The organism is Alloacidobacterium sp. (assembly GCF_035631355.1).
Taxonomy (GTDB): domain Bacteria; phylum Acidobacteriota; class Terriglobia; order Terriglobales; family Acidobacteriaceae; genus Alloacidobacterium.
Map to the genome: position 1 here is coordinate 1 of NZ_DASQIX010000100.1, position 57,671 is coordinate 57,671.

Annotated in this window: 46 protein-coding genes and 1 pseudogene (1 of these 47 running past the window's edge); 27 read left to right on the plus strand and 20 right to left on the minus strand. The window is 54.3% G+C overall.

Going from position 1 to position 57,671, the window contains the following annotated elements; all coding sequences use genetic code 11:
* Positions 1–795 precede the first annotated feature (795 nt).
* A complete protein-coding gene (locus tag VEV40_RS17590; RefSeq protein ID WP_324834214.1) occupies positions 796–1,047 on the minus strand; it encodes a hypothetical protein in 252 nt (83 codons plus the stop codon).
* A gap of 67 nt (positions 1,048–1,114) precedes the next feature.
* Between VEV40_RS17590 and VEV40_RS17595 the strand changes: the two genes are divergently transcribed.
* The 8 genes from VEV40_RS17595 (at position 1,115) to VEV40_RS17630 (ending at position 10,922) form a co-directional block, all read left to right on the plus strand.
* Entirely contained in the window at positions 1,115–1,378 is a 264-nt protein-coding gene (locus VEV40_RS17595; RefSeq protein ID WP_324834215.1) for a hypothetical protein, read from the plus strand.
* Positions 1,379–1,645: 267 nt separating this feature from the next.
* The gene (locus VEV40_RS17600) at positions 1,646–1,957 is read left to right on the plus strand and encodes a hypothetical protein (protein WP_324834216.1); all 312 of its coding nucleotides are present in this window, start codon (positions 1,646–1,648) and stop codon (positions 1,955–1,957) included.
* Between the two features lie 6 nt (positions 1,958–1,963).
* A complete protein-coding gene (locus VEV40_RS17605; RefSeq protein WP_324834217.1) occupies positions 1,964–3,880 on the plus strand; it encodes a RiPP maturation radical SAM C-methyltransferase in 1,917 nt (638 codons plus the stop codon).
* Positions 3,870–4,994 (plus strand): TOMM precursor leader peptide-binding protein, encoded by a 1,125-nt coding sequence (locus tag VEV40_RS17610; RefSeq protein WP_324834219.1) that lies wholly within the window; start codon positions 3,870–3,872, stop codon positions 4,992–4,994. Before VEV40_RS17605 ends, VEV40_RS17610 begins: the two co-directional genes overlap by 11 nt.
* A complete protein-coding gene (locus VEV40_RS17615; protein ID WP_324834221.1) occupies positions 4,991–6,316 on the plus strand; it encodes a YcaO-like family protein in 1,326 nt (441 codons plus the stop codon). Before VEV40_RS17610 ends, VEV40_RS17615 begins: the two co-directional genes overlap by 4 nt.
* Positions 6,317–6,325: 9 nt before the next feature.
* Positions 6,326–7,102: a SagB/ThcOx family dehydrogenase gene (locus tag VEV40_RS17620; RefSeq protein WP_324834222.1), complete on the plus strand. Its 777-nt coding sequence runs from the start codon at positions 6,326–6,328 to the stop codon at positions 7,100–7,102.
* Between the two features lie 62 nt (positions 7,103–7,164).
* Complete coding sequence (locus tag VEV40_RS17625; protein WP_324834223.1) at positions 7,165–9,876, plus strand: GH116 family glycosyl-hydrolase; 2,712 nt, start codon at positions 7,165–7,167, stop codon at positions 9,874–9,876.
* On the plus strand, positions 9,873–10,922 hold the full coding sequence (locus VEV40_RS17630) for a GTP-binding protein (protein WP_324834225.1): 1,050 nt from the start codon (positions 9,873–9,875) through the stop codon (positions 10,920–10,922). Before VEV40_RS17625 ends, VEV40_RS17630 begins: the two co-directional genes overlap by 4 nt.
* 52 nt (positions 10,923–10,974) lie before the next feature.
* Here VEV40_RS17630 and VEV40_RS17635 read toward each other — a convergent pair whose 3' ends face one another.
* Positions 10,975–11,277 (minus strand): PKD domain-containing protein, encoded by a 303-nt coding sequence (locus VEV40_RS17635; RefSeq protein ID WP_324834227.1) that lies wholly within the window; start codon positions 11,275–11,277, stop codon positions 10,975–10,977.
* Between the two features lie 73 nt (positions 11,278–11,350).
* Positions 11,351–11,521, minus strand: coding sequence for a transposase (locus VEV40_RS20765; protein ID WP_414637855.1), 171 nt, complete (start codon positions 11,519–11,521; stop codon positions 11,351–11,353).
* A 169-nt stretch (positions 11,522–11,690) separates the two neighbouring features.
* On the opposite strand from VEV40_RS20765, the pseudogene VEV40_RS17640 reads away from it, so the two are divergent.
* From VEV40_RS17640 to VEV40_RS17650, 3 genes and pseudogenes are all read left to right on the plus strand, one after another.
* Positions 11,691–12,641: pseudogene (locus tag VEV40_RS17640) on the plus strand (DUF6094 domain-containing protein); the annotation flags it as partial.
* The gene (locus VEV40_RS17645) at positions 12,607–13,086 is read left to right on the plus strand and encodes a hypothetical protein (protein ID WP_324834229.1); all 480 of its coding nucleotides are present in this window, start codon (positions 12,607–12,609) and stop codon (positions 13,084–13,086) included. The pseudogene VEV40_RS17640 and the gene VEV40_RS17645, both read left to right, overlap by 35 nt.
* Before the next feature lie 306 nt (positions 13,087–13,392).
* Positions 13,393–13,686, plus strand: coding sequence for a hypothetical protein (locus VEV40_RS17650; RefSeq protein WP_324834231.1), 294 nt, complete (start codon positions 13,393–13,395; stop codon positions 13,684–13,686).
* A 261-nt stretch (positions 13,687–13,947) separates the two neighbouring features.
* Here the strand turns inward: VEV40_RS17650 and VEV40_RS17655 are convergent, their stop codons facing one another.
* From VEV40_RS17655 to VEV40_RS17670, 4 genes are all read right to left on the minus strand, one after another.
* Positions 13,948–14,238, minus strand: coding sequence for a hypothetical protein (locus tag VEV40_RS17655; protein ID WP_324834233.1), 291 nt, complete (start codon positions 14,236–14,238; stop codon positions 13,948–13,950).
* Between the two features lie 245 nt (positions 14,239–14,483).
* A complete protein-coding gene (locus VEV40_RS17660) occupies positions 14,484–15,131 on the minus strand; it encodes a hypothetical protein (protein ID WP_324834235.1) in 648 nt (215 codons plus the stop codon).
* Between the two features lie 274 nt (positions 15,132–15,405).
* On the minus strand, positions 15,406–15,819 hold the full coding sequence (locus VEV40_RS17665) for a C13 family peptidase (protein ID WP_324834236.1): 414 nt from the start codon (positions 15,817–15,819) through the stop codon (positions 15,406–15,408).
* A gap of 49 nt (positions 15,820–15,868) precedes the next feature.
* Positions 15,869–16,747 carry a hypothetical protein gene (locus tag VEV40_RS17670; RefSeq protein ID WP_324834237.1) on the minus strand — a complete coding sequence of 293 codons (879 nt, stop codon included), beginning with the start codon at positions 16,745–16,747 and terminating at the stop codon, positions 15,869–15,871.
* A gap of 63 nt (positions 16,748–16,810) precedes the next feature.
* Between VEV40_RS17670 and VEV40_RS17675 the strand changes: the two genes are divergently transcribed.
* From VEV40_RS17675 to VEV40_RS17705, 7 genes are all read left to right on the plus strand, one after another.
* Positions 16,811–17,332, plus strand: coding sequence for a HugZ family protein (locus VEV40_RS17675; RefSeq protein ID WP_324834296.1), 522 nt, complete (start codon positions 16,811–16,813; stop codon positions 17,330–17,332).
* Positions 17,329–17,478, plus strand: coding sequence for a DUF2470 domain-containing protein (locus VEV40_RS17680; protein WP_324834239.1), 150 nt, complete (start codon positions 17,329–17,331; stop codon positions 17,476–17,478). Before VEV40_RS17675 ends, VEV40_RS17680 begins: the two co-directional genes overlap by 4 nt.
* Positions 17,479–17,543: 65 nt before the next feature.
* On the plus strand, positions 17,544–17,762 hold the full coding sequence (locus VEV40_RS17685) for a PRTRC system protein C (RefSeq protein ID WP_324834241.1): 219 nt from the start codon (positions 17,544–17,546) through the stop codon (positions 17,760–17,762).
* Between the two features lie 107 nt (positions 17,763–17,869).
* Positions 17,870–18,865 carry a hypothetical protein gene (locus VEV40_RS17690; RefSeq protein ID WP_324834242.1) on the plus strand — a complete coding sequence of 332 codons (996 nt, stop codon included), beginning with the start codon at positions 17,870–17,872 and terminating at the stop codon, positions 18,863–18,865.
* 90 nt (positions 18,866–18,955) lie between these two features.
* Positions 18,956–19,663 carry a PRTRC system protein B gene (locus VEV40_RS17695; RefSeq protein WP_324834243.1) on the plus strand — a complete coding sequence of 236 codons (708 nt, stop codon included), beginning with the start codon at positions 18,956–18,958 and terminating at the stop codon, positions 19,661–19,663.
* 1 nt (position 19,664) lies between these two features.
* Complete coding sequence (locus VEV40_RS17700; RefSeq protein ID WP_324834244.1) at positions 19,665–20,477, plus strand: PRTRC system ThiF family protein; 813 nt, start codon at positions 19,665–19,667, stop codon at positions 20,475–20,477.
* Positions 20,478–20,514: 37 nt separating this feature from the next.
* The gene (locus VEV40_RS17705) at positions 20,515–21,027 is read left to right on the plus strand and encodes a PRTRC system protein E (protein WP_324834245.1); all 513 of its coding nucleotides are present in this window, start codon (positions 20,515–20,517) and stop codon (positions 21,025–21,027) included.
* Positions 21,028–21,078: 51 nt separating this feature from the next.
* Here VEV40_RS17705 and VEV40_RS17710 read toward each other — a convergent pair whose 3' ends face one another.
* The 3 genes from VEV40_RS17710 to VEV40_RS17720 all read right to left on the minus strand — a co-directional run bounded on the left by VEV40_RS17710 (position 21,079) and on the right by VEV40_RS17720 (position 22,979).
* On the minus strand, positions 21,079–21,870 hold the full coding sequence (locus tag VEV40_RS17710) for an SOS response-associated peptidase (protein ID WP_324834246.1): 792 nt from the start codon (positions 21,868–21,870) through the stop codon (positions 21,079–21,081).
* Positions 21,871–22,271: 401 nt separating this feature from the next.
* Positions 22,272–22,547 (minus strand): hypothetical protein, encoded by a 276-nt coding sequence (locus VEV40_RS17715; RefSeq protein WP_324834247.1) that lies wholly within the window; start codon positions 22,545–22,547, stop codon positions 22,272–22,274.
* Positions 22,548–22,694: 147 nt separating this feature from the next.
* Positions 22,695–22,979, minus strand: a complete 285-nt coding sequence (locus tag VEV40_RS17720) for a hypothetical protein (RefSeq protein WP_324834249.1) — start codon at positions 22,977–22,979, stop codon at positions 22,695–22,697.
* A gap of 376 nt (positions 22,980–23,355) precedes the next feature.
* Between VEV40_RS17720 and VEV40_RS17725 the strand changes: the two genes are divergently transcribed.
* The 5 genes from VEV40_RS17725 to VEV40_RS17745 all read left to right on the plus strand — a co-directional run bounded on the left by VEV40_RS17725 (position 23,356) and on the right by VEV40_RS17745 (position 30,870).
* Positions 23,356–23,703: an ATPase domain-containing protein gene (locus VEV40_RS17725; RefSeq protein WP_324834250.1), complete on the plus strand. Its 348-nt coding sequence runs from the start codon at positions 23,356–23,358 to the stop codon at positions 23,701–23,703.
* Positions 23,704–24,011: 308 nt separating this feature from the next.
* On the plus strand, positions 24,012–24,392 hold the full coding sequence (locus tag VEV40_RS17730) for a hypothetical protein (RefSeq protein ID WP_324834251.1): 381 nt from the start codon (positions 24,012–24,014) through the stop codon (positions 24,390–24,392).
* Complete coding sequence (locus tag VEV40_RS17735) at positions 24,389–29,110, plus strand: error-prone DNA polymerase (protein ID WP_324834252.1); 4,722 nt, start codon at positions 24,389–24,391, stop codon at positions 29,108–29,110. The genes VEV40_RS17730 and VEV40_RS17735 overlap by 4 nt, the downstream gene beginning before the upstream one ends.
* A gap of 194 nt (positions 29,111–29,304) precedes the next feature.
* Entirely contained in the window at positions 29,305–30,357 is a 1,053-nt protein-coding gene (locus VEV40_RS17740) for an AAA family ATPase (RefSeq protein WP_324834254.1), read from the plus strand.
* Positions 30,358–30,594: 237 nt separating this feature from the next.
* Positions 30,595–30,870 carry a hypothetical protein gene (locus tag VEV40_RS17745; protein ID WP_324834256.1) on the plus strand — a complete coding sequence of 92 codons (276 nt, stop codon included), beginning with the start codon at positions 30,595–30,597 and terminating at the stop codon, positions 30,868–30,870.
* A 597-nt stretch (positions 30,871–31,467) separates the two neighbouring features.
* Here the strand turns inward: VEV40_RS17745 and VEV40_RS17750 are convergent.
* From VEV40_RS17750 to VEV40_RS17760, 3 genes are all read right to left on the minus strand, one after another.
* Positions 31,468–31,914, minus strand: coding sequence for a hypothetical protein (locus VEV40_RS17750; RefSeq protein ID WP_324834258.1), 447 nt, complete (start codon positions 31,912–31,914; stop codon positions 31,468–31,470).
* A 128-nt stretch (positions 31,915–32,042) separates the two neighbouring features.
* Positions 32,043–34,775 carry a protein kinase domain-containing protein gene (locus tag VEV40_RS17755; protein WP_324834260.1) on the minus strand — a complete coding sequence of 911 codons (2,733 nt, stop codon included), beginning with the start codon at positions 34,773–34,775 and terminating at the stop codon, positions 32,043–32,045.
* 419 nt (positions 34,776–35,194) lie between these two features.
* The gene (locus VEV40_RS17760; RefSeq protein ID WP_324834261.1) at positions 35,195–35,608 is read right to left on the minus strand and encodes a hypothetical protein; all 414 of its coding nucleotides are present in this window, start codon (positions 35,606–35,608) and stop codon (positions 35,195–35,197) included.
* A gap of 252 nt (positions 35,609–35,860) precedes the next feature.
* Here VEV40_RS17760 and VEV40_RS17765 point away from each other — a divergent pair, with 252 nt between their 5' ends.
* Entirely contained in the window at positions 35,861–36,430 is a 570-nt protein-coding gene (locus VEV40_RS17765; protein WP_324834262.1) for a sigma-70 family RNA polymerase sigma factor, read from the plus strand.
* 174 nt (positions 36,431–36,604) lie between these two features.
* Here the strand turns inward: VEV40_RS17765 and VEV40_RS17770 are convergent, their stop codons facing one another.
* Both VEV40_RS17770 and VEV40_RS17775 read right to left on the minus strand, forming a co-directional pair.
* The gene (locus VEV40_RS17770) at positions 36,605–38,050 is read right to left on the minus strand and encodes a hypothetical protein (RefSeq protein WP_324834264.1); all 1,446 of its coding nucleotides are present in this window, start codon (positions 38,048–38,050) and stop codon (positions 36,605–36,607) included.
* 354 nt (positions 38,051–38,404) lie between these two features.
* Positions 38,405–39,358, minus strand: coding sequence for a DNRLRE domain-containing protein (locus VEV40_RS17775; protein WP_324834266.1), 954 nt, complete (start codon positions 39,356–39,358; stop codon positions 38,405–38,407).
* A gap of 200 nt (positions 39,359–39,558) precedes the next feature.
* On the opposite strand from VEV40_RS17775, the gene VEV40_RS17780 reads away from it, so the two are divergent.
* A complete protein-coding gene (locus VEV40_RS17780) occupies positions 39,559–41,733 on the plus strand; it encodes a winged helix-turn-helix domain-containing protein (protein WP_324834268.1) in 2,175 nt (724 codons plus the stop codon).
* A gap of 274 nt (positions 41,734–42,007) precedes the next feature.
* Here the strand turns inward: VEV40_RS17780 and VEV40_RS17785 are convergent, their stop codons facing one another.
* The 4 genes from VEV40_RS17785 to VEV40_RS17800 all read right to left on the minus strand — a co-directional run bounded on the left by VEV40_RS17785 (position 42,008) and on the right by VEV40_RS17800 (position 52,220).
* A complete protein-coding gene (locus VEV40_RS17785) occupies positions 42,008–42,772 on the minus strand; it encodes an MBL fold metallo-hydrolase (protein WP_324834269.1) in 765 nt (254 codons plus the stop codon).
* Positions 42,769–44,910 carry an adenylate/guanylate cyclase domain-containing protein gene (locus VEV40_RS17790; RefSeq protein ID WP_324834270.1) on the minus strand — a complete coding sequence of 714 codons (2,142 nt, stop codon included), beginning with the start codon at positions 44,908–44,910 and terminating at the stop codon, positions 42,769–42,771. The genes VEV40_RS17785 and VEV40_RS17790 overlap by 4 nt, the downstream gene beginning before the upstream one ends.
* An 18-nt stretch (positions 44,911–44,928) precedes the next feature.
* On the minus strand, positions 44,929–47,667 hold the full coding sequence (locus tag VEV40_RS17795; protein ID WP_324834272.1) for an MGH1-like glycoside hydrolase domain-containing protein: 2,739 nt from the start codon (positions 47,665–47,667) through the stop codon (positions 44,929–44,931).
* Positions 47,668–48,776: 1,109 nt separating this feature from the next.
* The gene (locus VEV40_RS17800) at positions 48,777–52,220 is read right to left on the minus strand and encodes a TonB-dependent receptor (RefSeq protein ID WP_324834274.1); all 3,444 of its coding nucleotides are present in this window, start codon (positions 52,218–52,220) and stop codon (positions 48,777–48,779) included.
* Positions 52,221–52,799: 579 nt separating this feature from the next.
* On the opposite strand from VEV40_RS17800, the gene VEV40_RS17805 reads away from it, so the two are divergent.
* Complete coding sequence (locus VEV40_RS17805) at positions 52,800–54,491, plus strand: hypothetical protein (RefSeq protein WP_324834276.1); 1,692 nt, start codon at positions 52,800–52,802, stop codon at positions 54,489–54,491.
* 77 nt (positions 54,492–54,568) lie between these two features.
* Positions 54,569–57,109 (plus strand): tetratricopeptide repeat protein, encoded by a 2,541-nt coding sequence (locus VEV40_RS17810; protein WP_324834277.1) that lies wholly within the window; start codon positions 54,569–54,571, stop codon positions 57,107–57,109.
* A gap of 4 nt (positions 57,110–57,113) precedes the next feature.
* On the opposite strand, the gene VEV40_RS17815 is transcribed toward VEV40_RS17810, so the two are convergent.
* A protein-coding gene (locus VEV40_RS17815) for a GntR family transcriptional regulator (RefSeq protein WP_324834279.1) crosses the window boundary here: on the minus strand, positions 57,114–57,671 show its 3' portion. Its footprint extends 129 nt past the window's final position; the window shows 558 of its 687 coding nt (coding positions 130–687); its start codon lies beyond the right edge, outside the window — the gene reads right to left on this strand; the stop codon is at positions 57,114–57,116.

A 57,671-nucleotide genomic window follows, 5' to 3' on the forward strand; every position in this document is an offset into this window, starting at 1 on the left:
ATTAAGCCGATTGACGGGTTCAGTACAAGGACGACGATAGCTGCTTTTGCTGCTGCACATGGGAATGACCATTACGGCCAAATGGTGGAATACCTGCGAATGAATGGCATTGTGCCGCCCGCAAGCGCGAAGTAGAAGCTCGTTTTGCAACTGCTGAGTCGACGGAAGGCAAGGTTAAATACCGCCAAACGAGTTGTTCGCGTTTCATACTGACGACCGTTTGTCGGATGGCAACGAGCGACAAATCGCCAAGTCGTAAATTGACCCGCATCCGTTCGGCTCAATAAGCGCATTGCCCTGAAGTGATGCCTACAGGGGGTACCTGCGCTCTGGTCTTATGGACACGCTTTATTCAACGCGTAGAGTCTCCGGCAGGCGAGACGGCGATGGCATGACGGGCGGGCACGAGACATGCGAGAAGTGCGCTGAGAGCGAGGAGTGCGGCAGCCGCGGACAAACTGCCCGCAGCAAAGGCGTTTTGCATCCAGCGGGAGAGGATGGCGCCAAGAAAGCTGTTTGCTAAAATCAGGAGGCCTGCGGGGTCAGAACGGATGGGTCACTAGCTTTCGGAAGCATAAGCCATGCAACTGCAGCGCTTGCTAATGACAAGCCGGCCAAATATGAACGCTAGTCGAATCGAATTTTTGATGACGGCCTTTGTATGCGCGTCGAGATTGGCGGGCGCCTGCAGCCCGGCGATTCTGGATTCATGAGTCCGAAGTTCCTGGAGTACCCACGGCGGCAGAAAGAGATGATTTAGTGTGCGATCGAGGCGCGCGCGAAAGGCATAGACCGTTACAATCCCCAGGATTGCGATCGCAAGAATCCCAGCGACACGGGCGATTGCGTTGTTGATACCAGATGCTGTGCCGACGGTTCCTGGTCCACTGCATTCATCACAGCAGTGGTGAGAGGTGCCACTGTGATCGCCATCCCGAGTCCGAGGGTGATCACAGCAGGAAAAAACACCACCCAGTAACTATGCGCGATGGTGGGTACGGCAAACAGGACGAAGCCTAGCGCGGCAACGATAGGGCCGGCGATCAATGGGCTTCTCGCGCCGTAACGCGCGACAAGTCCGCCAGACCAACGCGAGAGAAGAAAGACCAGAAGAATGAACGGCAGGATCGAGCGGGTCTACGTTGCGATCTTGGATGAGTCGTTCCTGCCTATCAGCCCACCCAATCTGGACCCATCCAAAGGCGGAGGTCTGGTTGCGCTTTCGCTGGAAAATGGGAGCCGCCTCTGGGTTGCGGCACCCTCGCCATGCGACTCGCGGAAACCGTGCAGTCCGGCACAGATCGCAGCCATCACTGCCATTCCGGGCGCGGTGTTTTCAGGATCTCTCAATGGCCAAATCTGGTTAGCGGAGGTTTAACCATCATTGCAGCCTGCACATTTGGCGCGCAGGATAGGAAGCTTCAACATTGCAGGGTATTTCCTTTTTCCTACTTGTCTCCCTCTCGCTGTAGCGATCGCTGACATCCATTACCCTTTCATGGTCCAATCCACGTCCGCAATTTTCCCTTGAACTTTGGGCCGACAAAATACATACACAGGGTTGACAGTTGGGTGTATAGTTTCCGCGACCGGCACTCCCGGCTAATTGCCGGCGAAGCGGACATCGGCGAAAAAGGAGATCAGTATGGCAGAGAGCAAGTCGGGCCAGAACAAAACTCTTGAAATGCGGGTCGCTGAACTGGAAGACAAATTATCCAAAATTCACATCACCGAAGATGAGATGAAGGCATATCAGAAAGTGTCATCTCTCATCGGTCAACAGGCACAACCCGCTCTTAGCCCTCAGGTTTGTGTCATTGCCCGTTGTATCTCGGTGGGCTGCATCAGTACAGTATGTGTTCGTCAGCCATGCATTTATGAATGCACATGTGGCCCGTGCAGCTGCGTTTTACAGTCCAAAGACCCCACCGGAGGCTTCGGCAATCTAGGCAGCTAGCCGAACATGGACCGCCGGACCAACGAGATGGATGTTGTCTTCGCGGCATTGCCGTTTGCCGACTTTCAGCGTCCAGTAATCGGTGCAAGTCTGCTGCAAGCGGGGTTGCGGGCCGGCGGTTTCCATTCTCAAATTGAATACTTCAATATTGCCTTTGCCGAGATTATCGGGGCTGAAACATATCAGTTGCTCGCTAATTCACTGCCATCCGATTGTCTTGCCGGCGAATGGTTTTTCGCAGATCTGGTTTTCGGGAATACAATTCCGGACGCCGACGACTACATGGCAAGGGTTCTCGGCCCCTATTTGTCGACGGCAGCCGCAAGATCAGCAATCGTTGAAGCCCGGAAAGCACGGGCTAAGTTCATCAGCTCATGCGTGGCTCGGCTTTTGGATCTGCGGCCAAAGATCGTGGGTTTTCCCACCAGCTTTCATCAGACGTGTGCCTGTCTTGCCATCGCCCAGCAGCTCAAGAAAATGCCAAGTGCGCCACTGATTATTTTCGGAGGAGCTAATTGCGAAGGTGAGATGGGCTGGCAACTCATCCGCTCTTTCCCATGGATCGATTATGTGGCAACCGGGGAGGCGGACCTTAGCTTTCCGCGCCTGGTAGCCGGAATCCTGAATCGCAAGGGCAAAGTATCTGTTGCGGGGATTTCTGGCCGGGAAGATCTACTGAGTGATCCTGAGCGGGTCGGCGACATGGACGCGCTGCCCATTCCCGATTACTCAGATTTTTTTGACCGCGCGCGGCGATCGTCTCTGGGAAATGCTCTGAATCCAGTTGCGCTGATCGAGACTTCTCGCGGCTGCTGGTGGGGCGCAAAGCAGCACTGCACATTTTGCGGACTCAATGGCGCAACGATGGCATTTCGCAGCAAGAGTGTCCAAAGAGCCTTTCGCGAATTTGCGACGCTGGCGACTCAGTACCAGGTGAAGCGAATCGACTGCGTCGATAACATCCTCGACACGCGCTATATCCAGACTTTGTTTCCGATGCTCGCGGAAGCCAACCTTGGTCTCGCCCTGTTTTATGAGGTGAAGGCGAACCTGCGTTACGATCAGCTGGAGCTTCTGCGAGCGGGGGGAGTCTTGGGCATTCAACCGGGAATTGAAAGTTTCAGTGACTCGGTCCTGCGGCTGATGAGGAAAGGCTGTATAGGAATCCAGAATATCCAACTGTTGCGCTGGTGCCAGGAACTGGGCCTGGATGTTGTATGGAATATCATTGCGGGATTTCCCGGCGAGTCTCCAGCAGAGTATGACTGGCAGGCGGAACTTGTTCCTCTTCTTACACACCTGGCACCACCGGCTGGTTGTACGGCGCTCCGCCTGGATCGCTTCAGCCCGTTTCACAGCAATCCCACCGATTTCGGCATAGAACGGGTGCGTCCCGCTGTAGCGTACTACTATGTATTTCCGCTCGGGCGGCACGAGCTCGCCAGGCTGGCATATTTTTTTGAATTTGATTATGCCGACGGACGAGATCCAAAGTCGTACATTAATCGGCTGCAAGATGAAATCGTAAAGTGGCTGAACGCGCACGGAGGGCCCATTGCTGAAAGGCCCCGGTTGGACGCGAGTCCTTACTTTGGGGGCCTGCTGATCGAAGACACGCGCAAGGCTGCGGTAAAGCATCGGGAAGTGCTGAGTGGAATGTCCGCGCGGCTATATTTAAGCTGCGACACCGCCAAGTCCGTGGCGACCCTGGCTCGCACCTTGAGTTCGGCTGTTACCAAATCTGATATCTGTGCGATTCTCGACAACTTCGTTACTGCGAAAACCATGATTAAGCTTGACGATCATTATCTTAGTCTGGCAGTTTTCCGTGAACGCTCAATCCTAGAGGAGCAAAATCAACTCTGTGTCATCCCGAAGACTCAACAAGCCTCGGCTCCCGAGCCACTATTACGTGTGGTCTGAGCCCCCGGATGCTTCTGGCGATGAATCACTACACTTTGTCTCGGGGCGGCGGCGCGTCAAGCTGAAAGGTCACTCCTTCCGCGAATTTGAACGCAGGGTAATTCCCCTGCTCGATGGCCAGAACACGCTCGAGGAAATCGGCCGCAACGTGGAGGATGTCTTCGCAATTGAAGATCTCGAAGCCGGACTCGACCTGTTGGCAAGCCAGAATCTCCTCGAGGACGGCCCGATTGAGGAAGCAGACGCGGATGCCGCAGCACGTTTGCTTCCGCAGTACAACTTCTTCCAGGAAATTGGACTTGACGCCGCTGAGATACAACGGCAACTTCGTCGCGCAACGGTCACGGTACTAGGATTGAGTGGTGCCGGCGCTAACCTTGTCGATGCCCTCGCCGCGTCTGGCGTGGGCACGATTCGGTGCGTGGATGGTTCAATCGTTTCACCTGCGGACATTTATTTGTCTTCCGGTTTCTGCACAACCGATGTAGGATCCACGCGCATTTCTGTCACGGAACGTCGAGTCTCCGGCCGTTCTCCGGAGACAAAGCTGGAAACGTTGTCCAGCGATCTCTCATCGGATGAGGCCGTTACGGACACCATCGAAGGGTCGGACTTCGTAGTCTGTTGCCTCGATCTCGGGCAGTCTTCCCTGATCTACAAGCTGAATCGAGCCTGCCTGAAAACAGACACAAGATGGACCTCGTGCACGCTGTCTGGCAGTGAGGTCATTGTTGGACCAACAATTCATCCGCGTGTGACGCCATGCTATCTCTGTTACAAGATGCGGGTCGTTGCTTGTGCTGGAAACCCCGAAGATGCTTTCGCATTCGAGAAAGTACTGGATCGTCGAAAACAGGATGACAGTTCGAACCGTGAAAATCTGGTTTTTGGCGCTGGCCTCGCCGCGAACATGTTGGCGCTGGAAACGCTGCGCGAGGTTGCCGGGCTTACACCCGTTCCAACTCTGGGCAAGCTTGTGATTTTCGATCTTCTCGATATGAGTTCTTCTAAGCACGTGGTTCTCAGGAAACCCTGGTGTCCAGCCTGTTTTCCCATGGGCTCAAAAAGTGCGGCTGTACCAGACGAGCTGTCACACCAGTCGAAGCCTCGATGAACGCATCTGCGCTGCACAAACTCGTAGGAGACTGGGCCGATCTTGTCAGTCCTCGTACCGGAATCATTCGAAGTGTGTCTCGCGTGCAGCGAGGTGCTGAAGAACCATCTCCGCCAATCATCTATCAGGCCGAGGTTTCCCACTTCGACTTTCATGCCGCCAAAGCACAGGACCGAGCATCCGCAGGAAAGGGAATGTCGGAGGAACAAGCGATTCGCGGTGCAATTGGTGAAGCGATCGAACGCTACTGCGCGTCCCACTTTGATCAATCAGCTGCTTTCGTGTCGCCCTGGGAAAGAATTTCAGATCGGTCCGTCGCACCGCCCGAATTCGTCCTCTACTCCGCCAGCCAATATGGCAGTGGCCGCCTTCCCTATCATGATTGGGAGCCAAAAGACGAGATAACCTGGATCGCCGCTCGCGAGCTGCCATTGAATCGCCTTGTTTACGTCCCCGCCAGCCTCGTATATCTACAATTCCCGAGAGACCGAGCGGAAGATGCTCTGGCACCAGCCACTTCAAACGGCCTCGCAGCCGGCCCGACCCTTGAATACGCTGTGTTGCATGGCCTGTATGAATCTATCGAACGCGATGCATTCCTGTTGACATGGATGGCGCGTCTTCCAGCGCCTGAAGTGCATTTCACCGCAGCCTCACCACTAGCGAATTCAATCCGCGCTCACTATCTGCATTACGGCGTGGACCTGCGGGTCTTCCGCATGTGTACGGACATAGATGCACATGTCATGATGGCCATCGCGCTCGACTCGACGGGATTGGGACCCGCAGCCGTGATCAGTCTGGGTTGCCATGCTTCACCGGAAAAGGCATTGACGCGGGCGGTGCTTGAAATTTGCCAGGTACACCCAGGAGAAGTGAGACGATATCGCGAACAGCCGCCGGGCGAACGCTTGAAGCGTGCCGAGGACGTTAAGACACTCGAAGATCATAGCGCGTTTGTAAGTGTGCTCGAGCGGCGCGGCGAGTTCTCCTTTTTGCTCGACAACGGTCGCTCGCAACGCATCGAGGAGTTACCTGACTACTCATCCGGAAGCGTGGAAAATGACCTCGATCAATGTACGGCTACACTGCAGCACTCCGGTTCCCGCGTACTTTATGTCGACCTTACAACCTCTGACGTGAAAGACTATGGGATTCACGTTGCGCGAAGCATCGCCACCGGACTCCAACCCATGCACTTTGGTTGGGGGGAAGAACGGCTCGGTGGCAGGCGCCTTTTCGAATTGCCATATAACTTAGGTTTTGCATCGGCTCCGTTAACGGAAAGGGACTTGAACCAATGCCCACACCCACTCGCGTGAGAGATCTCCATGTTGCCCTTTGAAGATGAAACAAGTCTTTCGCTGCTCTACCATCTGAACTCTGAACCATGGGGCAATGTCGAGGCATATCAAAGCGTCACGTATGAAGTCGAATACAAGCATGTAACTCCTGCTGCGCCGCCGCTCGCCCTGCCACCGCCGCCGGAATCCGAAGTGACTCGACTGGCCAACATGCGCCGGTCATGCCGGGCATACGAGCCGAAGACGCTACATCTCTCCAGTTTGAGCGCTATGTTATGGGGCAGCTACGGAATTACTCGAACTGACAACACGCTGCTTGGCGGCTCTCTTGCACTGCTACGGCCTGTTCCTTCTGCCGGTGGATTGTTTCCGCTGGAAATTTATGTCGCAACGCAACGAGTGGAGAAGGTAACAGACGGTCTCCACCATTACAACGTTCGCAGTCATGTACTGGAGCCACTCACCGTCGGCTCCATTTTCCCGGCGTTAAAGCCACATCTATTCATGTATCCGGCTATCGAGCACTCCAACGCAGTTGTATTTCTCTCCGCCGTTTTTCATAGAACGCAGAAAAAATACGGCCCGCGCGGCTATCGGTACGCACTGCTGGAGGCGGGCCATGTCGCGCAGAATCTCTGCCTTCTGGCAGTTGAACAAGGACTCGGAACGCTCTGCATGGGTGGCTATTCCGACGGAGAACTCAATCAGGTTCTCGGCCTGGCCCCGCTGCAGGAAGGAGTTATCTATTCAGTGGCCATCGGTTGGCCGGCATTTTCAGAACCGCTGACGATCTCCCTGGTCTAACCGGAAGAATCTCAGGCCCGACCAACTAGAGGTCCAATTAGCCACCGCGAAATGAATAAAGGATGAACAAGTTCAGGTTAGATCGCCGGGATTTTCTTAAGCACGCCGCCGGAGTGGTGGGTGCCGCGACGCAGGCTGGACAATGGCCAACGGCTAGCGCCTCTCAGAACAACGAAGGGAGTAACGATCAACGCGAAGCTCACAGCGTGCAAGAAATCTCCTATCCACGGCAGTTTCGCGGACGGCAGTTGAAGATGATTTCTTTTCCACTGGGAGGAGTGGCTGCTGGCAGCATCGGTTTGGGAGGGCGAGGGCAGCTTTGCAACTGGGAGATTTTCAATCGGCCAAACAAAGGATTTCAACCTCCTTATGCACTGCCATCTATCTGGGTGCAAGGAGAAAATCAGGCGCCTGTGGCTCGAGTGCTGGAGTCACGTATCCTTCCGCCATATGAGGGACAGGATGGGCTAGGCTCAGAGAATGCTCCTGGATTAAGCCGCCTGGAGTCGGCGGTCTTTACAGGCGGCTATCCCTTTGCGCACATCCAGTTTCAAGACAAATCTCTGCCGGTAAAAGTAGAGTTACAAGCATTCTCACCATTTATACCGCATGAGCCGGATGATTCCGGACTCCCAGTTGCAATGCTTCGGTACCGAGCCAGCAGTCTGGATGGAGTTGGAGCGAAGGTCAGCATTGCATTTTCCATTGATAATCCTGTGAAAATCGAGGAAAGAAGAAGCGATAAGCGCATCAATGCGTACCGTTCCGGCCCGGAAGCCACGGGACTCTATATGAGCAATCCCGGACTTGCAATGGGTGATCCAATGGCTGGCAGTTTTGTTTTGGCAGCCTTAGCCAGTTCCGATACGCATATTTCATACTGGGAGGGATGGCCAAAAGGACGATGGTGGAATTCTCCGCTCCTCTTCTGGGACCAGTTTTCAAAGAGCGGAGAATTAGGAACACAGCCGGAGCCGCACGATTCCGTAGGTGTGCTCTGTCTTCAGGCGACTATCATTCCTGGAAAATACGTTGACTTTCCGTTTCTGCTGGGTTGGCATTTCCCCAATCGCACCCCAGAGTGGTGCGGGTGGGATGCCCCGCCTGGTGAAGGAAAAACCATTATCGGCAACTACTACGCAACGCGCTTCAAGGATGCATGGGATGCGGTTGAGTATGCCGCAAAGAACATCGGAAGTCTAGAAGCACGAACGATGATGTTTTCCGAGACCTTTCGCAATAGTACGCTGCCTGGCGAGGTGAAGGATGCTGCCAGTGCCAACCTCTCCACGCTGGCAACCACGACCTGTTTTCGCACGTCTGACGGAGAATTCCACGGCTTTGAAGGCAGCGACGACACGCATGGATGCTGCTTCGGAAATTGCACGCATGTGTGGAACTATGAAACGGCAACTACATTTTTGTTTCCTTCATTTGCCCGTTCCCTGCGCAAAAGTGCTTTCGGCTATGCGATGGACGACGCGGGAGCGATTCACTTTCGCCAACTGTTGCCTGATGGTAAAGCCCGCTCTGGATTTGCTGCGGCAGATGGTCAGATGGGCCAGATTATTCACGCCTGGCTGGACTGGAAGCTTTCCGGAGACGATGCATGGCTGCGCGGCATCTGGCCGAGGGTAAAGAAGGCGCTGGAGTTTGCATGGGTGCAGGGCGGATGGGATGGGAATCGTGATGGCGTCCTTGAAGGTGTGCAGCACAACACCTACGATGTGGAGTTCTATGGTCCGAATCCTATGTGCGGGATCTATTATCTGGGCGCACTCAATGCCTGCGCAGAGATGGCGGGAGCAATAAGAGACAGCTCTTCTGCGAACGAATACCAGCGGCTGTATGAGCAGGGGCGGAATTGGATCGATGCCAATCTATTCAATGGTGAATACTACGTTCAGAAGATTCGGGGCATCCGCAGAGATGAGATCGCGCCACACTTGACGAGCGACATGGGATCGGAAAACACCGAGACACCTGAGTACCAGGTCGGGAACGGATGCCTCGTCGATCAACTTATCGGCCAATATCTGGCAGAAACTGGCGGATCGGGGCCTCTGGTCTCAGAAGCGAATATACGCGCGACACTGCAATCGATTTACCGGTACAACTACAAGGCTTCTCTTGCAGACCATAACAACGTGCAGCGCACCTATGCGTTGAACGATGAAGCAGCAGTTGTGATCTGTGACTACGGAAAGGCGGAACGCCCGCGCATTCCGTTTCCTTACTACGCGGAAGCATGGACAGGGCAGGAATATGCTCTGGCAGCATTGATGATCCGTTGGGGCATGGCCGCAGAAGCACTTGAGATTGTCAGGAGCGCGCGTCTTCGCCATGATGGAGAAAAACGGAACCCGTGGGATGAGCCCGAATGCGGACACCACTACGTCCGTGCCATGTCTTCTTGGTCTGCGTTTGTGTCATCGAGCGGATTCATCTATGACGGTACCAAGGCGCATGTCACCGCTCTGCCACGCGTTCCTCATGAACGGTTCAGTTGCTTTTGGTCGACGGGAACCGGATGGGGGATGTTTTCTTATCAACCGCACGCGAGTGGCACCCGATTTACGCTTAGCATCCTGGCCGGGGTGCTGCGCTGCCAATCATTCGAAATTACTGGAACTGGTGGCATCGCTGCGGTGAATCATAATGGGCAAAAACTGCCGAATGATATTGCGAAATCTGGCGAGTCTGCCATCGTAAGCCTTCACGAAACCGTAAACCTTCGGATAAACGACGAGCTATGGATAGAAGTAAGGGCATGAATACCGAGCGTCCTTGGGTGGTTGTGGTCGGTGGATTTCTAGGAGCGGGAAAGACAACTCTGATCCTGACTGCAGCACAGCTTCTTGCGCAGAGAGGACTTCGCAGCGCTGTCATTCTGAACGACCAGGGAGATACGCTGGTGGACACCCACCAAGTAGAAATGAGCGGGGTGATTGCCGGTGAAGTTACAGGAGGTTGTTTCTGCTGCAGGTTTTCAAAGCTGATCACGGCGATGGAAGCCTTGCATCCCTACCAGCCGGATGTGATTTTCGCAGAGCCGGTAGGAAGCTGCACGGATATTGCGGCGACTGTGCTGGCTCCTCTTCGCGAGGAGTTTAATCACTACAGACTGGCGCCATTCACCGTGCTTGTTGACCCAGCGAGAGCGGCCGCACTACAGAACAATGAGAATCGCAATCTCACTTTTCTTTTTCGAAGACAGCTCCAGGAGGCTGATCTAGTCTGCATAACCAAGACTGACATATATCCCGATGCGTCTGGGCTGTCAGGAATACATATTCGCCATTTAAGCGGGAAGACAGGGCAAGGAGTGAGAGAGTGGCTGGACGAAATCCTGTCCGGAACGCTGATGGCAGGAGCACATACAATCGAGATCGATTATGAGCAGTATGCTCAAGCCGAGGCTGCCCTTGCATGGCTCAATCTGAGTTGTGTTTTCACCCCGACGTCTCCGATGAGTCCGGCGTCGGTTGTCGGTCCGTTATTGGATCGTCTCGACCAAGCTCTCACCGCCGCTGGGATTGCAATCTCACATCTCAAGGTTATGGATTGCTCTTCGTCAGGCTGGTTGAAGGCGGCGATTTGTGCCAATGGCGAAGAAGCGGTCGTTGACGGCGATCTGGACGCTTCGTCGGCTGAAATTCACGATTTGCTGCTTAATCTGAGGGCCACTGGAAATCCTGCACATGTGCAAGAGATCGTCGAGAACGAATTGGCGTGCTTTGAGCACGAGCTATCCCGGATCGTGATGCACTGCTTCAGCCCGGCTCCGCCGAAACCTGAGCGAAGGATTGTGCCAAGCTAGATTCCCTACGATTACTACGGAGTGGACCAAGAACGCGCAGGCGGAATGCACCTCAAATTCTCGGCGCAACGAAGCGACGCTTTTGCACCGGCTGGAACTCCGTATTGATAACCCCTGTAATCGGCAACTGGAAGCTATCTTCTGCACTGGTGCCGTTCAAGAAGGTGCACTTCACCCGCACCTGATAGGTTCCAGGCGCTGTGTAGGCATGGCGAGGGGTTGCGCTGTTTGCGATCACTCCATCCCCAAAACTCCATTCATAGGTAAGCAGTGGCTCTTCCGAATCCGACGTGGCAACCGAAAATGTGAGATTGTCGCCACTATGGCCTTCCGCTAAGCGCTTTGCTGTAATCATAGGATGCACCAGTGGCGCCGAGCCATTCTCAAGGAGCAAAACTCGGACCGAGTTGGCGCTCGCGAGGGTGGCATCAACGAACGCTTCTTCTAGGTCCAGCCCCCCGTTCGTGAAGATGCCGAGCCAGGAGTTTCAGCGCCTCTTTCAGCTTGCCGCTGCGCACCCACTGCTGGAACCGGCGATGGCAGGTCTGGCAGGGCGGATACTCCTTCGGCATCTCGCGCCACTGTGCCCCGGTTCCCAATACTCAAAGTAAAGACTGACTGGCTTGCATTGAAAAAACTGGCTGGCTGAGAGCCACCTTGGAGGAAAAATGCGCAATGTTGCTCGGATCAAGGCCACTACCCTCTGCCGCCGGAGGAAGGAAGCGCCTGCGGACCCTCCTGGATTTCTCGGCCTGAACCGCGAGCGTCGTCGATCCATGCGTTGGCACAGGAGGGGCGCTCCACCAACTCACCGAAGGAGCACCGGCAGAAAAGTATGGCGTCGAACTCGATGCAGACCGTGCCGCTACCGCAACCGCTAGCGGTATCACTACGATTCACGGTGATCTCTTCAATGCGGTTGCCAAGGTTGAGAGCTTTTCGTTTCTCTATCTCAATCCTCCGTACGACTCAGAGATCGGGTGGATGGACAACAGGCGGATGGAGTTCTTATTGCTGGAACACACCTATCGCTGGCTGGTTGAGGGTGGGGTCCTGTTGATGGTAGTGCCGCAGGCGCGACTTGATTCCTCGATTCCGCTGTTGGCCGAAAACTTCGCGGAGCTCCGAGTCTTCCGGCTGACGGACCCAGAATCTGAACGCTTCGACCAGGTGGCCCTCTTCGGAGTCCGCAAAAGGATGCGCGGCCAGGATTACAGCAGGAACCGTGCGGCACTGCACGGGATGGTGTGGTGGCGCGATATGCCGACGCTTCAGGGCAATGAGACGCCCTATCGCGTGCCGCCGTCGTCATCTACGCAGATTGTCTACCGCGGATTGCCTCTTGACCAGATTGAGGACCTCATCGTCCACTCGTCTGCCTGGAGACAAGTGGAAGCACTGCTCCTGCCAACGGAAGAGATGGCAAGCGGACGGCCGATTACACCATTGCACGCCGGCCATGTGGGCCTTCTCTGCACCGCTGGCCTACCCAACGGGGTCTTTGGACAAGGTGATGAGCGGCACATCGCGCGCTGGCGCTCGGTGAAATCGATGACCGTCTTCGAAGTAAAAGAGAATGGCTACACCGAAGTCCACAAGCGCGAACAGTTCACCAACGAACTCGCTTTGGTCTACGAGGATGGACGAACGCTCGTGCTCGGAGACAAGAAACGAGAGGACGAGAATGCAGAACGCACATTTGCGGCTGGGGCGGCTTGAGTATCGCCGAAATTCAGGAAAGACCGACACCAGAATCTCTCTGCATGTGGATCGCTACGTTGGCGAAGGCGACGACGTGCATCTGATCAGCGTGTTCGGCGGAGACGTCGAGGTAGGCGCAATCACAGCGGCGGTGCACGAGAGGCACACGTTCACGGTGACCTTTCTCGACGGTAGTCAGAAGGTAGTGGGCTTTGGTCCAGACGCAATCTGCTATCGCGGCTCGATCCATCTGCAGGGGCGCAAACAAGCCCTTCGGCACCTGATCGCGGTCTCGAACTCCCTTCATGCCAACGGAAGCGCGGGTAGGACATTCATCCTCCACCTCGAGCCGGATACCAGAGAACTTGCTTGGGCAACGCTGGTGAGCTTTCTTGGGCTGCCTGCCGATCCACGGTGGAGCGGTCCGATCCTTAAGGCGATGTGGGCGGAGAAGAAAATTTAGCGGTTGGATGGAATTGGCTGTACACCGGCGGCGCTCCTGGGCACGCGTGACGAATTGCTGGCCCGGATCGGGCGTGCACGATCTGTGGGGCTGCTGTCCTTTCCGGAAAAGAATGGCTCGGTGCTCTGGCCCCGATACACCATAAGGCAGGCGCTTCGTGCGTCTTCTCCAGCATTGAGTAGCGACACATGATGCCATCTCTCCGCGGACGATAAGGCAGCGCAACTCCGAATAACTTCTTTCCTCAAACGGCCGGTCAACCCGGCCTTTTTTTTCGCGTTCACTTCCATCATCCGGAGTCCCGCCGTGGATACCTATTACGAATATTTGCGCAATTTCTCGCAGGAACTTGGGGTACGTATCGTCGAGATGTATCCCCCGCTCCAAGGGCCGAACGATCCCCATCCTCGATCGCTCAAGGCTCTCTTACGTCAGCCGCTTCCCGCTCAGGCACTGACCATCTCTGGTGTCGCCAAGCATCTGAAGACGGCGCGATCGGCGATCATCGTCGGCGAGTGCGGAACTGGCAAGATACTGATTGTGAGCGATGGAGCGATTCGAAGGGGTTTCGCTGAAACGTGGATACCATCTGCGGATTGAGTAGAGGAGCGGTTATCGCACTACGAGAAGAGAGGCCTGCCTAGGAGTTGGCCTACCAACGGTCCGAAAGCCGTTCGCGCGTCGATCTGGGGAGTTGACTGACGACATGCGCGTTTGTTGTTCCTAACCTGATTAGAACTCCAGAAGCCGACCCACTCAGGTTTGTGTTCTAGGTTGGGCTGTCGGTATGGGCTTGGATCTTGCCGTCTTGCTACATAATTTTACGTAGATCGACATTCCTATCTAAACGTGCTCTTTAGTTCACTCGGGCGGCGCTGCGGAAATCCCGTCCGAGCGCTTCTGGCAGAGATAAGCCAGAGTCCCAGAGACAAGTGTGGCCAAGTCAGTCGCTCGATCATTGAACGAATTAATTAGGCCGTTTGTGCCGTTCGCTCCGAAAGTCTGCGGGTAGCCATCCCACGTCGAAACGACGTAAAGGATCCAAACGGTGGAAACTCCTACTGCGGCAAGCGCAAGGGGCCGTCGAACCTTCTCTTTTCCCGATCCCGCGACAAGCCCGCCCACTAGGATGCCGATTAGTACACTGTGCACGTGGATAATTTCCATCCGAATTATGGGCCCGCTTTTCCCGAAAGTGCGCTGGAAATGCATCCATATCAAGTAGTTGAGTACTGCCGAAGCAGTAAACATGATCAGTAGAACCCCCAGAACACGGGTCTTCTCGACACGTTTCATTTGCCCTTTCCTTTGCCCGACAGGTATGACCGAAGCTGATTCATTTTCTCAAGGGCCGCGCTTTGGACGGGGGGGCCACCTTGTAATCCCAGTGCTGCGTCTCACCCAGGGGTGCCTGCCGCGGCATAGTAGATTTCTAGGGAGGTCAATGCTGGGGTGGATGTTCCGCTTCCGTAGAAGACCAGGACAGCGATTTGGCCCTCGATCCAGTTTTCAGGCTGCACTATCTGGGTCCACTGAGTTACCAAAGATCCGCCGTCACGAGGGCTGCACACAGTTGGGTTAAGATCATGATGCTCGAAGGTCTGCCCGAGCGCGTTTTCCATAAAGCTCCATGCACCTTTAGCGGCCACCGGCGCCATTATTGGGTTCTTTGGATCCCCATATCGTTGCCATCCTTTCAGCTGCACACACGAGGGATAAGGATCGTCCAGAACAGGAGTTTGGTGAACCTCGGTGGGCCTGACAGGAACAAAAGAAAGTAGCTGTCCCTTTCTTTTATCCAAGAAGACGACTTGACGAGCACGGAGAGTGTATTGTATGTCGCCGGAACCGGGAACGACTCCGATTCCTTCTAGCCATACCGTTTCTCGGCTCTCAAACGCGTAGGACAATCGAATATCGAAAATAGGATGGGTGTTCGTGCCCCTTTGGATGGCGCTCACGATCTTCACCAAGTTGTTTTCCTGTGCACGGAGTACCCCGCAGAATAAGATCCCGGTCAAAATGACCCATCGAGCAGCCTTCAAAGGCGACCTCCTGAATTCAATTCTTAGTGTTCTTAGTGACCTGGAAATCAGCACCCAGTGCGCTTGCGAAGGGCTGAATACGAGTTTTCAATCCTTCATCCGTGGTAAATATCGGCTTCTGCATCTCGGAGGCTAGCGCATACGATGTAAGAGGGCTTTGAACATCCGAGTTCAGCAACTTCACCAGCTTATCCAGAAAAGGGTTCACACGGTTAGTACCACTCGCCGGCTCAACTCCTGTCGCCGCTGCAATCAGGACTATGCCTTGAACATCCTATGCATCTGAGGTTGACTGCCCATCCGGCTGTTTGCCTCGAAGGCTGGCGGCCGTAGCGACTCTTGCCAGAATTGCTTGCTGCAGCGGAGCTATTGCGGCGCCGCTGTCGCATGCGTCCACGATAACAATGATGCGTCTGGCTTGGAGTTTCCGGAACACATCTGCGAGTTCTGCCGAACTTATTCCCTCGATTTCCTTGCCGTCGCTGTGCGGAATGTAATAAAAGAGTTCGTTCCCCCGGGTTGTTCCATGTTCCGCGAGTGAAAGTATGACCATATCCGAAGGCTTTACTGAGTTCGCTATTTTGCCGAGACAACTGAGGATTGCTGCCTTCGTAGCCGATTCGTTTTCGAGACTGCCGCACAAGGTCTTGTTGCCCCAATCGATAACCTTGTCGCCCGCCGCCCGCATGTTGAGGACCTGCTTGAGGTCCCGCGACGACCGAACAGCAGTCGGAACATCAGGCTGGTTCGGAGAATACCGGCTGATAGCGACGGTCAGAAGGTGTACCGAACCTGAAGTCCCGTTCATTTTCCGCCCGTCCCAGGGAGTAGTCGGCTTTAGCCCGCATCAGAGTCTCCAAACCCGCATATAAAGCAGGCGGATTGGATTGGTCCTTGGGTATTATTCGCCGCGGACATCCGCGGTCCGAATCCTCTTCGCTGTCAACTACCCGTATCTCTTTCAGGGTCGAGAAAAGTTCCTCTCTAGCCACACAGAGAACAGCCTTGCCATGCTTCAATGCAGGAATCAGATCGCCACTCTGCAGCAGTGATTTCAACCCGGGCAGCTGCAGGTATGTTTTTAGGTTAATGCCAGGAGGTAGATGCGGCGCGCTCCCCTTGCCTATCAATGCAAGCAATCCAGGTGTGTAAAGTTCGTTGAATAACTGATCGACTGTGAGGAGAGGCTCGTCTTCGGCCGGTCGGAACCCTGCCCACTCAAGTGCTTTCGCTGATCCGTCGAACAGACCTTCCTCCGAAAAGGCAAGCCAGTCTTCAGATCCAACCGCAATCAGCTGCGCAATCCGTTTCCGGGATGATGAATAAACATTGATGATATTGTCTGACTGAAGCACCGCGGTGTTACCCGCCGCATCCACTGAGAGGTCACTGATGAGCCCCCGCGAAGTTATCCTATCGAGGTGCCTCCCACTGAGCAAATCAAACCACACAAGGTAGTTACTGCCACTGATAATGGAATTGGCGCCAACAATTGCTGATCTGGCGTCTTGAATAGGTTGGGATAACTCGACAGTGGTGCTGGGCGGTCGAAAGGGCCTTCGAATCGCCCATACCGTCATCGGCTGCCTAACGAGCGCGCGGGCATCACGCATCATTTCTCCATCGCGAGTCACACTGAGCGGGTCCGTACCCTCCTCTCGCTAACTTCGGTTGGCACCCTGTCGACGCTCTTCCGCAAGCATGCGGGTTTTCCGTTCGGATCTCTTATGCCGTTCGCGCTCGACCCTGCAGGCCGGCCTCTTTTTCTGATTAGCAATATGGCCATGCATACCCAGAATTTGAAGGCGGACCCGCGATGCAGCCTCTTCGTTGGACAAGCGAATGCCGATGGCGATCCACTTGGAGCCACTCGGGCTACTCTGATCGGCCTTGCCGAACCGGTTCTCAAAACCGAGCTTCAATCGGTTCGAGAAATTTATCTTACACGTCATGAGAATAGTCGGTACTGGGTCGACTTCTCTGACTTCAGTTTTTTCCGGCTCCAACCCGTTGACCTTTATTACATGGGAGGCTTTGGCGTGATGGGATGGGTGGAGGCAAATGAGTACCAGAATGCGGCTCCTGATCCGCTGGCTGGCGGCGCACCCGGCATCCTCGCACACATGAACGCTGACCACGTAGATGCGATGATTCTGCTGGCAGTTCCCATGCTGGAGTTGAGGCAACGGAAGCGGCCATGACTTCAGTCGATCGGCTGGGCTTTACTCTTCGATTGAAAACGAATGAGGGAATGAAAGGCATTCGCATCAACTTCCCCGGCGAGGTAGCGACCCCGATGGAGACGCGGACGGTGCTGGTCGAGATGGTCCGCCAAGCCAGGCAATAGGCGCAATCGGACGAAGAGTTACTCACAACGAATAATCCATATCCGCAATCATTCTGGAGGATGAAATGGCTACCACTACGCTCAAGACCAGCAGCTTGCCTCGTGAATTTGTCTTCAATGGAACACGCATTCCCGACCCGGATCCATGGATGAGCATCGAACAGGTCCGCGACCTTCTTACCCCTTCGTACCCCGACATTGCCACTGCGACGATGACCGGACCGGAGGATACGGGAACGAGCCTGCGCTACACCTTTGCCAGAGCCATCGGGTCGAAGGGGTAAACCGTGCCCCCGTCCGAGATGGCACGAAAAGAGCTGGTGACGCTACTCGCGATGAAGGCGACTGCGCCACCTCCAGAAGCAAAGAAATTACTTGCGAGGCATCTCCAATGCAAAGAATCGATAAGCCTCGCCGGCGCCGTTCGCCAGGCCATGGACCGGTTTGCGAGCGCAGACAGCGTGCCACTCTCGACTCCATCGGAACTCATTCCGCCCCTTGGATAGGTACACTCGCGCGCGCCTTCGGCCAGGCTCTTCCCACGTTCGACAGGGTTCCGACCGAATACAAGCACGAAGTCAACGCGGAGCTGCTTTATGAACTATGTGCTGCTCTGGTCGAGGCAGGCCTGGGCTCCCCAGGCACGTGGCAAGGCTGTGGCGGCGATGCAGTCGTCTTCGCGCGACAGAGCATCATGAACAGTATCGGCCGAGAGCGCGCTGAACTCCTCGGGCGCAACGTGGAGTATCACCTCCAGATGAGCGACGTCTTTGAACGCGACGGTTACGGTTCGAGCCTCGGCAATGGTCAGCTGGCGGTGACGATCGATTGCTGCGGCGCGGGATATCTGAAGATCGGACGAGCACTCTATGAACTGGAGAAACAGGCAGAGGGGTTAGGGGCAGCATTTTATTGGACCCTCATTCACGCGTTGTATCGCGTCATGCGGATCTACGATCACATCGACGCAGTCATGTATGAGGAGATGTTGATCGAGTCTGCGAATCAGGATGAGGAAGAGAATCGCAGTCAATATGAGTTTCCAGAAGTGGAGAAGGCACTCCCGGAGTGCATTCAGAAAACGCTCAATGAGAAGTGGAGCATCGAAAATCGTCGGTTGCTACACGCCCACAACAATGGCCCCCACCGTGCCTGGATAGACCGGCTGAGGAAACTGCAACGACTGTCCGTCTACGCGTTGAACAGTCGCGGGAGCCTCTCGAAGACCGCTATTACGATGGCCCTCCGCTCCCATCGTTACTTGTTGCCTTCAAGGAAAGAGATGCCATTACTGCCTGTTTCGACGAGGAGGGTCAACACATGCTCGAAGGCTCGCCGGAGCCGACACTCAGTGTCGTCTTTTCTCCGAAGAAGGCCGACGAAGTGAAACACGCCATCCGTGTCATCGAGCGTTTTATTGCATTCAACACCGAGCTCTTTGAACTTGTGGAGGAGTTCCAGGAATGGGAGAAAGAACATGCAAGTTCAGATAGCCATCGGGGAGAACCATCGCTTCGAGTTGCGTGAAGCGTTGCTGGTCTATCACGGGAATCAGACAACGTTCATTACGAAGCACGAGGTTATAACGCAGCAGAACACGGCGCCTGCTCTCGGACCGGCGCAACCGCTCACCCTCGCATTTGTCGAGTCGCTCGTTCGATCGCTTGGGGGCGGAGCCGCAGCCGAGGTTTTCCCCGAGAATATCCTCGCCAGAAGTGATCGCATGATTGCCTGGTGGACGCCGGCTCAGCGCCGTCAGATGTTTTATCAGCACTCCGAGGGAAAGGCGGATCAATTGAACGGGCGCATCTTCCCGCAGCCTCCTTTGGTGTGGCGGGCCGCTGACGGTCAATTGAAGATACGCGCTCTCACTGAGAACAAGCGTCCCCAGGTACAGACGAAGCTCGCTGTCGCCCCCTACTGGAACCTCTCGGACTGCGGCACGGTCTGCACAGGATCGATGCGGTGTCCGGGAAACGCATCTGTTGCCGCCATATCCGATTGGGAGCGGGCGTTCTACGAGAGTGCCTTTACACATGCCAATGGCGGCCGCCTTACGCACCACAAGGGCGGATTCGTGGGGCTCTGGAGCGAACTAACAGGAAAGCGGGCGCTCTTCCCTTTGAAGACGCTCATCGTCCTTCCGCAGACACTCGCCCAGTTCGTGCGTGATGAAAGGAGTTGAAATGCGCGTCGAGCACTCACTGCCACCTGGCTTCCTAGCCCGTCGAGCGGTCCGCGTGCTGGTAGTGGGAGCAGGCGGAACCGGCAGCGCCGTCCTCATGGGCCTGCCGTATTTGCATCAGGCGATGCGCGTGTGGGGACATCCTTACGGGCTCCAGGTCTCGATCATGGATGCCGACACCGTGTCTGAAACGAACTGTGTCCGCCAGCCATTCTCTGCCTCAGACATTGGCCAGAACAAAGCCATAGTGCTCATCAACCGAATCAATTTGTTCTGGGGGACGAAGTGGTCAGCCGAACCTAGTCTCTTCACCGACCGCACACTGCGTCCATCGCATCACGAGAATCCGGATCTGCTCATCGGTTGCGTCGATACCCGCGCCGCACGAAAGGTAATCGACCGGGCAGTCACGCGGCCGCTGCACACAACGACCTACTGGCTCGACATTGGCAACAACGCAGCGAGCGGGCAATACATCCTCGGACAGCCGCTAAACTCGCGAAATCGGCGTGCGGCCGCCAGACTACGCACGGTCAGTGAGCTATATCCCGAGATCGTCGACGCTACGGCTGGCGAGGATCCATTGCCGAGCTGCTCTGCCATCGAAGCCCTCGATCGGCAAGAGCCATTCATCAACCAGACTCTTGCAGCGAGCGCGCTCGCCATGCTGGCGCGGCTCTTCCGGTATGGAAAGCTCAATCATCACGGAGCCTTTTTCAGCGCCGAGACAGGGCGCATAAGTGCTCTGCCGGTCGATCCCGAAATGTGGACGAAGGTCAGGAGACGCAATCGTCGGCTCCGTGCAACAGCGTAGACAATCATCTATATCATCCGCCCTCAATCGAATGCCCATGTTTCAGCAACTCGTTCCACTCCTGCGCCAGAGGTCTATCCTCATGACGGTCACTTCTCTCGAAGAAGATCAGATTCGCGTCAATGTCCTGCCAAAGAAGCTGGCTGATAGCGAAAACGCAGCTCTTACCACTCCGATGAGCTTCACCGGAACCGCGGCCGAACTCGACTCCCAACTGCCTGATGCCCTTGTCAGCTTCGTCGCCAGTCATCTGGAATTGAAGAACACGCTCGACCGCACCAAAGAGGAAATGGCCGCAGCAGCAAAGGCCGCCCAGGATGAAGCACGAAATAAATCGAAGACCGCTAAGAAGTCAGTTCCGGTCCAAGCGCCTGTGAAGAAGGACGAGCAGAAAGCACCAGAGCCGCCGAAGGTGCGTGGCCTTTTCGATAAGCCCGCTGCATGCGCGAGCGCCACTCCTTCAGCCAATTCAGATGAAGAGGCGGAGATTCTTGCGGAAATAAAAGAGGATGAGGAGACGGAAGAAGAGGAAGAGGCACGTATCGCCTAAAAGCTCTCTTTTGCCCTCCCACATCTCGTCGCGTGAGTGTAGCGATTGGATTCAAAAGATGCTGAGTTGATCGCCTTCATCTGACTTAGGTTTCCGCTTTGCTTTCTCGGTGGCTCCATGTTTCTTGGAAGGTTTCTCTTCTTCCACTGGGTTTACCGGCTGGCAGAGCGAGGCATCATTGTTCTTCACATTATTCAGCCTTCGATCGACTCGCCATGCTTTCATCTTGTCCGAATCGAATGGCCGGATAAGATCGATGGGTAGGCGATTGGGGTCGCCGGTCTCGAGCCAGCGCTGATAGTCCTGGCGCTTGATGATGACCGGCATGCGATCATGGCCGGTCTTTTCGACCAGCAATTCGTTTGGCTCAGTAGTGATCACGGCGAAGCTATCCATCTGCGACTGACCATCGGGTGAGTACCAATGTCGCCATAGGCCAGCCAAAGCGAACAGTTGATCATCCTTCATAGCGAACATCCATGGCAGTTTTGTCTTCGGATCGGGGCGCTGCCACTCGATAAAGGAATCCACCGGGACAAGACAACGCCGTTTCAGAAACGATTCACGCCATATATTGCTTTCGAGCAATCGATCGCCTCGGGCAAGGATCGTGTCGATGCTCATTTTCTTTGGATCGGTTACGTACGGTGGGAGGAACTTCCAGAACATCATCGATATGGTGCAGGTGCCGAACTCCTCATCCCAAACAATGACGGGCTGCATCGAGCCGGGAGAAGCGTTGTAATCCGACGCAAATTCAAGAGCCAGACCATCAACATTGCCGAGTTGAAAGGCCTCCGCGATGCGCTGCTTATCGGCCCTCCGCTGATATCGACCGCACATTTCATAAGCCTATATTTCTGGCCTGTTTTCCCACAATTTGTACGCACCCTTCCACACTACAAAATGTTTGGAAGGCTCCCAATTTCATCAAGATCGCGAGTAGTATTCAAAGCAACGGAAGAGAGATCTTCCAGAAGAAGAGAGCATACGAGGGATCGTCAAGAGAACCGGCAACGGGACTCGTCAGGCACTCGGGAGACTGAATGCTTACAGATGAAACTGAGAAAGCTCTTGCGACGGATGTGATAACGGAACAGCACGGGAAAAGCGGGCGCAAGTTCGCAGGTCCCGACGAATTCCGGGATGACGATGTCGTGATCTGGTTTCCGAACCAGGTCTTCAAAAATCGGAATGGCAGAGGGCGATGTCTCGAAAGGGATTTCGCCCTTTCGCTTTTGGTCCTAATCCTGCTTGCAATGCGGGCAGTGGCGTGCGTGACTCAACAGAGCTTCAAATGCATTGGTGATTCGTGACTTCAGGTATCCCTCATCATCACCGCTCGAGACGCCCTTCAGCACATCACGAGAAATTCTCAGATAGTCCAACGCAAGACGATTTCCGGTATCACAGAAGTTCAACTTGTTGTCAGAGGTGATGTGGTCCTTCAGTTCCATGCGCGTCATCGTAATGCTGCCGAAATGCGAAACGCCAGTGAACTGTTCGTTCACTGGCGCCACAATTCAGTAGCCCCCCAAGTGCTACTCAATGATGGAACCGTAGCTGTTGGGCTTTCCTTTTGAAACTCCTCTTTGGTTTTCTTGCCGCATCAACTTGTAATCAGCAAATGGTTACCCGGCGAAAAAGAGCTAAAGGCTCCATCCCTATCACTTCGGTCCGTCTTCATCTTTTGGTTGATACCAGGGTTCGCGTCTCTGTGGAAACAGCCTTTCCCGTTTCGACACCAGGGAGGCCATGACTCGGCTGGCTAGGAATGTGGCATATTCGATCTCTTTATCGAGTTCGGGGTTAGAACTTGTGTTTTCAAATGTTGCCGGCCACTTCGCTGTGCGAATTGCCAAGATGAGACAGGTAGCGATCAACAGTGACGGTCCCAATTTGGGCCAATCCGTGGAAATGTTGTAGCCGCCGATCTCAGGCTCAGATGGCATGTTTTGTCTTCCGCGCCCACACTTCAAAATCGCTAGATAGTCTGCCCTTGAATATCTCCGCTGGAAGGTAGCGCCGACGCTCGCCACACAATGGACAGGTATGGATAATCCATGAGTCAGGCATCGTCTGCACCGGGGCAGCTATGTTCTCTCGACAGCGCTTATAGGTAATGACGAAATCGTAGATCTGTTGTGGAGGTCCATGGAACACGCTATCCATAATAGCGAAGAAAAGGAGAAAATAATTAAACAATATAGTGTCACACATAAGTAATTTGTATTCAGTTAGATATAGCAATATTGCCCAGTATTAGATGCAGCTCATCTCCTTGACAAGAGGTAAGCGCGTAGAGCGAAGATAAGGCGAACAAGCTTTATGCCTTCTGCCACATTATTACGTGCTCAGATCGAAGCTGCCCTGGCAGACCGAATTCCTTCAGCACTGACTCCAGCACCGCGATTGGTTAGGCCGGTTTCCTCAACGGGTGTTGAGGAAACCGACACACTCATTGGAAGTGGTTTTCCAGTCGGCGCCATCACGGAGCTGGTAGGTCCCGAATCCTCGGGCCGTACCTCGCTGGCACTCTCCTTTATTGCGCAGATGACGAAGGCAGGAAAGGTCTGCGCCTGGGTCGATGTGTCGAACACATTGCATCCCGAATCTGCCGCAGCTTCGGGTATTGATCTGTCACGGCTTCTCTGGGTCCGATGTGGCGTAGAATAACAGCGTCAGTTCAATCGACACATGCCTTCAGTCTTCCTGACAAATACCTGATTCCACCATCAATCAAGAAAGGTTTGCACGGTGGCGGATTCGGCACTCACCCGCGCAATGAAGTCAAAGGCCTCTCCAGCGCAGTCAGTGATTTATTGCAATCGCAAACCCTGGCTCCACGTTGCGCGGAACCGCAGCGTAAGGAAAGACCTGAAACGGTAGTTTTCGAACCGTGTGCGAAGACACGAATGCCAAAACAAGGCGCAAGATTGCTTCCTTTGAGCAAGCCTTTATCTCGCATCGATCAGGCACTCCGAGTGACCGATCTTCTCCTGCAGGCCGGAGGCTTCAGTGCGGTTGTGCTGGATATGGGCAGCATCGCCCCTGAGCATACTTCGCGCGTTCCATTGGCAACGTGGTTTCGCTATCGAGCCGCGGCTGAGCAAACGCAGGCAAGCATCGTCCTTCTTACGCAACACTCCTGCGCGAAGAGCAGCGGAGAACTTTTGCTGCGATTCCAACCTGGGATGGCGCGCCGTGATGAACCCACGGTATGCACTGGCATCACGCATTCACTGGAATTGACACGCCGGCGCTTCTCGCAAACTCCGACGAATGTACTTCCTCTACGCAAGCCCCCTCAGAGAGAAACGGTCGCGAACTGGCGCAGCCGGACCACATGGGCAGGTGGAGCATGACAAAGCATGCTGAACTGTATGCCTGCCTCTATGCCAGGGAATTTCCCGCGCAGGCGCTCCTGCGCTTGAAACCGGATCTTACTGGAAAACCATGTGTCGTCATGGCCGGCGATCCGCCATTGCAGCAGGTATGTTCGCTGAACAAGAACGCGCATACACTCGGGGTTGCTTACGGCATGACCCAGGTTGAGGTAGATACCTTTCCCTCTGCAATTGTCCTCGAGCGTTCCCTGAATACTGAAGAGCTAACCAGAACGATTCTCCTTGAGTGCGCAGGCGGATTCTCGCCCCGAGTGGAAGATTGCAGCATCGATGGCACTTTCCTTTGCGTTATTGATATCGCCGGAACAAGAAGTTTGTTCGGGCCGCCCGAACCTCTGGCACAGAATCTCCTTACCCGCGTGAAAACGCTGGGAGTATCAGCCTGCATAGCTGTCAGCAGCAACTTTCATGCAGCGATTGCAATCGCCAAAGGTTTATCCGCCAAACGCGCTATCAAGGTTGTTCCTAACGGCGAAGAATGCGCAGCGCTTGCGGGACTCCCACTCCATGTCCTCGATCTCACGGAAAAGCAGGCCGAGACTTTCTCCTTGTGGGGAATTCATACCTTGGGAATGCTTGCGGCATTGCCTGAGAAAGAGCTGATCTCACGCATGGGCCAAGCTGGCAAACGTCTTCGTCAGCTGGCCTGTGGCGAGTTGTCCCATTTGTTTCAACCAGTCGAGCCTGTCTTCACTCTCGAAGAACAGATGGAGCTTGATTCTCCGGTCGAATTGCTCGATGCCTTGCTCTTTGTCGTGAATGTAATGCTGGAGCAGCTCATCTTTCGCGCCACTGCGCGCATCCTTGCACTCGCGTCCGTGACGATTGTGCTGAAGCTCGAAGCTGGCAGAACTCATTCGCGCACGGTTCGGCCTGCCAAGCCAACCAACGATAAACAGTCCTGGATCAAACTGCTGCATCTCGATCTCGAAGCTCATCCGCCATCAGCAGCAATCCTTGCGCTGACTCTAACAGCAGAATCCGGCCGCACGAGCAAAGTGCAACTTGGATTGTTTTCCCCGCAGCTGCCGGAACCATCACGGTTGGATGTAACACTCGCGCGTATTCGCGCCATCGTTGGTGACGAAAACGTCGGGCAGGCAGTACTCGACGACACGCATGCCGCGGAAGGGTTTCACCTCGAACCGTTCACGGTTCCAACCACTACACCTGTAGAGACAGCAAAGACCGGGTTATCTTCCGCGCTGCGTCAGCTTCGTCCTGCAGAGCCCGTTGCCGTCACGCTGCAGACTGGATCTCCGAAATCATTTACTTTTCGCGAGCGCCGATATCTGGTGGAACGGGCCTATGGTCCATGGCTGACTGCGGGCGAATGGTGGAATCCCTCGCTCTGGGACTGCGAACACTGGGACCTGATCGCACGCTCCCACGATGGTTTAATGCTTAGCTGCTGTCTCGTACACGACCTTATGCAGGAACAGTGGCAGATGGTCGCTTTGTATGACTGGCAGTATGTCGAGCTGCATGCAAATAGCGCTTTCAGCTTTCTGCAAGCTGCTTCGTCGCCGGAGAATCTGGTGGAACGCGCCATCGAGCTCAACATGCCGGCAATGGCGCTGCTCGATCACAATGGTATCTATGGCTCGGCACGATTCCACACCAGCGCAAAACTAAATGGTCTCAAGGCGCATGTCGGAGCCGAAGTCGCGGTTTCGAGTTTCGGACTACGCCTCAAGCCACCGCCATGGTTGCCGAACCAATTTCCAGATGAGCCAGCACGCCTGCCTCTGCTCTGTGAATCGCGCGAAGGTTATCAGAATCTCTGTCAGCTCATCACGCAGTTCAAAATGCGTGAGAGCACCAAGAATGATGGTGCGGCAACTACCGATGACCTGAAGCAATACTCATCCGGGCTGGTCTGCCTCACAGGTGGAGATGAAGGACCACTGGCAGCTGCATTGGCTCGTGGCGGCGAAGAAGCCGGGCGCGCGACGGTCGAAAATCTCACCCGCATCTTCGGTTACAACAATGTCTATGTCAAACTGCAAAGGCATCAGGAGCGTGCCGAGGAATGGCGGAATCAAACTGCGATTCGCATTGCCCGGTCTCTGAATCTTCCGATCATCGCAACCAATGGCGTTAAGTATGCGGCCAGGTATGACCGTGAGATTCAGGACCTTTTTACTGCCATCCATCATCACGTGCCGCTCGATCAGGCCGGACGTCTGCTCGCCGTCAACAGTGAGCGCTATCTGCGAACTGCTAGCAAAATGGTGGCGCCCTTTCATGACTTTCCAGAAGCAGTCGAGCGGACGGCTGATCTTTCCTCCCGCTTGAAATTTGAACTCGACGATCTCGGCTACCAATTCCCGCACTATCCCGTGCCCGACGGGGAAACGATGGACAGCTTTCTGCGCAAACGCGTCGCCGATGGTATTCAGCATCGCTACGGGCAAAAGAATCGCTCACTCTTCGAACGTGCGAAAAAGCAGGTCGAACATGAGCTGGCGCTGATCAAGAAGCTCGGTTTTGCCGGATACTTTCTCATCGTCTGGGACATCGTCGCGTACTGCAAGCGTAACGGCATTCTGGTCCAGGGACGCGGCAGTGCCGCCAATTCGGCTGTTTGCTACGCACTCGAAATTACCGCCGTTGACCCCATCGGGATGGACCTGCTCTTTGAACGTTTTCTGAGCGAGAGCAGAGGTGAGTGGCCAGACATCGATCTTGACCTGCCATCCGGTGACAAACGCGAGCAGACAATTCAGTACGTTTATCAGAGATACGGCGAACTTGGCGCGCCCATGACCGCCAATGTAAGCACCTATCGGCAGAAATCTGCGGCACGTGAAGTTGGTAAAGCACTCGGTTTCGATGAGGAATCTTTAGGGCGGTTATCGAAGCTGGCCGGTCAATGGGAGTGGCGCGGCAAGACCGACGCGATGGCGCATTCGTTCATGAATGCAGGCTTCGATATTCAACATCCACGCGTCGCCAAATACCTTGAGCTTTCCATGCGGATACAGGACTTGCCGCGCAATCTCTCGCAGCATTCCGGCGGCATGGTGATCTGCCAGGGACAGTTGAATCGCGTCGTGCCACTTGAACGCGCCCGCATGGATGGACGCTCAGTCGTTCAGTGGGACAAGGAAGACTGCGCCTGTCTCGGCCTGATCAAGGTCGATCTACTCGGCCTCGGCATGATGGCGGTGCTACACGACTGCCTCGAATTGATGCCGCGCTACTACGGGGAGACTGTTGACCTGGCGAACCTGCCTCAGGATGAGGAAGTCTATCGCGTACTGCAGGAGGCCGACACTGTCGGCATGTTTCAGGTCGAGAGCCGCGCACAGATGGCGTCGCTGCCGCTCAATCATCCAAAGAACTTTTACGACCTGGTGGTTCAGGTCGCCATTATTCGACCTGGCCCCATCGTCGGCGAAATGATGCACCCCTACATGCGACGACGACAAGGCCGCGAAGAGATCACCTATCCCCATCTATTACTCGAACCTGTGCTGAAGCGAACGCTGGGCGTGCCTCTGTTCCAAGAGCAGCTGCTCCGGATGGCAATGATCATCGCCGATTTCACAGGCGCAGAAGCGGAAGAACTCCGTCGCGCTGTGGGCATGCGCCGTTCGTGGGAGCGCATGAAGAATCTCGAAGGAAAGTTTCGCGCTGGCATGACCGCCAAGGACATCGATGTTGCCACGCAGGACCGGATCATTCAGCAGATCAGTTCGTTTGCCTTATACGGGTTCCCAGAATCGCACGCTGCCAGCTTTGCATTGATTGCCTATGCCTCTGCTTACTTCAAGGTCAAATATCCGGCTGCGTTTATGTGTGCCATCCTCAACAATCAGCCGATGGGCTTCTACTCGCCGGCGGTGCTGGTCAAAGATGCGCAGCGCCATCGTCTGCGAATTAAGCCCATCGATATTCAAGCTTCCGATTGGTCTTGTGCGATCGAGCGAGAACAGGATGGGACATTGTCCGTACGCCTGGGACTTAGTTACGTCAAAGGGCTGCGCAAAACGTCAGGGGAGGCGCTCGTCAAATCACGGGCGGAAGAAGGCCACTTCCGCTCGGCCGAAGATCTCGCCAGGCGCTTTACACCATTGACGGAAGAAGAGCTGCGAACGCTGGCAAGGATTGGAGCGCTCAACAGAATCGATGGTATCGAGCATCGGCGCGATGCTTTGTGGCAGGTAGAACGAGCCGGTAAGCCTGAAGGGCCACTCTTCGGTCGACGTAGTGAATGGCTGCATGAGAAATTCGAATCACATCCGCTCATCCAGATGACAACGGAAGAACGTCTTGTTGCGGACTATGCGGGTACCGGCATCACCACTGGGAAGCACCCTATGTATTACCGTCGAGCTGAACTTCGAGAACAGGGTGTTCTTTCTGCTGAGGAATTACGCACATGCCGGGATGGTGAATTCGTGCGTATGGCTGGTTGTGTGATTACCAGACAGAGACCTGGAACTGCAAAGGGAGTCATTTTTATGACTCTTGAAGATGAGACAAACATCTCTAATGTGATCGTTATGCCTGACATCTATGATCAGAACCGACTTCTGGTTACCCGCAGCAAATTCCTTCTCGTCGAAGGCATTCTTCAGAATCGGGACAACGTAGTCCATGTGAGATCGACTCGGCTGATGGAACTGGCGGATCACGCACTGGCAATGCAATCGCATTATTTCCATTAGCTCCAGCAATCCACTCGGAGATCCCCCTTTCTGGACGAATCTAAAGTCAACACTGTCGACTTAGGCCCAGGGATGAGAATCTCTTGTGCTCTTTGGCGCGCGTTGCGTAAACTGGCTCTCTCACAGTCCGGCATACGAAAAAGGCTTTTTTGTATCGTTGTCATACTGCTCATGTTCTCGAGCCGTGGCGTCTTATGTGGTTCATTGAGAAAATCGAGATTACTGGTGGCTTCCTCCCCGGTTTGACGATCAATCTGCCCCAAGGCTTGACGTGCATCATTGGGCCGCGTGGGAGTGGAAAGTCAACACTCGCTGAAGCACTCAGATTTGCGGTCTGCGGCACGAAGGCTGCACCGAAACAAAGCCTTGAACTCGTCCAGGCCAACTTCGCTGGCGGGGCTCTCGTAACGATTACCGCGTTAGCTGAAGGTGCGAACCGGTACACGATCAAAAGGGGCCTAAAGCAACAACCGGTTCTTCTGTCGCCGGACGGAAGGACGATCAACACGGTTGATATCGATCGAGGTACGTTTCTACAGCTGGACGCCTATAGCAGTCCTGAAATTGAAGCAATTGCAGATGAAGTCCTGGGCCAAAAGCGTAGAAACCTGTTAGACGAGCTGCGCAGCGAGCAAATGCAAGCGATTCACTTAGCGCTTGCCGAGAGCGCACGTACGCTGGATGCGAATGCCGATCGTATTCGGGCCACAGAACGCTCGATCCAGGACCTCACAGAACAAGCTGAAGAACTCGGGGACGTCCGTGCGCGGCTCAATGCTCTTGCACCGTCAGATCATGAACCGACCCCGGACTTTATCCGTATTTCGCGCCAGCAGCAGCTCAATCAACGCGAAATCAGCAAATTGGATGCAACAGATCGAGATATCAAAAACTTAGACCGAACCCTCGAACAGCTGAAAAAGGAGGCGAGACTCATATTCAAGGCGCGTCTCGTGGAAGAGGATTCCGCGAATGCAGAAATTCTCCGCCACTATGACGATTTGCTGGAGACGGCCTTAAGAACCGCTGAAGAGCATGTCTCGGCGATCAATAGTCAGATTCGCGAAGCCCGGGACATTCTAGCGCAGGCCCGCCAAAGCATTTCCCAAGCCCACACCGGTCACGCCAGCGAGTTGGCCAGGCTAACAGCGATCAACCAAGCGGCCAGCGAGCAAGCCCGGGAGCGGGCCACACTTGAGCAGCAACTTGCCAGACTTCATGACTTAGAGGAACGCGCTCAGAACTGAACGTAGAGTTGAAGACGCTGCTTGATGAACGCAAGGCGCTCAAGACGAAGCACATTCTCATGGCGATCAAATTTCGACCATACGCGAGGAAGTCGCATCGGAACTTCAGCGCGAAGCCGGCAAACGCGTGCGCATACGAATCATGCGAAACGCAGATTATTTGGCTTACCAGCAGATGCTGTGGAAGGGCTGCGTGGTGCGAGGGTTCGGAATCACGAAGAGATCATCACCACACTCATGCAGCTGAGACCGGAGCAACTTGCCCAGCTCGTTCAAGCCAACGACGTGGATGGATTCGAGGAGCTAACGTCTTTCGGCGGTGAACGTTCACGCAAGATCCTTGATGCATTCCGGGAGACTGTCGACCCGCTGGCTCTCGAAGTGATCGCAATCGAAGATCGAGTCGGAATCGAGTTAAATGTCTCATCTACGGGAAAGGCTAACTGTCGAACAGAAGCAAAGTGGGCTGTTCCCGCACGGCCAGCCCAATCGGCCCATTTGGTGAATGGCTAGTTGGTAGCAATTTGGCAGCAAATAGCGCCCAGAATACCGGTTTTTACCCTCTCTTCCGATCTTTCTAAGCATCATGTCCCAGACAGGAGTGGCCCATTCTTCTTGCTGGAGGGAAACAGAAAATCATTCGGTCGATTTGTAGAAAGTGAAACGCTTCCATTCCTCCAAAGCCGCTGCCATGACAACATGCAGTGGAAGCGGCTTGACCTTCCCGGAGTCTTGCACCACTCACCACGGACGCAGGATTTATTGATTCGAATCTCTAGTGAGTCAAATTAATGTCCTCCCATTTGAGCGCGATGAGTTCCGAGGGCCGCAGGCCGGTCGTCCTTAACATCTCGACAAGCGCGCACCTCAGGTCTTAACCTCGATTTGTTGGTTCACCTTAGTCATCCATTCATACGATCACTTGGGCCGGCCTCTTCTTTGAAGACACCACTGCTGTTTCTTCAGGAGCTAGCTGTCAACGGTGAAGCGCGTCTGCTGATCGCGTGATTACATATCTGCCCATGTGGAAGCGCTATACCAAACATCAATTCGTCATCTGCCCGGGGCCTTAGCCCTTCGAGCCCGCTATTGTTTGAATTGATACAAAGACTATTGTGACAACCCATTCGGTGGGCAACCTGGACAATGAATTTTAAATTCGCCCGACGGGGCAACACCGAGACAGAACGGTCCGGAGGACTTGCGGGTACCGTCTGTTCTGATTTGCTCAACCTTGTAGTCGAATTGACCAGCAACATTGAGTGTGAGCACCACAGGTCTGCCATTTTCTCCGCTAAACTTCGCGCCATCCTCATTATTGAAAGGGTTGGCACCTCTGAAGCTTACGTGAAACCTGGGGTAGTTAGGCGTACTTGATTGCCATGTCGCCGTGCCGCCAACCTCGCCATGAAGACTCATCGATGGCTGATCGGGATCCGGCAAGTTAAAAACTACATTAATGGGCTTAGGAGAACTCGTATTGGTTGCCATATTGATCTCGCTTTCTTGGGAAGACGCTAAATTTGTTTTCAGGTCTTGGGGTAGTCGATCAGGCATCTTGAGCCTTCCCACATCTTGCCCCCAGACAAAGCGCTAATAATTCAGAATATGTACGACTCTCACGAATTGTTCATCTGGTCTCCTTCCAAACCTATAGCCTCTTCAAGGAAGCACATTAGCTTCCGTCAAACGTCGCCGTCCTTCGGATTGGTTGCTCTTGACTGCACCATCTGCCGGTAACGCGCATCTTTGCGCAGTGCTTGCATATCGGGGAATGGCGTAATCTGCCATGCGCTCGCGCCTTTTTGAAAACAAGCCGCAAGGGTAGACAGCGCTTCATCGCGTCTGCCGATTTGCTCAAGAATCCTTGCCTTGTAGAGTTGTGAATCCATATCTCCCGCCCCCAACGACTCGGCCTTCTGAATCAAGGAGAGAGCGTTCTGTGAATCCCCCAATTTGACACGGTAAAGTGCCAGTAGCATCCAACTCGGGCCATCGGTCTGGTCTGTTTGCAAATGACGCTCGGCCTCTTTTGCAGCCCGCAGATAAGCACTCCGTGCTTCATCCTGACGCTTGGGTAAAGAAGAGTAGCAATCTCCAAGTTCTAACCAGTTTGCATCGTTGCCGGGGTCTATCTGGACTGCCCGCAGTGCATACGGCAGGGCATCTTTGTATTTGCCCTGGTACCGGAGTGCAAGAGAGATGTTTACGACGGCGTAATCAGCATTTGGGGCGAGTGCCAGACTTTTCTTCAAGCTCTCAGTGGCAGCAGCGAAGTCGCCCGTCTGCAGATACGCTGTACCGAGGCTGCTTAGTGCCAGGGCACTCCCAGGTGCGGCAGTGGTCGCATCGCGGAAGGCTTGAATCGCCTCTCGGAACCTTCCCTGTTCCTGAAGAAAAGTCCCAAATTCGTTGTAGATCACCCAGGAATTCGGTCTCTCATCCAGAACGCGTCGGTAGGTTTTCTCTGCGTCGGACCAGCGATTCAACCGCTCATAGATCTCAGCCTGCCACAACAGTGCCTTTGGATCTGACGGATCAAGCGTGAGCGCCTTCGCTATCTCGTCCAATGCACCTTGCTTATCTCCCGTATATTCCAGAACCAATGACCGGGCCAGATGACCTTCTACAAGTCCGGGCTCCAACGCTAGTGCACGGTCGCAGTTTCCCCGAGCCAGTTCGAGTGCGCTAGGGTTGCGCTGAATCCAGTATTGGCGGAAGTAAGCCTGCGCCAGCTTTGCGTGAGCCATCGCATATCGCGGGTCCAGATCCAAAGCTTCCTTATATTTCTCAATCGCATTATTGAGTCCTGCATCATTAGGTTGCTTCCTCATTGTTTCGGCCTGCTGGAAGACGGCAAAAGCGGCTGTTGACTGCGTCCCCGGCTCGGTTCGGTCGCTGCTCTTCTTTAGATACTGAGTGAGGTTCAATAGTGATGTCGCTGCCTCTACAGCCCTGGCCGGCAGTTCTGTGATTTCCGCCATCGCGCATGCAAGTGTCTTCTGTCTGAGCGGACGGCCTGTGACTGGATCCAGCAAACGCAGGATCAGTTCGAAGTGCCTCGACCCCATTATCCCTGATGCGGCTAGTGCCAAGTTAGCTCCCAGAGGGTCGCAGACCGTCTTCAAATCCTCAGCTTTGGTAATATCGCTGTTCACATCCTCAGGAGAGATCACAAAAAGATCCCGATCAAACGCCTCCGCGCGGACAAGTTCGCTCTTAATGGCATTGAGAACTCCTGTCAACATAGGAGTCACATGAACATCAGAAGTATTCGGCCAGTTCAGTAGAGCCACGAAACGTTTCCGAGGCAGCGGATGCAAAAAGTCTTCGATTTTTTCCCAATCCCACCAGGCAGCCCCTCCAGCCAGGCAGACGGCCGAGATCGAAGCGCCCACAAAATGGCGCCGACTCCACAATGAGTTCGCTCGACCGTGTGAGGTTTTCTCACCCATAGCACTTAATGCTCGATCGAAAGCTTGACATCTCCGCTTGGGATCCTCACTGAGACATTCTGTTATCAGTCGAGAACAGAACGCAGGCACCTCTGCAGACTTTAGTTGCGGGCTGACGGCAATGGAGGAATTATCCCGATCCGCTGCCGGCTTTTGTCCCGTAAAAACTTCGTGCAATACCACTCCTAAAGCGAAGAGGTCGCTGGCTTGAGTGGGTGGCCGTCCTAGAAACAACTCGGGAGCCATGTAGGCGGGGGTTCCAACTACTGTCCATCTACCAGGCAATGTCGTTTCGGTTTCAAATGCCCTGGCCAATCCAAAGTCAGTGATCCATAGCCGCACATCTCGACCACTTCCGTCGAGCATGATGTTGTTTGGCTTGATGTCCCGGTGGATGATGCCCGCAGCGTGGATGGCTGCAACACCTGCAACCAGCTGTTCGAGGATTGCGGCTGCTTCTTCGGCAAAGATGGTGCCAGTCCGGTTGAATCGAGCAGCGAGGGTTTCACCTGGCAACAGCTTCATCGTCAGGAACAAAAGATTGGGCGGTTCATCGCAATGAAAAATATCGTAAATCGGGCATAGATTCGGATGGACCACCTCCCGCGCAAGCATGACTTCACGTTCAAATCGTTGATTCAGTGCTGGGTCGTCTGCCATGTGAGGAAGAATTGTCTTCAGCGCCACACGAACACCCTGCAAGAATCGGTCCTCCACCTCGTAGACTTCGCCCATCCCACCCTTTGCAATAAAGCGAATAACCACAAATCGGCTGATTAGCTCTTGACCCGTTGGCAATGTGCCCACGGCTGCCTGCGTTGAAGAAGCATCCTTATTGCCTAGAGAGTTGGGTGTTTCGGCAATGGAAGCTCCATTCATCATCTCTTTGTGAAAAAAATCGAACGGTGGATGTAAGAGAAAGCTACCCGCCTGTGCATCTTGAGCCAGCAGGTCTTCAACCATTCGCTTTAATTCTTGATCTCCACGGCATGCCTGACGGAGAAAGGTGGAGCGCTCCGCCGGCTCGAGTGCTAGCGCGGCCTCAAACAATTGCTCCGCTTGCTCTCGTCGGCTTGCCATGAAGTCCCCACTTACAACATTGAGATTTGACCTGATCTTTTGCTATTGGCTGTGCATGCCTGGGATGAGATGAATTGCATGCACAGTGCTATCAATTCTTGGGACCCGCCAAAGAAGTAATCCTACGAATTGAGTTCGCGATTCGTAAAGTAATCAAACTGACATCGGCTTTTTGGGGGAGCGTGGCAAGATATTACTCCAATAACTAATGCACTGATAGTAGATTTTCCATCGCAATGAATCACGAACTCTAAAATCGAGGCCCGGAGCTCTCCGGGCCTGCAAGAACAGCTCACCACCTGTTACTTAAGCGCAACCATGGTCTGTTCAGCTCCATGAAGCCGAGCTTCCTGGGAGCGAACACTCTTTTCCAGTTTTGAAGTAGGAATTTCTACGTTCATCTGAGCAGACAAGCAAAGAATCTTGCTCAGAAAGTACTGGTCGCCATACTTGTTGAAGACCAGTTCACTATTGCCTGCCTTTGCATCGGAGGCATACACATTGCTTAAGATCGCGATGCGTTGCTGCGTGTTCCGAATCTCTACGTAGTGCAGGTCCATGCCGGAACTGATCAGGTAAGTTCCGGAGGGGAGCAACTTACCACTAACAGTGAACTCGAAGGGAATCGTTGCCTGGGCAACATGATCTTGCGCCGATGCGTGGCCCGCCGCGACAAGGCTTGCCAGGAAGAGAGCGATTGCGTTGATGTGTTTCATGACCAATCTCCTTTCACCATAGGCGGCAGCATCCTTCTAACCGCCTTCATCTCTAAGAGCGGAATTTGAGCATGAAAAGGGCAACAGCTTCTCCTTGCGCCAGGTTGGAACTAGTCTCGCAGTGGAAAGGGACTTGCAGTCTGAAGCACGCCAAGCTTAGGCTGTTAAGTTCAGCGTCCCGGATCCCTAGGTCCACATAACGGTTACCTCGACATAGGGCTACCTATGCGATCAAGCTGGAGGCTAATTCCAATGCACGCAGTTCAAGGTCAAGCCACTTTGCTATTGCAGGCTATGAAGAACGGAGATGAGTCTGCGGCGGAGAAGCTATTGCCTCTCGTCTATAAGGAGCTTCATCGATTAGCCAGCTCATATATGCGACGGGAGCGACCTGATCATACCTTGCAGGCGACAGCTCTGATCAATGAGGCCTATTTGCGTCTAGTGAATAATGAGATCGACTGGCAGGGGCGCCAGCATTTCATCGTGGTTGCCGCAAATGTCATGCGTCGCGTGTTAGTCGACCACGCACGAGCACACCACGCCGAAAGGAGGGGCGGTCAACTTCAGCGCGTTGAGTTGAAGGAGGAACTTGCGATCTCCGAGAAACGTTCAAGTGAAGTACTTGCCTTGCATGAAGCCCTTAATCACCTTGACGAATTGAACCCGAGGCAAGCAAAAGTCGTCGAGCTGCGTTATTTCGGTGGACTGTCCATAGAGGAGATAGGAAATATTTTGAACATATCAGAGCGATCCGTGAAAAGGGACTGGGCATTGGCCAGGATCTGGCTCTTCAAAGAAATACAGAAGCTTCCTGCTTAGGGTCCAGATGCACATCTGCTCTGACTTCATTTTCTCAGCGAAAGATGCTGCGTCATATCCCATATCTTATGGATTTAGTAGTAGGGTTGAGGCTTAACCTCTTCCCGGCTTGATCCGTTTCCTGCGCACGAAAGTGCGCGAGATTCAAAATACTTCGCCGCCTTGCAGGCATGGTTATTCAACAGTCAGTACTGCGGTTTTCGTTACCACAGCTCCGGCAACGATAGTTGCGGTCCGCGCCGGTCCCGTCCGCGCAGCAGAGGTCTTGATGAGGAATGTCGCCTGAGTACAACCTGCGTTGACGGTAACGCTGGGACTGACGCTGGCAGTCGTCGATTTGGCGATTCGCGGAATAATACCGGGACCGCCGCCGGAATCCAAGGCGGCGATGCCAACCAAGGTGGGCGTAGAGACCGCTGCTTCCAGAGTGACTGTTCCCTCGCTGGTGTCACCGCCTGTCACTGTGGAGGGATTCAACGAAAGGCTCTTCAGGATGCCGGCTTCAACAGTCGGTTTCACTTCCAGGGTGGCCGATACCGTGATTCCACCCAGGCTGGCGCAGATCACAACGCTGGCGGTCTTGAAAACGCCGCCGATAAACGGCGTGTTGACAACAAAAGTCACCTTCTGGCTATTCGCGGGTATGGTGACCTTGGGCGGTACGGTGGCGAAACTCGGATCTAACGAGAGTGTTGTCACATTCAGACTGATAGGCGCAAAGGGTGCGTCCAATTTCACCGTCGCACGTGCGATTTCTCCAGCAGCCACCGACGCTGGCAACAAAGTAAGGCTCACTAGACGAGGTAAGGGAAAGAGATTATCGCCTGTAGGCTGATAGGCGAGAATCGGCAATTCGGGAAAATACAAGTCGAGAAGGTCGGTAAACGTGGTCCAACCGTTCGGCTGTCCTGTGAGGTTCTCATAAGTATTCCCAAGTGTGAGGCTGGCCTTCGCAATGATCTCTTCGAGTGAGTGTCCAAGCTGGGACAAAAGGTAATAGATAAAGAGAATCCCACACCCGAACGAAACGGGATTCGAATCTGTAATATCGTCTTTGTCGACGAAATTAGGCCGGTGTGAATCGAGCACCGGAATTGCCTGGACAAAGGATATGTTCAGGTAGTTCATCCATCGAGATATCCCGGGGCTCAGGCCCGCATCAATATAACCTTTGGGGCGCACCACAGCTGCGCAGACTCTTGAAAGCGCCTCCCCCATGCTGTCGCCGGGATCCCAAGTCGGCTTCCCGGTGATTTGGTTGCGAAAGTCCATCAGCACTTCAGCCATCTCGGCTACAAAAATCGCGCGGACGGCTTCATCTGCAGTCGGCTGGCCAGCAAAGGGAACGATTTGGATCTTGGTGGTGCCGTCGTTGTGGAAACCTTCGTTGAAGCCAAGATATTTCGGCGCGATGCTGCTGTCTATGCTGACATTTACGCGATTCGTAGAGCCGAACCCCCCATTTACACCGAACAAAGTTTCCAGTGTTGTCAGATCTGCCTCGCACGTCGCTGCAAGCGCCGCAGTCCGCCGGAATGCCTCACCGAACCCAGCGGGATTCAAAGGGCTGTCGGCAATCTCATAAACAAAATTTTCTGTCAGTGCGACGGGAATGCCCATTGCCGATCCTTCCTTTCACGATTTGGCTTGCCGTTTGGCAAGAGGCCTTTCAACCTGTACCTGAGTGCCCATCAGAATTTGCACTTGCAGAACTCGAATCACCCGACTTGTTAAAAGAAAGCTCCGCAAAAGATTTATTTGCTTCTCTGAACTCCGTTGGGGCGGTGCCCTCTTGCGTCTCCCTTAGGGAACCCCAGTTTGCTCCAGGGTCCTCCTGGCGATTCCTGGTGGGAGTGAATCAGCGCGTTGTCGATTCCTCGTGCAAACACTTCAAGGCGCCCATCCGCATTTTGTCCGGCAGCCATGAATCCACCTCCTCTGTTCGTTCGACAACGACTCAAACCTGCTCCGGAGCTATTGAAAGCCGCCGCAAAGTACAAATACGTAAATGCTCCCCTCTTGCGCACCACCGTTGAATCCGTCGACCAGCCAAACACCTGGCCTTGACCCCAAAATGGGGTCGAAGCCTCCCGGAGCGTTCGTTGCTATCTCAAAATTGAAGTCCAGAGACTTCTGGAAGCCGCCGGAAAGCAGAATTGGATAGGCGGGATCCGTACAGGAGCGATTGTCACCAAAGAAACCTCCGGGCTGGACAATGAAAGGTCCGTCTACAAAAATCTTCGTGACGAGAGTCCCGATCCCGCCTGCTGGTCCTTGCGGCCCCGCAGGCCCTTGTGGTCCGGCCGGTCCGAAAGGCCCCATTGATCCCGGAGGCCCCGCTGGCCCAGCCAGCCCTTGCGGTCCCTGCGCACCGGCAGGTCCGTTCAGTGCAATCAGCAACTCAGGCTCGTGGCTGGTAAAGTCGGATTCTTTGGAATCAAATGTGAACTGTCCTTGTGTGCCGGTCAGGGAGAGCGCGAGACCATTGTTCGCGGTCTGGCCGCCAAACCATCTCTGCACCAGGCTTGTCACATCCAGCAGGATGAAATGGGCATTGCTGGACGCGGCAACTGCAACAGGATTTCCGCCGGTCGCCGAGGCTCCAAGAGGCGGCGCACTTTTCGCCGTAAGCCCGCTTTCAGTCCACGCCGAATCGATCTCGTAGGCATCGAAGCTGCCCGCCTGCTGGACCGAGTCAACATAGAGACGCAGAGTTGCCTTGGCCACAGTGGCGTTTGCCGGCAATGCGGCGAGGTTAAACTTCAGGTAAGTAGTTGCATCTTTCTCGACCAGAAGCAAGGGCCAACTTCCGAAGTTCGCCCCCTGCTGGCTTGAAAAGGTGAAGGTATCAGCCGCGGGCGGCGCCTGGGCAACCGCAATACCTCCTAACGCCAAAACCATGCACATAAGCGCAGTGGAGCGAATCATTGTTCTTCTCCTCGTGCTGATTTGGTTCGTCCTCCAACCCAACATCGGCAGTGTCCGCTTTCTTAGTCCAAGGGGTACGCTGAGTCCATTGACTGCGTCTGAATTCTGCCTGACTTGTTAACAGAAAGCTCTGCAATGATTTATCCGTTTCTCTGAACGCAGCTTGTGCGGTAAGATACGGTCTCTCCCGGGAGGAAAGTATGAAAGCTCCCGCTAACTCTGGCCGTCGCATCAGCACCGGGCTCTTTGAAGTTGACCTGGCATCGGGTGAGGTACTGCGGCAGGGCCGGAGAGTGCCCCTTCAGGACCAGCCATTCAGGGTGCTTGCTCTGCTGCTGGAGCATTCCGGTCAGATCGTCACCCGTGAGCAAATACAGATCACGCTCTGGCCCGCAGATACCTATGTCGGCTTTGACGAAGGGCTGAATACAGCGATCAGAAAACTGCGCATTCTTTTCGGCGACTCAGCCGACAACCCGCGATTCATCGAAACCATTCCGCGACGCGGGTATCGCTTCATCGCTCCGGTGACCGAGCTGCCCGTGAGGAATGGGATTCGGGAGCATTCAGCCACAAATATCCACTCCGAAAACACAGAAATCACGGCCGGGGTGAATGGGAGCGTGGAGACGGCTCGCGCACCTTCATCCTCGCGTCGGACCTGGATATGGACGCTTTCGATTGCTTTAACAATCCTGTTCCTGCTCGGAGCGGCCATCTGGTATACCCAGCCGCGTATCCCGACAGTGATCAATTCAGTCCGAATCACCAATGACGGAAAAGCGAAAAATCCTCTGTATGCGCCGGTCACGGACGGCGCCCGCCTCTATTTCATCGAAGGAAAGCCCTGGACAACTGGCTCCCGGATCGCGCAACTGTCGCAGGCCGGAGGCGAGACTACATGGATTTTGACCACCCTTCGGGAAGTTGGCGCCGTCCACGACATCTCCCCCAACCGTTCGGAGTTGCTGGTCACGAACGGGGACAGCGTGTCTTCTCTGTCCGAACTATGGGTGCAGCCGCTGCCTGTGGGTACCCCTCGTCGCATTGGAAAGCTTCTCGTGTCAGCGGCCTGTTGGACACCGGACGGAACGCACATTGTTTATGCGGACGGAAACGCAATCACAATGGCAAATAAGGATGGGAGTGAGCCGCGCGAACTGGCGAAAGTTGCGGGTAATGTGCTCTCGCTTCGGTTTTCGCCGGATGGTCGCCGGATGCGCTTTGATGTCCTACATCAGGAAATGGATTCCAGCTCTATCTGGGAAATGGACGCGAACGGAAGGAAACTTCACCCGCTGTTTCCGAACCAGCAACTACCTCCATACCAGTGCTGCGGAAACTGGTCACCGGATGGCGATTATTACTATTTTCAGGCGGGTCGAGGCACCGATCAGGCCATCTGGGTGATGTCCGAGCGCCGATCTGTCTTTCGCAGAACGGGTACTGCTCCAAGGCTTTTGGCATCCGGGCCTTTGCGTTTCAGCGCTCCTCTCCCCAGCCCCGACGGAAAACGCCTTTTTGTGCTCGGCGAAGAGCCTCGCGTCGAGCTATTCCGTTATGACGAGCGCACTCGACGATTCGATCCGTATCTCCCGGGCCTCTCCGCTGGTCCAGTGGATTTCTCGCCCGATGGAAAGTGGATTGCCTATGTTACGTACCCGGATGGGACGCTTTGGCGCAGCCGAGTGGATGGTAGCGAGAAGACGCAACTCACGTTTCCTCCGGTGAGAGCCTATGGACCGCGCTGGTCTCCTGACAGTTCCAGGATCGCATTTTCGGATGACCGGTTCTACCGCCCCTGGAAGGTTGCCCTGATTTCATCGTCGGGTGGAAGCCCACAGGTGCTTGTAGATCCAAAAAACAATGACGTCGAAGGAGACCCAACCTGGTCACCCGATGGCGAGTCCATCATTTTTCATAAACGGGACGGCATGGACATGGACAGGAGCGCTATTTACCGGCTCGATTTGAAGACCGGGAACGTTTCAGCTATTCCCGGCTCTGATGGACTTTATTCGCCCCGAGTATCTCCCAACGGGCTATATATCGCCGCTCTTAGCAATGATTCCACAAAGCTGATGTTATTCGATACAGCTACGAATCACTGGTCGATGCTGGCGGAATCGGAACATATCGGATACAACGAATGGTCGCGCGACGGCAATTACGTCTATGTGCGCACGAATCCGCAAGAACTCATAAGAGTAAACATCAAAGACCGTGCAGTAGAATCCGTCCTGAGCTTTAGGGATTTCCCTCAGTCCGGCGATATCTACGCCGGTTGGGTCGGGCTCACCCCCGATGGCGCGCCACTCCTGATGCGCGACCGCAGCGTCCAGGAAATCTACGGGCTTGACCTTCTCTTTCACTGAACCTTCAATGACGATACGCAAAATGAAATGGGGTGAATTGTAACTCGGCCAACGCAATCAATGCTGTTACCAAAACCCACACTTTTAAGGATCAGCGGGGCGTTGATGTTCCGGCTGTTGAATTGCGGTGCTCGTGCCTACTTGCGAGACCACCCGGTCTAATCTCGGTCCAGGACCGGACATCGCAGTAATTCATCACCACTTAGACAGATACACGGGCAGAACAGAAGGTGAAAAGCTGGCGAAAACGAAATCGCTCCGTTGCCGCGAAGGATCAAAAATCATACTCCTTTTCGCACTCTCCAATTTCCAGGTTGGGAAGCTGCAGGGCCTCCAATTCGCGGACGACTTGCTCGCGATATCGGACCTTGATGTGTACGGCTACTATTTTGATTCCGGTCGGCATTTTCGCAACCTCGCGGCCGAACATCTCGGCAGTCAGGTGAAGAGACGCCTCAGCCAGGCCCGTCAGAGAGTTGGGGAAGCAAGCCTCCAGAAAGACCGCACGAAGACCGGTGGTCTGGCGAGCGACCTCCCACAATCGCATAGTCGGTCCTGAATCAGCCCCAAAGATCACCGCGGTCACTCCGTTGCTGACCACATAGGCAAAGGTCGGGACCACGTGGTTGACTGGAACAGGAATAATCCGAAAACCATCGGCTTCCACGGGAACCTCAACTTGGAGCGGACAAAAATGCAGGAAAGGTGGCATGCTCCTGGAAAGCGCTATGAAGTCTGGCCACATGACCTCGTTGAAAATGTGCTTCTGTACGGCATCAAGTGTATCGGAGCTTCCGTAAATGCGGGGGCAATTTTCCGCAGGCGTCCAGGCATTCTCAACGAAAATCGGCAGACTAGCGGTGTGGTCCATATGAGAATGGGTAAGAAACACATGCCGGATTGATTCCTGCTCTTGCGGAGTGCCATAACTTCCCAGGCAACCCGCATCGATAGCCACTGTTCCATTGATTACATAGCTGCTGACGTATTGGCGCCGGGCGGGATCCGGCACTGATGACCCTAGAAGTTTGATTTTCATTGGAGCACCTCGGCGGCGCGCAGTTGACCGTGCAGCAGCCACGCTTCGATCTCTCCCTTTCCTTTCACCTGGACGACCCCGCGGCTTTCGAACTCGAAACTGTCCTTCAAGCGCTCGTACACGCTGCGCGTGACTTGAATCTCTCCAGGCACGCCTGTCGATTCCATGCGACTTGCAAGATTGACGGTGTCGCCCCAGAGGTCGTAAATGAACTTGGTAGCTCCGATGACGCCGGCCACTACCGGACCTGAATTGATCCCGATTCGCAACCGTAGGTTCAGTCCCACCTCTTTGCCATATTGCTCGGTGGCCTCAAGCATGCGAAGCGCCATGCGTGCCATTCTGTCAGCATGATCGGAACAGAGCCTGGGCAAACCGCAGACGGCCATGTAACAGTCACCGATCGTTTTTATTTTTTCGATGCCCAGTTCGTGGGCTGTCTCATCGAACAGGCTGAACAGACCGTTCAGCATTTCAACGATTTCCGCCGGAGATGTCTGGCTCGACATCGCTGTGAATCCTACGAGATCGCCGAACAATACGGTGACATCCGCAAAGCTGTCGGCAATCTCATGTTCTCCTCCTTTGAGGCGGGTCGCGATTTCCGGCGGAAGGATATTGAGGAGCAGCCTCTCATTTTCGCGGTTCTTCTGCTCGATTAACTCCGTCTTCTCGCGAATACTCTTCGTCATCGAATTGAATGTATCGGAAAGAATTCCTAGTTCGTCCTTATATTTCCACTCAACCTTTGCGGTGAGGTCTCCGGCGGCTACCTTCTGCGCTGCCGCCACCAGAGCATTGACTGGCCGCAGGATCTGGCGGGTCATGTACCAGGCAGCTATTACGGTTAACAACAACAGACCCGTGCCCCACCAGCTGAACAGCCGTTGCATTTCGCTCACAGGTTTAAGGGCCTCAGCCAAAAACATGCGGGACGCAATTGCCCAATGGAGGCCTTCGATATGCAAGGGCATGTACGACACCAGCGAAGCGGTCCCTTGCCCCCTCACATTTCTCTCGATGGTTGTTCCTTCTTTACCCCCCAGGGCCGCTATCACTGAAGGAAACTTGGCCTGAATCTGAAGGATAGTTGTCTTGTAGATGCGAATCCGGTCCAGTTTCTCTTCAGGCACTCCGTTGGCTTTCAGCCTGGCAAGAAATACATCCGGGTTCTCGAGATATTGACGAGCATTTGTGCGCAGCAGGTAATCGTCTCCTATAATGACCGACTCGCCAGTCTGTCCCAGACCATCCCGTTCCCATCCGTGCTTGTCAGTCATCACGTCGTCAATGGCTACTGTTGAGAGTTGGAGGGCGAGTATGCCGAGACGGTCCTGCCCATCCCAGATCGGGCTGGCAACGTACTGTGTTGGCTCACCCTTCGAAGCCTCATAGGGCTCAAAGTCTGAGAAAAAAACATCATCTGGATTGTTCGTAGCCGCACATTGCCTAATAACCCTGGCCAGATTGCTGTCCCGGTAGGGACCCTCTTTTAGGCTAGTGCCAAAATCCCGGTCTTTGGCCACGTCGTAGACAATACGCCCCGTGTCATAGTCGATGAGATAGAGATCGTAGTAGCCGAACTTCTTGATGATGTTTTGAAACGAGCGGTGGTATTTTTCGTGGACTCTGCTGTAATCGCTGCCGTCTCCAGCATTGGCCAACTCGTCGCGATGCCCTTGAGGGTTCGGATTTTTGATGATGTAGAGGTCTTGCAGTTGAATCGCCGCAGGGGTAAAGGGCAAATAATCCTCGTAACGGCCGCGAGCCATGCCGAGCTTTTGCATATCAGGGTAGAAGTGATCTTTGTAGTCTTCTCGCACTGCTTCCATGGCTTCTGCTGGAATGGCAGTGGCGTTGAGCTTCTGATAAGCAGCGCTGAATTCCCTCATCGCATCGATGAACATGCGGTCGTCGCTTAAAGTCGCAGCATGGTTATGGATTGTTTGGTAGTAGTCCTCGATCTGAAACTGCTTCGCACGGTTGAGGCCGGTAAGCTGATTCATCACGTCCCGCTTCAAAGCATTAAGGTACTTGATATAAGCGATCGTTCCCGTGACGGCAAACGTCATCACGCCTAACAACAGGAGAAGAGAAAGCAGCTTATAGCGAATGCTCCAGTGCGCAAACTTCTTCATAATGCCTCCGTCTCCCCGTTACCGCCTCCAGTCCTCGATGAGTGCCGCTACGAGCGCGCTCCAACCAGTCTGGTGTGAGGCCCCAATACCAGCGCCATTATCCCCGTGATAGAACTCGTAGAACAGAATCAAGTCTTTCCAGTACGGGTCCTCTTGGAACTTTGTTGTCCCGCCGTAAACCGGCCGCCTTCCGTCCTCATTGCGTGTAAAGATGCGGATCATTCTGTTGGCTATCTCGCCTGCAATCTGGAACAGGTCTCGGTCGCCATCAGAATCGTCGGGGATGCTCAGCTTGAAGTCGTTGCCGTAGCCGGCGCCAAGCGTCCTTAGCGACTCAATTATCAGAAATGTCGTCGGAAACCAGATGGGTCCACGCCAGTTTGAATTGCCACCCTTGATCTTATTGTTAGACTCCGCTGGGTCGTAGCACACTTCGCTGTTCCCAAAGATGAAGGGATTCTTACCGTGGTATTTGGACAAGCTGCGGATGCCAAAGTCGGAGAGGAATTCCTCCGGACTGAGAATCCGCTCCAGCAGTCGCCGAAGTTGATCTTCATCCACAATTGTGAGTTCATATTGTTTTTTTCGTGCAATGTAATGGCAGCAGCTGTCCGTGAGCTGCTTGCGATTCTTCACAAACCATAGGAAGTTAGTCTTGAATTCCTGGAAGTTCTCAATGTCGTCAAGCCTCAGCGTTTCCGCTGCGTAAAGTGGGACGATTCCAACCAAGGAGCGAACGCGGAACTTGTTGAAGCTTCCGTCAGGGAAGCGGAGCACATCATAGAAAAACCCATCGTCTTCATCCCAGAGCGAATACTTCCGTCCGCCCATATTTTTCATCGCTGCGCCAATGTAGATGTAGTGTTCGAAAAACTTCAGCGCAAGGCTCTCATATGTCTTGTTTTCCTCCGCAAGCTCCAAGGCGATGCGCATCAGGTTGAGACAGTACATACCCATCCATCCGGTAGCATCAGATTGCTCCAGCACCGCTCCTCCCGGGAGCTTCTCACTGCGATCGATGACGGTGATGTTGTCTAACCCGAGGAAACCGCCTTCGAAGACGTTGTTACCGGCACTGTCCACTTTGTTGACCCACCACGCAAAGTTGATCAGCAACTTATGGAAGCACTTCTCAAGAAATTCTCGGTCACCTTTACCGGTCCGCCCCTTGTCCATGTTGTATACGCGCCAGACAGCCCAGGCGTGTACTGGAGGATTCAGGTCGGAGAATTCCCATTCGTAGGCCGGAATCTGCCCACTCGGGTGTTGAAATTGTTCGAACAACATCAGAAATAATTGCTCCTTCGCAAATTCCGGGTCGATCAGCGCGAAAGGTACGGTATGGAAGGCAAGATCCCACGCGGCGAACCATGGATATTCCCATTTGTCAGGCATGGACAACACGCGCATGGAATTGAGGTGCCGCCAGTGCTTGTTTCGAACCAATGACCGCGAACCGGGCGGAGGGAACCTGGGGTCATCGCCATCAAACCACGCACTTACATCGAAGAGGTATATTTGTTTTGTCCAAAGCAGACCTGCGAATGCCTGCCGCTGAATACACTTTTCATCCTCTGTTGCCTTTGGCGGATGGATGGCGGCATAAAACTCGTCGGCTTCCGCCCGGCGCTGCACGATTATCTGATCAACATCCTGCAGTGGAGCCTTGAGGAGTTCCGGCGTAAGCCGCAACCGCACCACGACCGAGCCGCCAGTAGGGACTGTGTATTCGTAATGAATGCAGGCTTTCGATCCCGTACGGTCCGGGTTCAGGGTTTCGTGTTCGCCGTCCACAATCGCTTGGTGGAAGGCATCCTTGAAATAGTGGTTTGCGCTTGGAACCGCATAGAGTCGCCATGAGTTCGTTTCGTTGTCAGTGAATAGAGGTTGCCCATCTGCGTGCGTGTAAAGGTAGTGTTTGCCAAGCGAGTAGTCGAACGGCAGGTTTTTGAGGCGCTCAGCAGAGGCATCATCAGCGACCAGGCTAATGGTGCCCTCGCCCTTAGGCCCATCAGCGATAATGGGCGGCGTGCCGCGAGGCTTTGTCCACGCCCAGATATTGCGGAACCAAAGCTGCGGAATAATATGCAGGGGAGCAGCATCCGGTCCGCGGTTCACCGCTTCGATGCGCACGCAAATATCCTCGGCGGACGCTTTGCCGTATTCGACAAACACGTCGAAATAGCGGTTCTCGTCGAAAATGCGTGTGTCAAGAAGTTCGAATTCGTATCCTTGGCCGCACCGCTTCCGGTTTTCCTCTAGCAGCCACTCGTACGGGTAGCTCGCTTGCGGATATTTGTACAGATACTTCATGTAGGAATGGGTCGGAGTGCTGTCGAGGTAGAAGTAATACTCCTTCACGTCTTCGCCATGATTGCCCTCGCTGGGCGTCAGGCCGAAGGCGCGCTCTTTCAGAATTGGATCTTTGTTATTCCACAAAGCAAGGCCGAACACTAGAAGCTGATAGCGATCGCAGATTGCTGCCATACCGTCTTCACCCCAGCGGTAAGCCTTGCTCCGCGAGGCATCATGGGAGAGGTAATCCCACGCGGCTCCGTTTGGACTGTAGTCCTCCCGAACCGTTCCCCAGGAACGCTCGCTCACATAAGGCCCCCAACGACGCCACAGGAGCTTTCCATGAGTCGCCAGCAATCGTTGCCCTTCCGCAGTCTCTATCGCGGTCGGAACCTTGACCGAAGCGATTTTTTCAACTGGATGTTCCAAAGTTGATGGCGATTGACCTGTAGTCGAGGTCATTTCTTCCTTCCTTTTGGCAGTTCCGGTACTGAAGGCTGGTTACTTTCAGACGGCCTGGATGCCTGGAGAGAAGAAAGCACGAGAGTCTGATCTCTCGTTACTCAGGTGTTTCTTGAAATTGCATATAAGAGCCCATGGATTCCTCTCCCCGCAACGTGCGAACACTTTCTCCCTTGGGCCGCCGTTTGTCAACAGCGGCCCTGTGTTTACGAACCGGAGCAAAACTGTGTACGTAAAGTCAAAGGCCATCGCAAAGATTGGTACTGGGATGGTATTCCACAAAGCGGGAATGCACATGAGCCAAATGCGATCGATCTTCATGTCGAGATATGCATCGGTAATGCCAGCAGGCAAATTGAGAGATCATTCCGTCTGAACCAAATCCGGGAGAAGTCAGATGACGGTTGAATGCAAACAGCACCAGCTCTGCGTTCTTCTTCAGGTTGAACATTTTCAGATGCGATACTTGTGGAACATGACAGTTTTTCGCTGACATTGAGAATGTCTGCTACTTCCTTCATAGGACGACCTTCGGCCAGTAGCCGAAATACCTCTTACTGCCGCGGAGTCAATGGTTTGGAGAATTGCCGTGTACAGTCCGCTCCCACCGCTAAATTGTCCAGAGGGATTTCTGCTCGACGTAGGCGCCCTCGGGCACGGTGATCACAGAGAGTGGAACCGCCATAAAGGTAATGCCTGACCGAGGCTGGCGGACGCCCCGCGACAGTGAGCCTTGCAGTAGAGTGAAGCCGGGGTGCCGCAAACCGCGAGCGCGGCAACTTAGCAGCGAATTCCAATTTCGCGAAGACGCTGACCAAGTCTGAAACTCGATTATGGGTGTCCTAAGATGCTTGAGTGTGTCACTGATGCCAACCTAGAATCAATAGTTACAGTTAGATTATTCTTCACACATTGGAAGTTCGTAGGTTCGAATCCTGCTGCGCCACCATAGAAGAATCAATTATTTACATCCGCCGCAATTTCTGCGAAGTTGCTTCCGAATTGACTGAACCCGGAAATCCGTCGGTCTCCTGTAAAAGGGCTGAACGCTTCCCTTCTTCCAGCAGTGCTGAAGGGTCGAGAGCTTAAGGCTGTACCCAAATCGTTGATCAGAAGATGATCTTGCCACTCAACTGCAACTCGCGCGCGTAGTTCGCAGTGCTTGTAACCACGCCAAAGCTTGACGGGTTGCTCAGATCGCCGCCGGGCGGACTGAAGACTGTATGGTTGAGAGCGTTAAACGCCTCGGCTCGGAACTCAAACCGCAGGTTCTCCCATATCGGGAAGCTGCGAATGACCGACGGGCTAAAGTCCCAATAGGGCTGAGATCGCAGAGAGTTTCGTCCCGCGTTCCCGAATGTTCCCAGCGCAGGGACCTGATATGCAGCGGTATTGAACCACTGGGCTGCAGACCTGTTCGATAGATGTGGGCTACCTACCCGGTTTAGATAGACAAAGCTGCCTCCGATATTGGCTCTATCTGTGCCATATACGGGTGAGAAAGTCTGTCCGCTGCGACCTGTTATCAAAGCATTAATCTGCCAGTTACCCAGGATGTAGTCCAAAACACCGTTGCCGGTTGAAAATCTCTTGCCCTTCCCAACAGGAATTTCATAAAGCGAGTTGATTGAAAGCACATGGGTCAGATCAAAGCCTGATGCGGAACGATTGGCCGCAGGATCATAGGGATTCTGTGGGAGCGAGCCTTCCACGCCGAACCAGCCATCGTCCTCGGTCATGGCTTTGGAATAGGTATAAGAGACGCCGTACGAGAACCCGCTGGTATACCGTCGGTCAAACTCAACCTGCAACGCGTTGTAGTCAGCAAAACCTGCGCTTCGGTCGTAAAAAGTCGGAATGCTGTAAGGATAAGGCTGACGTAGGGTAATATCTCCCAGGCCAGGTCTAAGGGCGGTGTTGTAATAGCCGCCGACATTAGTCCGGTGCGAACCGGAACCGACGTAGTTGATCGTTAATGCCGTTGACGAATTCAGCTGCCGCTGCACGCCGAGATTCCACTGCTCGGAATACGGGTTCTTGATGTTCGGATCATAGAACCAGGTATTGTTGGTGAACGGCGTCGCCGGCGGGAAGAGGCCGCTGCCGCTAGCCACTAGCGGGTTCTGCGCCTGTACGTTGGGCGTTGGTTGAGCTGAGGTTGGCTGGTTCAATGTGGTCTGAATCTGTTGTCCGATGTCAGGCCATGCGCCTTCGATGTTCTGCGCCATCTGGGTTACGGCAGCCCAGTTATCAAACACGATGCCGAACGCGCCGCGCACGACCGTTTTGTCATTGACGGCATAAGCGAAGCCGAATCGCGGTCCAAAATTTGTGCCGACGTTGTGGGCAATCTTGCCGCGCGGGTCTACGACCACATGGTCAGGCAAAGTGCCGTCCCCGGGAATGCAGGGCGCATGGCCGCGCACGCTGCATGGAGGAGGCAACTTCTGCACGACATAGGTTCCATTGCTGAAATCCATGTCGCCAGTTTCTATACCGCCCTGCTCGCCAACCGTGGATTCCTTTCCGTAAGGAGGAATAAAGGTGTAATCATAGCGCAGTCCAAAGTTAAGCGAGAGTTTCGGCGTCGCCTTCCATGAGTCCTGACCGAAGACGCTCAAAACGCCGCCCGGACGCGTAGTCTCGTTCACATTTCGGCGGTTGGCCCCGTGCGGAACATTGAGAAGGAAGGACGAGAAGGGGTCACCAGTTCCGCCAATCGAAGGATCTTCAGTGCCCGTGGAGTCGAAGGTCAATCCAATCTGCGAAAGCGGGCTCTCAAAATTGTTCGTCGTGTATCCACCACCGAATTTCAGTTCGTGATTTCCGATAATTTTCGTTACCGTGCCGCGAAACTCGTGAACATCAGTCGCTTTGGGTGTATCGGAAATGCTCTCACCACCATTGGAGAGCCCACTAATTCCAGGACCTGGAATCAACGACCCTCCATTTGCGCCGGCAAAGCCGCTGGCAAAATCATTGCTAAAACCTACTTTGCTGTAGATGTCGCTGGTGGATGCAATAAAGCGTGTGGCATCGTTATCAAGTACGGTAATGCGCGCATACTGCGCCTGCAGAATCAGGCTTGGATTAAAAATGTGGACATAACTCCCACCCCAGTCGCGCGACTGGATTGGATGTATCTGGTGCAGAGTGGGCAGGCCACCTGAAGAAGTCACCTGACTGTTGGTAAAGCTATAACGGAACCATGCGGAGTCTTTCGCTCCAAAGTTCTGGTCGACGCGAACGTCAAACTCGTTCTGGTCCTGAATCAGAGGAGTGGTATCTACCGCGTTTGAATTTGATTTTGCAATATAGGGGCCAGCCTGAGGAAAGACAAATTGAGCATAGGCAACCATGGTCTGGTCGATCAGATTTGAAGGAATCTGATTACCTGTGAACGGAGTGCGTGTACATACTCCGTTGGCGTCGCAGGTAGTACTGAAGGGATTATAGATTTGAGGAATCGGATATGGCCCTGTTTCATCACCAGCGAGTTGTGCCGGCGTAGGCACGAGCAAGTTCGTGTCCTGCACTTTTGAATAGCGGAATCCCTGGTAGGCGCCAAAGAAAAATGTCTTGTTTCTGCCGTTGTAGAGCTTGGGAATCCATACCGGACCGCCGAACGAGGCTCCGAACTGGTTCTCATGATAGGCAGGCTTCGGCTGATCAGTTGGAAGGAAATAATTGCGCGCGTCGAATACAGTATTGCGCACATATTCCCAGGCGTTACCGTGAAAATCGTTGGTGCCGCTCTTGGTGACGACGTTCACGACACCACCCAGTACAGAGCCGAATTCCGCGCTGTCCGTGTGCGAAACGACCTTGAATTCCTGCACAGCGTCAATAATCGGTGGAACCGCGTAAGTGCTTTCGATGGTGCCATAGTCATTCAGGCCATCCATTAGGTACATGTTGCTGCGGTTCGTCTGGCCATTGACGGCGGGAAAGCTGTAGTCCGCGCCAATCGTGACCGGAGCGCCAAAGCCGCCGCTGTTCTGCATTCCCGCAGCTTGCCCGGTCATGATGGGTGCGACGCCTGGCGTGAGTTGGAGAAGCTGGGTAAAGTTTCGTCCGTTGAGCGGAATCTCGTTGACCTGTTTGGTGGCGATCACCGCGCCCAGGTCAGCCCCGCGCAGGTCAATCTGCTGCGCGCCAGCTTCGACGGTCACCACCTGGGTTTCAGATCCGACCGCAAGCGTGAAGTTCATTGTGGCGGTCTGGCCGACAGTCAGGGTGAACTGGGGAATCTGCTGTGAGCTGAACCCGGTGGCCTTCGCCTCCATGGTGTACCGGCCCGGCGTGATGTTCAGAAATACGTATTCACCCGCGCCGTTGGAGACGGTGGTGCGTTCAACCGATGTGTCCACGCTGTGCAACACAATGGTCGCATTGGTGATGACCGCGCCACTGGAATCGCGGGCCGCGCCGCTAAGCGATGCGGTTGAAACCTGCGCGAAACCGGTACTGGCCAGACAGATGAGGCTGGCCAGGAGACAAGCCGGCGACAGAACTCGAAATAAAGATCGTAATTCCGCAAGATTTCGCATCATTTCCTCCCAAAAAGCACTGCCTATGCAAAAGGTATTGCCGCGATCGAAACAGAGAACTGGTTCGTCGCCTGGTACGGGGTTAGTTTGACCTTGTACTCAACCGGAAGAATGACTGTCAAGGAAATTTTTTACGGATAGAACATAATTTTTATATCTCAAATATAAAAACGCTGGGAAAATCAGCCAGTAAGCGCGCTCAATTAATGAATCGGCACTTTTAAAATAAGCGCTTAAACTTGCAAGGACGATACCCCTCATTGCATTTCACTGTCAAGGCTAGTCATTAATAAATTGCGGTTTGGTGAATTTATTATCATTCCAAACAAAAGCCCTACGGAAAGAGAGATGTGGATTTAAGCGTCTAAATCGGAGAACATATGAAAGGCAGGCATTTTCATCTGCTGCTGGCTGAATTCACCGCGGGCCGTTTGGCGGCTGGTTTCGCCGGTGAATTTGCCTTTTTAGTTTCCTATTGGCGCGGCAGGGCAGGCAGGATAACTTTGAGGTCATAGGCCACACTTGAAAAGCTTTTTCCTAAGACCCCGGTATGCATTTTTAGCGTGTTGGTTGCTGCTGCCGATGGCCGCCGGCGCATGGCAGGTTCATGGCGGGAACAGCGGCTATGTTGGCTCCGCAAGCTGCGCGGAGTGTCACAGCGACATCTATCACCACTTCCTGCAAACCAGTATGGGCAGGTCGATGTCGCGCATCAAGCCGTCCACCCTTACGCCCACTTTTTTGCAAAGCCTTTCGCTTCCGGCGCATTCATTTGACCAGAAAATGGACCGCCACTATGAGACCTTTACGCGGGATGGAAAGCTTTATCAGAGCGAGTATCAGACAACGGCTGACGGGGCTGGCATTTTCCGCGACACGCACGAAATCGACTGGATGATTGGGGCCGGAACCAATGGAATTGGTGCGATCGTGCGGCGCGGCGATTATCTTTTTCAGGCGCCGCGGTCCTTCTATTCAAAGCCGAAAACATGGGGACCGTCGCCGGGGTATGAGCAGGTTGATCTGGGTTTTAACCGTCCCATCCAGGCAGGGTGCATCTTCTGCCACAGCGGGCGGCCGAATCTTATAGCAAATACCAATGGAGAATTCGCGAGCGCGCCATTCTCCGAGCTCGCCATTGGATGCGAAAACTGTCACGGTCCAGGGGCCGCTCACATTGCAGCGATGAAGGACCCGCACGCTGCCAAGGACGCTCCGACGCACATCGTGAATCCGGCGCGTTTGACTCCCTACCTGGCGGACAACATCTGCATGGGCTGTCATCAGACAGGCGATGTGCGTGTGCTTAAGCCGGGCAAGACTTATCAGGACTTCCGCCCTGGTGAGCCGCTGGACCGTACGCTTTCCATCCTGATGATTCCGCCCACACGCAGCGCTCCGCCCGACGTCGATCACGTTGAGCACTACTACTCGATGACCCTGAGCAAGTGCTATCGCGCGAGCAAAGGCCGCCTAAGCTGCATCACCTGCCACGACCCGCATGTCGAGCCATCGGCTGAAGAAGCTCCTGCATATTTCAATGGCAAATGCCTTACCTGCCACACTACGCAAAGCTGTAAACTTCCGTTGAGCGCCCGTCAGCAAAGCAAGCCTGCTGACAACTGCATTGGCTGCCACATGCCAAAGCGCGATATTGCAGTGATTTCTCATTCCAGCGCTACGAACCACCGCATTATTGCGCGACCCAACGAGCCGTTTCCCGACATCACTTTTCAGCAAACTCTTCCGTCGTTGCCTGACCTGATCCATCTGAATCCCGCGCCAGGAAAGGAAAACACTCCACCGCCGCCGTTGACGCTTCTTGAGGCTTACGGCGAGCTGGCCGCAAACCACCCCGAATATGTTGCGCACTATCTCAAGGTGCTCGATCAGCTTGAGCAGTCCCAACCAGAAAACGCGCTCGTGCAGGCATCACTAGGACGAAGAGAATTGAGGACGGGCAATTATCAGGTTGCGGCAGACCATCTGCGACACGCACTGCAGCTTCAGCCCCAGGCCACAACCTATGCCGATCTCTCTGAAGCGCTGGTGAAGCTTAACCAAACCGAGGAGTCTCTTCCGCCGCTGGAAAAGGCAATCGAGATGGATCCCTTCGATCCGGTCATACAGAAGACACTGATCGTGCGGCTGATTCAATTGAAGGATTATGCGCGGGCGCAGACTGCGCTGGAACATTACCTCGAAATCTTTCCGCAGGATTCTTTCATGCGCGAGATGTTGGCGCGCGCCGAAGGCAGAACGCCGGCTCAGTAGATGTTAGCTTGCTAAGGTAATCATCAGTAGGTTGAATTTTGTTTGTGCAGAGAGTATTTCCAAAATCAGTGATGTCGATGCAATGTTCCACGCTGGCCGCATGTTTTTTGCTCCCACTCTATATGGCAGCGCAGCAGCCGCCCGCCTGCAAAGGACCAGCTGATCTTGAACAGGCGATTGCCGCGCATCCTTCCGCCGCGGCTTACGATGCTCTCGGCGCTTACTTCGCAGGCCATCATCAACTCTCGTGCGCTGTCTACGCGTTTCAATCCGCGATCCATCTCGATCCGAAGTCCTGGGAAGGGCACTACGACCTAGGCATCGCTTACCTCAGCAATCATGATTCAAAGCGCGCTGCTCGTGAATTACAGGCTGCGTCGGCCCTGAAGCCGAACACTCCTAAGATTCTTCTGCCGTTAGGCGTGACGCTGAGTGATTTGGGACAACAGGACGCTGCTATCGATGCGTTTCGAGCAGCTCTCAAGCAGGACCCGCAATCGATCCCTGCGCTTGACGGGCTGGCAAAAGCCTTCATCGCCGAGAAGCGATACTCGGCGGCTATCGCCGCGCTGAAAGACGCGCCGGAGGACGAAGTTCTGCAACTAGACCTTGCGATTGCTTACTCGAAAAACAACAATACTGACGAGGCCATTCAAATCCTCTCCTCCATTGTCAAAGAGCATCCCGACTATGCTCAGGCCCACGCGAATCTGGGTATCGTCTACGCGCAGCAGAAACGATTCACAGAAGCTGGGCGGGAATTCGAGACAGCCCTCAAGCTTGATCCAACGGACGATACCGTTCGTCTCTCCTATGTGAAGACGCTGACCGCTCTGCTGCAGTATGATCGCGCGGAACCGCTCATTCACGAATATCTGCAGAGGCATCCGCATGAGTTCGAAGCACAGTATTTCAACGGCGTCGTTGAACGTGGACTGGGTAACTATGCTGAAGCGGAGAAGTCCTTCCGCCAGGCAATCACACTGAATCCAAATCACGCGGACGCCCACTACAATCTCGGCTTCGTGCTCGCCCGTCTCGGGAAACCTGCCGAAGCACGGCCCGAGTTGGAGGAAGCGCTCAAGCTTAATCCAGATTCGAGCGAAGCGCGCTTTCAACTGGCGTCGGTGCTTCGCACACTGGGGCAACAGGACCAGGCTCACCAGGAATTGAATGTTCTGCAACAGAAAAAGGCGGCGAGCGTAAAGCAGGACGTGGCCGCGGTAAGTGCCAGCCAGGCAAACCAGGATTTGCAGTCAGGTGATCCGCAGAAAGCGGTTGCGCTATATCGCGCCTCGCTAGTGAACGATCCTAACAACGCGCGCACTTACTACGACCTCGCGCTTGCGCTGGACAGGCTCTCCGACTATGCAGCGGAGCGCGAGGCGCTGGAAAAAGCGCAGTCGCTCGACGCGTCCCTCGCTCCAGTACACAATCAGCTTGGTTTTCTTGATTTGCAGGCAGGTCATGCTCAGGATGCAGAGAGCCAGTTCAAAACTGCGGTCTCTCTCGATCCACAGTATGCGGAGGCGCAAAACAACCTGGGCGTGCTCTACGGTCAAATGGGCAAAGACGCCGACGCGGAAAAAATGTTCCGGCTGGCGACGGAAAACAACCCGCAATACGGGCAGGCTTTCGCCAACCTTGGGCTCATTCTTGCAGGGGAAGGACGCCTGCCCGAAGCTGAAACCGCGTTGAGCAAAGCCGTACAGCTCGATCCAAAAAACTCCGGCGCCTTAAGCGTCTACGGCATGGTCCTGACTCGACTGAACCGTGGCGCAGACGCGCTGCCGCTCTTTCACAAGGTGGTGGAACTCGATCCAAACTCGGCTGGAGCACATCTAAATCTAGGAATCGCCCTGGCTGACCGCTTCGATTTGAAAGACGCGCTCGCGGAATTCTCCGAAGCAGCGCATCTCGATCCGAACAACGCAGCGGCCCGCTACAACAAAGGCCGCGTTCTGCTTGATCTTCAACGCAATAGCGAAGCAAAACCGGAACTGGAAGCGGCTGTCCGTCTCGACCCAAACCAGGCGGAAGCCTGGTATCTGCTCGGCCTTATTTCGCGGCAGGCCGATGAGACGGACACCGCTATCGCGCAATTCCAGAAGGCAGTCGCGGCTAGGCGAGACTACGCGGAAGCCTACTTTATGCTTGGTCAGGCTCTGCAGCACAAGGGCGATACTGCAGGCGCGGTTCAGCAATGGCGGAAGGCAATTGAAATTCGTCCTCAATACAGCGAGGCTCTCTATAACCTTGCGCGGCTTCTCAAAAAATCGAATCCTGACGAGGCAAAGACTCTTGAAAGCCGCTTCGAGGCGCTGCAAGCAGACGAACACATTACCGATCGCGCCTCGACACTCGGCAATTTTGCTCTGGCATCAGCCGACGCGCATGATTGGCCGCAGGCTATATCGCAATTAAAGGAAGCACTGAGCGTTTGTAAGGATTGCAGCGCATTGCCCACGCTGCACAAAGATCTCGGCCTCATCTATTGCCGCGCCGGAGACTACGGCAATGGTAGAACGCAGTTGCTGGAAGCGCAGAAACTCGCTCCAAAAGATGCTGATATCGTTCAGGCTCTCAATGTTCTGGATTCATTGCAGAAAACACCGTAACGGGTCAGGACTTTGCTTCTTTCCTCTGCCAGATTTCATAAGCGCGCTGCGCAAACTGCTGCATCGCCCCGCGTACTGCGAATTCAGCGGCGAAAGCATCGCCTTCCCGGATCAATTCAATGATGCGCTTATGGCGGTCGAGGTCAGACTCCCACGCCTGCGCCGTTTGATGGCTCTGAACAACCCGCATAGCAACGAAAGCGAAAAGCGGCACCAGCACGGTGTGTATCTGCGCATACAAAAAGCGGTTCCCGGAAAGCTCGCACAACCGCAAATGAAATTGCAGGTCTGCTTCGATAAGCTGGCGGACATCTCCGCTCTTCGTGGCTTTGCGCAAATCCTTAAGGGTGGTTTCAAGCGGCTCAAGATCAGGCTGGCGCTGCGTGGTCAATCTAGCGGCCAGCCCTTCCAGCGCGCCACGCAGTTCATAAATTTGGGCGATGTCGCCTTCAGAATAAGACGTAACGCGTGCGCTGCGGCCAGACGCTTTGGTGGCGAAGCCTTCGTTAATGAGCAGGTTGATGGCTTCACGCACCGAGGTTTGAGCTACGCCGAATTTTCG

Coding starts and splice junctions, on each gene's coding strand:
- VEV40_RS17620 (WP_324834222.1), top strand. CDS start 6,326: ATGTTGCCCTTTGAAGATGAAACAAGTCTTTCGCTGCTCTACCATCTG.
- VEV40_RS17625 (WP_324834223.1), top strand. CDS start 7,165: ATGAACAAGTTCAGGTTAGATCGCCGGGATTTTCTTAAGCACGCCGCC.
- VEV40_RS17740 (WP_324834254.1), top strand. CDS start 29,305: ATGTGGTTCATTGAGAAAATCGAGATTACTGGTGGCTTCCTCCCCGGT.
- VEV40_RS17630 (WP_324834225.1), top strand. CDS start 9,873: ATGAATACCGAGCGTCCTTGGGTGGTTGTGGTCGGTGGATTTCTAGGA.
- VEV40_RS17750 (WP_324834258.1), bottom strand. CDS start 31,914: ATGCCTGATCGACTACCCCAAGACCTGAAAACAAATTTAGCGTCTTCC.
- VEV40_RS17745 (WP_324834256.1), top strand. CDS start 30,595: ATGCAGCTGAGACCGGAGCAACTTGCCCAGCTCGTTCAAGCCAACGAC.
- VEV40_RS17765 (WP_324834262.1), top strand. CDS start 35,861: ATGCACGCAGTTCAAGGTCAAGCCACTTTGCTATTGCAGGCTATGAAG.
- VEV40_RS17800 (WP_324834274.1), bottom strand. CDS start 52,220: ATGATGCGAAATCTTGCGGAATTACGATCTTTATTTCGAGTTCTGTCG.
- VEV40_RS17720 (WP_324834249.1), bottom strand. CDS start 22,979: ATGCCATCTGAGCCTGAGATCGGCGGCTACAACATTTCCACGGATTGG.
- VEV40_RS17790 (WP_324834270.1), bottom strand. CDS start 44,910: ATGAAGAAGTTTGCGCACTGGAGCATTCGCTATAAGCTGCTTTCTCTT.
- VEV40_RS17735 (WP_324834252.1), top strand. CDS start 24,389: ATGACAAAGCATGCTGAACTGTATGCCTGCCTCTATGCCAGGGAATTT.
- VEV40_RS17645 (WP_324834229.1), top strand. CDS start 12,607: ATGCAGAACGCACATTTGCGGCTGGGGCGGCTTGAGTATCGCCGAAAT.
- VEV40_RS17615 (WP_324834221.1), top strand. CDS start 4,991: ATGAACGCATCTGCGCTGCACAAACTCGTAGGAGACTGGGCCGATCTT.
- VEV40_RS17670 (WP_324834237.1), bottom strand. CDS start 16,747: ATGATGCGTGATGCCCGCGCGCTCGTTAGGCAGCCGATGACGGTATGG.
- VEV40_RS17785 (WP_324834269.1), bottom strand. CDS start 42,772: ATGAAAATCAAACTTCTAGGGTCATCAGTGCCGGATCCCGCCCGGCGC.
- VEV40_RS17770 (WP_324834264.1), bottom strand. CDS start 38,050: ATGGGCATTCCCGTCGCACTGACAGAAAATTTTGTTTATGAGATTGCC.
- VEV40_RS17635 (WP_324834227.1), bottom strand. CDS start 11,277: ATGATTACAGCAAAGCGCTTAGCGGAAGGCCATAGTGGCGACAATCTC.
- VEV40_RS17795 (WP_324834272.1), bottom strand. CDS start 47,667: ATGACCTCGACTACAGGTCAATCGCCATCAACTTTGGAACATCCAGTT.
- VEV40_RS17695 (WP_324834243.1), top strand. CDS start 18,956: ATGCAAGTTCAGATAGCCATCGGGGAGAACCATCGCTTCGAGTTGCGT.
- VEV40_RS17725 (WP_324834250.1), top strand. CDS start 23,356: ATGCCTTCTGCCACATTATTACGTGCTCAGATCGAAGCTGCCCTGGCA.
- VEV40_RS17680 (WP_324834239.1), top strand. CDS start 17,329: ATGACTTCAGTCGATCGGCTGGGCTTTACTCTTCGATTGAAAACGAAT.
- VEV40_RS17755 (WP_324834260.1), bottom strand. CDS start 34,775: ATGGTTGAAGACCTGCTGGCTCAAGATGCACAGGCGGGTAGCTTTCTC.
- VEV40_RS17775 (WP_324834266.1), bottom strand. CDS start 39,358: ATGATTCGCTCCACTGCGCTTATGTGCATGGTTTTGGCGTTAGGAGGT.
- VEV40_RS17605 (WP_324834217.1), top strand. CDS start 1,964: ATGGACCGCCGGACCAACGAGATGGATGTTGTCTTCGCGGCATTGCCG.
- VEV40_RS17805 (WP_324834276.1), top strand. CDS start 52,800: ATGGCCGCCGGCGCATGGCAGGTTCATGGCGGGAACAGCGGCTATGTT.
- VEV40_RS17595 (WP_324834215.1), top strand. CDS start 1,115: ATGAACGGCAGGATCGAGCGGGTCTACGTTGCGATCTTGGATGAGTCG.
- VEV40_RS17600 (WP_324834216.1), top strand. CDS start 1,646: ATGGCAGAGAGCAAGTCGGGCCAGAACAAAACTCTTGAAATGCGGGTC.
- VEV40_RS17685 (WP_324834241.1), top strand. CDS start 17,544: ATGGCTACCACTACGCTCAAGACCAGCAGCTTGCCTCGTGAATTTGTC.
- VEV40_RS17780 (WP_324834268.1), top strand. CDS start 39,559: ATGAAAGCTCCCGCTAACTCTGGCCGTCGCATCAGCACCGGGCTCTTT.
- VEV40_RS17705 (WP_324834245.1), top strand. CDS start 20,515: ATGTTTCAGCAACTCGTTCCACTCCTGCGCCAGAGGTCTATCCTCATG.
- VEV40_RS17810 (WP_324834277.1), top strand. CDS start 54,569: ATGCAATGTTCCACGCTGGCCGCATGTTTTTTGCTCCCACTCTATATG.
- VEV40_RS17690 (WP_324834242.1), top strand. CDS start 17,870: ATGCAAAGAATCGATAAGCCTCGCCGGCGCCGTTCGCCAGGCCATGGA.
- VEV40_RS17700 (WP_324834244.1), top strand. CDS start 19,665: ATGCGCGTCGAGCACTCACTGCCACCTGGCTTCCTAGCCCGTCGAGCG.
- VEV40_RS17710 (WP_324834246.1), bottom strand. CDS start 21,870: ATGTGCGGTCGATATCAGCGGAGGGCCGATAAGCAGCGCATCGCGGAG.
- VEV40_RS17665 (WP_324834236.1), bottom strand. CDS start 15,819: ATGCGGGCGGCGGGCGACAAGGTTATCGATTGGGGCAACAAGACCTTG.
- VEV40_RS17760 (WP_324834261.1), bottom strand. CDS start 35,608: ATGAAACACATCAACGCAATCGCTCTCTTCCTGGCAAGCCTTGTCGCG.